The sequence below is a fragment of the Amorphus coralli DSM 19760 genome, from assembly GCF_000374525.1.
In the GTDB taxonomy this organism is placed as follows: Bacteria; Pseudomonadota; Alphaproteobacteria; order Rhizobiales; family Amorphaceae; genus Amorphus; species Amorphus coralli.
The window spans coordinates 56,949-113,203 of sequence record NZ_KB894575.1 but is presented as its reverse complement, the minus strand read 5'-3'; the positions used below and the strand labels follow the sequence as shown (position 1 = coordinate 113,203).

The window sequence follows — 56,255 nt, the reverse complement described above, 5'->3', positions numbered from 1 at the left end:
GCCGAAGCCGCGCCGTAGGTTTCGGCCAGCGTCTGGCCGGTGACGGTCAGCGTCGAGCCGTCCATGTGGCCGCTCTCGATGAGCGCCCGGATGATCACCGCGGTGCCGCCGATCTCATAGACGTCCTTGGCGTGGAAGCGGCCGCCCGGGCGGAGGTCGCCGATCAGCGGGGTGCGCTCGAAAACGCGCTGCACGTCGTCGGCGGTGAAGGGGATGCCGGCCTCGTTGGCGATGGCCGGAAGGTGCAGGGCGGCGTTGGTGGAGCCGCCGGTGGCCGCCACGATGGCCGCGCCGTTTTCCAGCGAGGCGCGGGACAGGATCTCGCGCGGCAGCGGCCCGCCGCGTTCCAGCATCTCCATGACGAGACGGCCGGCCTGGCGGGCGAGCTGGGCGCGCTCGGAGTAGACGCCCGGCACCATGGAGACGTTGGGGAAGGAGAGGCCGAGAGCCTCCGACACCATGGCCATGGTGTTGGCGGTGAACTGGCCGGCGCAGGCGCCGATGGTGGGCTTGCAGGCCCGCTCGAGCCGGGCGAGGTCGGCCTCGCTCATGTGGCCGGTCTGCACCGCACCGACGGCCTCATAGGCGTCGAGCACGGAGACGTCCTTGCCGTCGAAGCGACCGGGCAGGGCGGCGCCGCCGAAGATGAAGATGCCCGGCACGTTGCAGCGGACGATGCCCATCATGACGCCGGGCAAGGTCTTGTCGCAGCCACCGAAACCGATCAGCGCGTCATAGGCGTGGCCCTGGACCACGGCCTCGATGGAATCGGCGATGATCTCGCGGGAGACGAGGGAGAACTTCATGCCCTCGTGGTTCATGCCGACACCGTCGGAAACGGTGATGGTGGAGAACTCGCGCGGCGTGCCGCCGGCCTCTTCCACGCCGGCGCCGGCGGCCTCGACCTGGAAGGCATGGGTCATGTTGCAGGGCGTCTGCTCGCCCTTCATGGAGACGATGCCGACCATCGGCTTCGCGATGGCCTCGTCGTCGAGACCCATTGCGCGCATGAAGGCCCGGTGCGGGGTCCTGTCGAGACCCTTCTTGGTGACGTCCGACCGCAACCGCTTCATGGCTCTCTCTCCCGGGGCGTGGAAAACGGCGGGCACCATAGAGCGATTCCGGAGAGGCTGGCGAGCCTGCATCCTGCACGGATGTCGCGGGTGGCGGTCCCGGCGGTCAGCCCGTCCGCGGCACGAGGCGGAAGACGCCGCCAGCCGGCTCGTCGGTGAGGAGGTAGAGCGCACCGTCCGGCCCCACGGCCACATCGCGGATGTGACCGAGTTCGCCCTGGATCAGGCGTTCCTCTCCGACCACCTTGCCGTCGTTCATGACCAGGCGGATGAGGGCCTCTGCCGCGGGGGCGCCGAGGAACAGGTCGCCCTGCCAGGCGGGAAACAGGTCGCCGTCGTAGAAGACCAGGCCGGACGGGGCGATCTCCGGATCCCAGCGATGAACCGGTTCGCGGAAGCGCGGTGCGTCCGGGTCGGCGGGCTCGACCTCGCCGCTGGGCGGAATGCTGTAGGTCTCGCGCGGCCAGCCGAAATTGCCGCCGCGGACCGTGCGGTTCACCTCGTCGGCGCTCGGCGCTTCCTCGACCGTCCAGAGTTCGCCGCTGGACGGGTCGATGTCGGCCCCCTGGACGTTGGCGTGGCCGTAGGACCAGATCTCCGGGCGGGCATCGGGATCGTTCACGAACGGATTGTCGGCGGGCACGCCGCCGTCCTGCGCCACCCGCACCACCGCGCCGATATGGTTGGTGGCGTCCTGGGCAAGGCCGGGCTGGCTTCGCTCGCCGAGGGTGACGAACAAGGTGCCGTCGTCGGCGACGATGATGCGCGAGCCGAAATTCTCGCTGCCCTCCACCTTGGGCTCCTGGCGGAAGACGATCTTCAGGCCCTCCAGACGCGGAGGGCCATCGTCGAGCACGAGCCGCGCGCAGGCGGCCGTGGTGCCGGCGGTATTGCTCTCGCCCGGCTCGGCGAAGGTAAAGAAGATGCGGCCCGTGGTGGCGAAGTCGGGATCGACGGTGACGTCGAGGAGACCGCCCTGGCCCTCCGCGTAGACCTCGGGCAGACCGTCTACCGGCGTCACGGTGCCGTTGCGGGTGTCGACGAGGCTGAGGCGGCCGGGCCGCTCGGTGACCAGAAAGGTGCCGTCGGGCAGGAAGTCCATGCCCCAGGGTTGGAGAAGGCCCGCGGCAACCGGCTCGATGTGAAAGGTCTCGTCGGCCGCCAGCGCGGACCCCGGACCGGTCGGAAGCCAGTCGATGCCGGCCTTCAGCCCGAGCATCAGGGCCGCCGCGCTTGCGAACCCGGCGGCCGTGCGCGTGGCGCGGTTCATATCCGTCTCCGTCGTCCGTTCAGTCTCGTCGCAGGCCCCACTCTAACGCAGAGCCGGAAACGGGACGACAGGTCAAGGTCGCGCCGGGGTCCGGCGCCAGCGAACCGGTCAGGCCCGGTCCTTGCGAGCCTTCTGGTCGCGCTCGATGCTTTCGCGGAAGGAGCGCCACGAAACGACGACGACGGATATCATCGTGCCGAACAGAAGCGTGGTCACGCCGCCGGCCACGATGCGCTGAAGCATCGGATCGGGAGCCGCTTCGGGATGCGGGATCGCGCCGGACGCCGCCGCTGCCGACTTGGCCGCGATCGCGGCATGGGCCGCCTCCGCGGGCGCAGCCTCGGCAATGCCGGCGGTCGCGAGCAGGCAGACGCCGACCACCAGGGCGGACGCGATAACGAGGGTCTGAACGCGCCCGGACAGGCTGAAGAGCCGTTGCGTCCTGTGCGTGACGTTCGCGAGGCGATCCATCGGGTGTCTCCGTTGTCTGCGGCTCGAAACCGATGGTCCCAAACGTGGCGGCGCAATGGGACGATGGTGGGGGCGCGGAGGGACCATGCGCAGGCAACTTTGTGTCAATTTGGGCCACCCGGTGGCGGCGGCGCCTTACAGATTAAGCGCCGGTTAGCGACCCGGAGCGCAGCTTTGTCGTGTTCCCGTAGAACTTTAATGATTTAAATCCAGTTCACGATCGCCCATCATCGCCGATGGGGACGATGTCGACTGCCCGGCGAGAGGCCGGGAGGCAGTGACGGAGCCGGCTTCGCCAGCGAAGCGCGGGAGACGAGGGGCTTGGAATGATTCGAAAGACGGAAGCGGCGGGACGGTCCATGCGCGTGATCGCGGCAACGGCGCTCGCGGGGCTTCTGGCCACGACGGCGGCCGAGGCGCAGTCCTCCGGCACGAACGCGGCGACGGACAAGCCGGCCGCGACCGCGACACCGGCGGCACCCGCATCCGGCGGCAGCGCCGCCGCCGACCTCGTCGCCAAGGGCAAGTATCTGGTGACGGCGGCCGACTGCATGCCCTGTCACACCGGTCCGGGCGCCGAGGCTTTTTCCGGCGGGCTGATCCTGGACACGCCATTCGGCGGCATCTCTTCGCCGAACATCACCCCGGACAAGGCGACCGGCATCGGCGACTGGACCGAGGAAGAGTTCTACAAGGCCCTGCACAACGGCATCGGCAAGGACGGCGAATATCTCTACCCGGCGATGCCCTACACCTCCTTCACCAAGATCACGAAGGACGATGTCTCGGCGATCTTCGCCTACCTTCAGTCGCTTGAGCCGGTGAACGCGCCGCGCAAGCCGAGCACGATGTCCTTCCCGTTCAACGTCCGCGAGGGCCTGGCGGCGTGGGACCTGATGTATTTCACGCCGGGCACCTTCGTGCCGGACCCGAACAAGTCCGACCAGGTCAACCGCGGCGCCTATCTCGTGGAAGGGCCCGGCCACTGCGCCGAATGCCACACTCCGCGCAACCTGGCCGGCGCCATGCGCCCCTCCGACATGCTCGGCGGCGGCAAGCTGATGGGCCAGCCCTATTACGCGCCGGACATCTCCGGCTCGCTGCAGGATGGCGTGGGCGGCTGGTCGGTGGACGAGATCGTCGACTATCTGCACACCGGCGCCGACAAGAAGAAGGGCACCGTGTTCGGCCCGATGGCCGATGTGGTGACCCATTCGCTGTCCAAGCTGACAGAGGACGACATCACCGCCATTGCGGTCTACCTGAAGCAGTCCGCGGCCGAGGGCGGTGACGAGAAGAAGCTGCCCGACACGACAGCCAGGGCGGGGTCGGAGATCTATCTGAACAACTGCGCCCAGTGCCACCAGTCTACCGGCCTCGGCATCCAGGGTGCGATTCCACCGCTCGCCGGCAACGGCGCCGTGACGGCCGGCGGTCCGGAGAACATCATCACCGCGGTGCTCGGCGGCCTCCCGGGCCAGGGCTCCTACGGCCAGATGCCGGCCTTCGGCGGCCAGTTCTCCGACCAGGAGATCGCCGACGTGGCCAACTTCGTGCGCACCAGCTGGGGCAACGAGGCCTCGGCCAACGCCACGGCCAACATGGTCAAGAGCCTGCGCGAGCAGGTGACGCCGGCCGGTCCGGCCTCGGAAGCGGCGCGCGGCTTCGGCTGTCCGGCGGTCTCCGATTCCGGCTCGCAGGACGTCATCCCGCTGCCGGCCAAGGACATCGTCCAGAGCTTCGCCAGCGTCACCAACTCGGAGATGGCGAACCGGATCGGCGAGGTGCTGCGGCTGGTGAAGGCCTCCAACCCGGGCGCCCAGGACGCCGACATCGTTGACGAGCTGGTGGCGGTCTACTGCCCGGTCGTGGCGGCGGACAACGACCTGACGGTTGCCGAGAAGCACGCCCGCATCAACGACTTCGTCCAGGAAGTCGATGCCCGGATCGGGCTTGGCCAGGACACTTCCGGCCGCACCATCCTGATCCAGGTACCGCTGCCGCAGGACGTGGCCAACCAGGTCAACCAGGCGGCCAGCGCCGCCAAGGAGCAGCCCGGCGCCTATCTCGGCAAGCTGATCCAGGACCAGGTGAAGGCCGGCGCCTCCGACGCCAAATAGGCCGGGGGCGGAGGGGCTGCGGGCCAACCTGTACTTGCAGGACGCCGCGCCCTAGACTGGCATCAAGCGCCCCGCGTCGGCTGCGACGCGGGGCGTTTTCGTGTCTTCCGGGCCATGTATGCCGTCCCTCCTCGCATAGCAGCGGACGACGTGAACTGTTGGGGTGCGTGAACGGGCCTTCCAGATCGCAAAGCCGGACGGAAAACCGGTCCCCACTTTTCCTGGCATTGCCGGATCAGCGCGTGACCACGCGCCGGCCGGAGGCCGCGCCCGCGCAGCGGCGAGCGAAGTGAGCTCGCGTGAGCGGATAGAGATCAGCGCAAGCGAACTCGGCGCGAGGGGATTGTTTTCACCGCAAAGCCGGACGGAAAACCGCAAGAGCCCTTTTCCTGGCTTTGCTCTGGCTTTGCTTCAGAGCGCCTGTTCGATCTCTTCGACGATGGCCTCGGCGGCGGCGCGGCGGTCGTCGGCCATGACCACGGGGCGGGCGACAACCAGATAGTCGGAGCCGGCGCGGATGGCGTCGGCCGGCGTCATCACCCGCTTCTGGTCGCCGGTGGCGGAGCCGGCCGGGCGGATGCCGGGGGTGACCAGCACCACGTCGTTGCCGAGGCGGTTGCGCAGATCGGCCACTTCCAGCGCCGAGCAGACCAGCCCGTCGGCGCCGGCCGCGACCGCCCTTTCGGCCCGGTGGGCGACGAGCTCGCGCACGCCGGTCGCGTAGCCGGCGTCGACCAGGTCGGTGTCGTCCATGGAGGTCAGCACGGTGACGCCGAGGATCATCAGGTCGCGGTCACGTGCCACCTCGGCCGCGGCGGCAATGGCTTTCGGGTAGGCGTGCAGCGTCAGCATCGCAGCGCCGGTCGACAGGATCGAGCGCACGGCGTTGGCCACGGTGTTGTCGATGTCGAGAAGCTTGGCGTCGAGGAACACGGTTTCGCCGTCATCGGCGAGGCGGCGGGCGAGGTCCAGGCCGCCGGCATAGATGAGCTCCAGCCCGATCTTGTAGGCGCCGACAGCGCCCCGCGTCTCGCGCACGCAGGCTTCCGCCTCCGCGACGCTCGGCAGGTCGAGGCCGACGATGAGCCGCTCCCGGGCATCCCTGGGCTTCAGACGCATGGCGGGGTCCTTTCGGGCTTGTCAGGGGTCCGCAGGCACGGCGGACGTCGGCATTCTTTTCATTCGTGCGACGGGTTGATACAAGGCGGCTGGTTCATTCTCCACCCATGAAGGACTACAGACGGTGCCTCGGACCGCGAAGATCGTCCGGCAGACCAACGAGACGTCCATCACCGTCGAGATCGATCTCGACGGAAAGGGGCGGACCGCGATCGCGACCGGAGTCGGCTTTTTCGACCACATGCTGGACCAGCTCGGCCGGCATTCGCTGATCGACATCACCATCACGGCCGAGGGCGACCGGCATATCGACGACCACCACACGGTGGAGGACACCGGCATCGCGCTCGGTCAGGCCATGCGCGAGGCGCTGGGCGACAAGCGCGGCATCACCCGCTACGCCGACGCCGCGCTGCCCATGGACGGCACGCTCACCCGCGCCGCGATCGACGTGTCGGGCCGGCCCTATCTCGTCTTCCGGGCGCCGTTCGCGACACCGAAGATCGGCAGCTTCGACACCCAGCTGGTGGAGGAGTTCTTCCGGGCTTTCGCCATGAACGCGCTGGTGACGCTGCACGTGGAAACGGTTTACGGCGACAACGACCACCATATCGCCGAAAGCTGCTTCAAGGCGCTGGCGCGCTGCCTGGGTACCGCGGTGGCGATCGATCCGCGACGGGCCGACGAGGTGCCGTCCACCAAGGGGCGTCTCGCCGAGTGATCCGGCCGGGCCGTGAGCAACGGTCCGCCCGACCGAGACACGATCGAGGACATGCGAGCATGGCCGTCTACACGGTCCTTCTGCCTCCCCCGGAACGAGTTTCGGGTCTCGAGGAGACCGCGGAACGCACGGTCTTCGTGCGCGACGGGTTTTCTTGGCTGGCGATGCTGTTCCCGGTCCTGTGGCTGCTGTTCAACCGGCTGTGGCTCCTGACGCTCGCCTTCGTGATCGCTGCGGCGGCTCTGGAAGTCGCCATGTCGCTGCTCGGCGGACCGGCGCCGGGGCTTGCCGGGGTTGCGCTGGCGGTTCTGTTCGGCTTCGAGGCCAACGGGCTGAAACGCTGGGCCCTGATGCGGCGCGGCTACCGCTTCGCCGGCATCGTCGCCGGTTCGAAGCGGACCGAGTGCGAGCGCCGCTTCTTCTCCCAGTGGCTGGAGGAGGAGGCGTTCGCGCCGCAGCCGGTGCGGTCGGCGCCGGCGGTTCCGTCGGTCCACAGGTCGGCGGTGCCGGTTGCGCCCGCCGTCCGCGCTCAGGGCGATCCGGGGATCCTGGGCCTGTTTCCCGAAACGAGGAGTACCCGATGAGGGTTGTCATCGTCGACTACGGCTCCGGAAATCTGCGCTCGGCGGCCAAGGCCGTGGAGCGGGCCGCGTCGGAAGCCAACCTCGACATCGACCTGCACGTCACCGCCGATACCGAGCGGGTGGCCGCGGCGGACCGGCTGATCCTGCCTGGGGTCGGGGCTTTTGCAGATTGTCGCCGGGGCCTGGAAACCGAGGTCGACATGATCGAGGGCCTGCAGGAGGCCGTTGAACAGCGCGGCGTGCCGTTCCTCGGCATCTGCGTCGGCATGCAGCTGATGGCCGATCGCGGCCTGGAGCACGAGGTGGCCGCCGGCTTCGGCTGGATCCACGGCGACGTGACCCGCATCGAGCCGGCCGACCCGACCCTGAAGATCCCCCACATGGGCTGGAACACGCTGGACGTGATCGCCGACCACCCGGTGCTGGAGGGCATCCCGACCGGACCTGACGGCTGGCACGCCTATTTCGTGCATTCCTATCACCTGGCTGTTGCCGACCGCGCCGACCTGATCGCCACGTCGGATTATTCCGGCCCGGTGACGGCCATCGTCGGCCGCAACAACGTGGTCGGCACCCAGTTTCATCCCGAGAAGAGCGAAAAGCTCGGCATCGCGCTTCTCGCCAATTTCCTGAAGTGGAACCCGTGATCCTCTTTCCCGCAATCGACCTGAAGGACGGAACCTGCGTGCGCCTGTTGCAGGGCGACATGGCGCGCGCGACGGTCTTCAACGACAACCCGGCCAACCAGGCGGCGGCCTTCGCAGACGCCGGCTTCGAGTGGCTGCACATCGTCGACCTCAACGGCGCCTTCGCCGGCAGAAGCGTCAACGTCGACGCCGTCGAGGCGATCCTGAAGGCCGTGCGCATTCCGGTGCAGCTCGGCGGCGGCATCCGCGACATGGCCGGCATCGAGAGCTGGCTCGCCCGCGGCATCACCCGGGTGATCCTCGGAACCGCGGCGCTGCGCAATCCGGACCTCGTGCTGGAGGCCTGCCGGACGTTCCCCAACCGGATCGCCGTGGGCATCGACGCGCGCGGCGGCCGGGTGGCGGTGGAGGGCTGGGCGGAAACGGCGGAGACTCGTGCCGTCGATCTGGCCCGGCGCTTCGAGGATGCCGGCGTGGCGGCGATCATCTACACCGACATCGCCCGCGACGGCATGCTGTCCGGCCTCAACATGGACGAGACGCTGGCGTTGGCCGAGGCGGTGACGATCCCGGTGATCGCTTCCGGCGGGCTGAAGGACATGGACGACATCGAGCGGCTGGCCCAGCCGGACGCCGCCCGCCTCGCCGGGGCCATCGCCGGCCGCGCGCTTTACGACGGACGCCTGGATCCGAAGGCCGCGCTTGCCCGGCTGAAACAGGCGGGCTGACACTTCCCCAATTGCGGCGTTAGGCTGAACCGGTCGGCGTCGCAGCGAACAGGCCAACGAGACGTGCTGAAAACCCGTATCATTCCCTGTCTCGACGTCCACGAGGGGCGCGTCGTGAAGGGCGTCCAGTTCGTGGACCTCGTGGACGCCGGCGACCCGGTCGAGGCGGCGATCGCCTACGACGCCGCCGGCGCCGACGAGCTCTGCTTCCTCGACATCACGGCCAGCCACGAGGAGCGGTCGATCCTGCTCGACGTGGTCCGGCGGACGGCGGAAGTCTGCTTCATGCCGGTGACGGTGGGTGGCGGCGTGCGCACCAATGACGACATCCGCCAGCTGCTGCTGGCCGGTGCCGACAAGGTGTCGATCAACACGGCGGCCGTGCACGATCGCGACTTCGTCCGCCGCGCCGCGGAGAAGTTCGGCAGCCAGTGCATTGTGGTCGCCATCGACGCCAAGCGCGTCAGCCGCGAGGGCGAGCCGGACCGCTGGGAGGTGTTCACCCACGGGGGGCGCCGGTCCGCAGGGCTCGACGCCATCGAGTATGCGCGCGAGGTGGAGGCGCTGGGGGCGGGCGAGATCCTGCTGACGTCGATGGACCGGGACGGCACCAAGGACGGCTACGACATCGCGCTGGTGAAGGCGGTGTCCGACGCGCTGACCATTCCCGTGATCGCGTCCGGTGGCGTCGGCGACCTCGATCACCTGGTGGACGGGGTGCGCGACGGCCATGCCTCGGCGGTGCTCGCCGCCTCGATCTTTCACTTCGGCACCCACTCCATTCGCGAGGCGAAGGAGCATATGGCGGCGGCCGGCATCCCGATGCGGCTGACATGACGAGCGCGGAGACCGGCTTCGATCTCGCCCGGCTGGCGGAGATCATCGCGGCGCGTTCGGCGGCCGATCCGGAGGCGTCCTATACGGCGAAGCTTGCCCACCGGGGCCGGGCCTACTGCGCCCGCAAGTTCGGCGAGGAGGCCGTGGAAGCCGTGGTTGCCGGTGTCGAGGGCGACCGGGACGGACTGCGCGGCGAGGCGGCCGACGTTCTCTACCACCTGCTGGTGCTGCTGCAGGTGGCGGAGGTGCCGTTTCAGGAGGTGATCGACGAGCTGGACCGGCGAACCGGCCAGACCGGGCTTGAGGAAAAGGCGTCGCGGCCCAAGGGCTGAAGACGCCAGACGATGCCATGGATACGAGCAACCCGAGCGAGCTGTCGCCCTACCGCGTCTTTTCCCGGGCGGAGTGGGCCCGGCTGAGAGCCGACACGCCGATGACGCTGTCGGCGGAAGAGGTGCAGGAGCTCCAGGCCTACAACGACCGGGTCGACCTGGAGGAGGTGGAGGCGATCTACCTGCCGCTGGCGCGCTTCCTGTCGATGTACGTGGAGGCGACCCAGGCGCTGCATGCCACCACCAACCGCTTTCTGGGGCGCAGCGACGGGCCGATCCCGTTCGTGATCGGCATCGCCGGGTCGGTCGCCGTTGGCAAGTCGACCACCGCGCGGCTCCTGCAGGCGTTGCTCGCCCGCTGGCCCACCAGCCCCACGGTCGACCTGGTGCCGACCGACGGCTTCCTGTTCCCCAACGCCGTGCTTGAGGCGGAAGGGCTGATGGAGCGCAAGGGCTTCCCTGAAAGCTACGACCTGAAGACGCTGCTCGCCTTCCTGCACGACGTGAAGGCCGGCAAGCGCGAGGTCGAGGCGCCGGTCTATTCGCACCTGACCTACGATGTCATCGAGGGCCGGACGATCACCGTCGACCGGCCGGACATCCTCATCCTGGAAGGCCTCAACGTCCTGCAGACCTCGCGCCTGTCGCGGGAGAGCCGGGGCGTGCCGTTCGTTTCGGACTTCTTCGACTACTCGATCTACATCGAGGCGGACGAGGAGGTGCTGCACCGCTGGTATCTCGACCGCTTCATGCGGCTCAAGACCACGCGCTTTCACGATCCGCGCTCCTACTTCCACAAATACGCCGACCTCTCCGATGAGGACGCGCTGGCCTTCGCCAACCGGCTGTGGGAACGGATCAACCTGATGAATCTGCGCGAGAACATCCGCCCGACGCGGCCGCGCGCCGACCTGGTCCTGTCGAAGAGCGGCGACCACAACATCGAGACGGTGGCGCTCCGGAAGATCTGAGGAGAATCGGCCGGAGCGGCCGTTCAGCGGAACAGCCGGCTGTCCGAGGCGACCCGTTTTTCCAGATCGCCTCTGCCCGGACCAACCGAATGTGTGGCTACGGCACCTAGTGCGCCATCACGACCGGGACCGTCATCGCCTCCAGCATGCCGCGGGTGGCGCCACCGACGACGAACTCGCGGAAGCGGCTGTGGCCATAACCGCCCATCACCGCGACGTCGACGCCATTGTCGGAGACGTAGTTCAGGAGGGCTGCCGCCACGTCGCCCGAAGGCGCGGGAATGTGGTCGATGGACACGTTCAGCTCATGGCGGGACAGGTAGAGGGCGACGTCCGCGCCCGGCTCGCCGGAGTAGCGCTTGCCGTTGTCCACCACAACGACGCTGATCTTCTCCGCCAGCTTCATCAGCGGCAGCGCCGCGTGAACCGCGCGCGAGGCGGTGACGCTTCCGTCCCAGGCCACCATCAGGTGCTTGGCGTCGAAGGTGCCCTTGGAGATGTAGGGCACGACCATCACCGGAACGCCGGTCTCAAACAGCAGCGCCTCGATCACCGCGGCGCGGCCCGGCTCGCTGGAATTCGGGGTCTCCTGGCCGATCACCGCCAGGTCGGACATGCGCACCCGGTTCACCAGCCCCGACGCGGCCCCTTCCACGAAGCGGAAGCGGGCGGAGCCACCGTTGACGCCCTGTACGCGCACCATCTCGTTGAAGGCATCCAGCGATTTGTCGGCCAGCTCCTCCGATGACTTGCGCGCCTGGTCGAGGATGTCGGACGGAAGCGGGCCGGCCAGATAGGCCGGCGTGATCGGCTCCAGCACGGGCGCCATGCCGGTGATATGCGCGTTCGCCTTGGCGGCGAGATCGACGGCGAGCCTTGCCGGCTTCTGGTCGCCCGACAGGTCGGTCACTGCAACGATGTCTTTGATCTGCATAATCCGCTCCTCGTGTTGCCGTCCTGACGGCGGCGCCGATCGCGGCGTGCGGCAGTCGGGCGTCCCTCTTACTGGCGATCTAGGCCGGGCGGACGGTTGTCCGCCTTGATGCCGATCAACACCGTCCCGGCTGCGCCCGCCCGTCTCAGGCGTTGGCGAGAATGTCCCGGGCGATGATGAGCCGCTGGATCTCGCTGGTTCCCTCGTAGATCGTGGTGATCCGTGCGTCGCGGCTGTAGCGCTCCACCGGATAGTCCTTCAGATAGCCGGCACCGCCGTGGATCTGCAGCGCGGTGTAGGTGGCGCGCTGCGCGGCTTCGCTGGCATAGAGCTTCGCCATGGAGGCCGCGCGCGCGAACGGCTGGCCCCGGTCTTTCAGCCAGGCCGCCTGCAGGATCAGCAGCCGCGCCGCCTCCAGCTCCGTTTCCCGGTCCGCGATCATCCACTGGATGCCCTGCATGTCGGCGATGGAGCGGTCGAACTGCCTGCGCTCCTTCGCATAGGCGATCCCCGCATCCATGGCGGCCCGGGCGATGCCGAGTGCGGCGGCACCGATGCCGATGCGCCCGCCGGCCAGCTCCGAGACGGCGATCCGGAAGCCGTCATTGAGCCGGCCCATCAGGGCATCCGCCGGGATGCGGCAGTCGTCGAACGAAACCTCGCAGGTGGCCGAGCCGGTCTGCCCGAGCTTTCTCTCCGGCCTGCCGATGGTCATGCCGGCCGTGCCCGCCTCCACCAGAAAGCAGGAAATTCCCTTGCCCTTCGCCGCGTCCGGATCGGTCATCGCCCAGACCACGAAGATGCCCGCATAGGGGGCGGAGGTGATGTAGAGCTTGGCGCCGTTCAGCACCCATTCGTTGCCGTCCATCACCGCGCGGGTCTTCATGGAGGCGGGATCCGACCCGGCGCCCGCCTCCGTCAGGCAGAAGGCGCCGGCGGGATAGGTTCCGTCGCAGAGCGGCGGCAGGTAGCGGCCACGCTGCTCGTCGCTGCCCACGGCCTGGATGATCTCGCCGACCATGTTGGTGACCGACGCCGTCACGGCGGTGGAGGCACAGGTCCGGGCAAACGCCTCGATGGAGAGGGCGAACGCCGTCGTGCCCGCTTCCGTGCCGCCGTGATCGGCCGACACGTTCAGGCCCATGAAGCCCTGACCGGCGAGCAGTTTCAGGTTGTCGAGAAAGCCGTCCCGGCCCTCGCCCCGGTCGAGCGCTTCCGCAAGCGGAGCCAGCCGCTCCTCGGCGATGCGCCGCGCGGTCTCGGCGATAAGGCTGTCCTCTTCCGACAGGGCGAAGTCCATCCGGCAACCTCCCGACGATTGGGTGTGTGGAGGAAACCTGCAAAGCGGAGATGGAGCAAGAGGGATCGTGCGCGCGGGCGCGCTAGAGAAGCTGGCCCTGGTCGCTCGGGTCCTTCGGACCGGATCGCTTCGGCTTCGGTTGCGGTCGGCCAGCGCCGCCGCCCGAGGCCACGGCGCCCACATCGCCGTCGGCGAAGGTCAGCGTCAGCGCCTGTCCGGGCGCCACGAGGCCTGCGTGGGTCACCGCCCGGCCCTTGTCGTCGCGCACCAGCGCGAAACCGCGCGCCAGAACGCCCTGATGGGACAGCGCTTCGACCAGCTTCCAGGCGGCATCGAGCCGGTCGCGTCGCGTGCCCGTGGTGCGGCGATAGCAAGGCTCCAGCCGACGCGCCACGTCGTCGAGCGCCTTGCGCTGGGTCGTGGCCGCCCGGGTCAGCGTGGCCGGCGTCAGCCGCTCTCCGCACTGCTGGAACTGGCGACGCGCGCGTCGGGTCTCGAGGACGAGCCGTTGGCCGGCACGCAGATGCAGATCCTGCAACGACCGCCGCTGGCGCTTCACCGCCTGGTCGAGGCTTGCCGGCCTCAGCCGGGCCGAGGCGCCGTCCAGGCGGCGGCGATGCGACGCCGTGGCGCGCGCCAGGGCATGGCCGAGGCGCGCCGTGGCCAGATCGAAGCGCTGCCGCGACGGCGCAACGAGATCCGCCGGGCCGGGCAGGGCGCGCGCGAGCGCCCTTACCTCCGAGCGGCGACCTTCCAGGAGCCGCCTGAGCGCCGCGAAATGGCGGCGCGACCGATCGTCGACGATCGCCAGCAGTTCCGATCGCACCGGCACCGCGATCTCCGCGGCGGCCGTCGGCGTCGGTGCCCGCATGTCGGCGACGAAGTCGATGAGCGTGGTGTCGGTTTCGTGGCCCACCGCCGATATGAGGGGGATCGTCGAGGCGGCGACGGCGCGCACCACCTTCTCGTCGTTGAAGCCCCAGAGGTCTTCCAGGCTGCCGCCGCCGCGCGCCACGATCAGCACGTCCGGCCGCGGGATGGTGCCGCCGGGGGCGAGCGCATTGAAGCCGGCGACGGCGGCGGCCACCTCGCCGGCGGATTCCTCGCCCTGGACCCGGACGGGCCAGACCAGCACGTGGACCGGAAAGCGGTCGGTCAGCCGGTGCAGGATGTCGCGGATCACCGCGCCGGTGGGCGACGTCACCACGCCGATGACCCGCGGCAGGAAGGGCGGCCGCACCTTGCGGTCGGCGTCGAACAGGCCCTCCTCGGCGAACTGCTTGCGCCGGGCTTCCAAGAGCGCCATCAGCGCGCCGGCCCCGGCCGGCTCGATGGCGTCGATGACGATCTGGTACTTCGAGGCGCCGGGGAAGGTGGTGATGCGCCCGGTGGCGATCACCTCCATGCCCTCTTCCGGCTTGAACTTCAGCTTGGAAAAGGTGCCGCGCCAGACTACCGCTTCCAGCCGGGCGCGCTCGTCCTTCAGCGAGAAATAGCAGTGGCCCGACGAGTGCGGCCCGCGATAGCCGGAGACCTCACCGCGCACCCGCACGTAGCCGAACTGGTCCTCCACCGAGCGCTTGATGGCACCGGCAATCTCCGAGACGGTGAACTCGGCGGCGTTGGTGGCAATCGTGGTCGGGCTTTCGGGCGCCATGGCACGTGTCCGCGATGGGTGGGGCTTCGGGGTCGAATCGGACCGGCGATCGACGGCTCCACTCTAGAAGCGCCGGCAGGCCGGCCGCAAACCGCTCTTTTCGATCGAGGCGCCAGGAACTAAGTGGGCACAATGCCCGCGCCGGAGGACATGCCGCAATGGCCCGCTACGATTTCACCACCCCCCGCCTGTTCGTCGAGGACGCGCTCGCGCCGGATGCCGCGATCGCTCTCGACGCGGCCCGCACCAACTACGTGAAGAACGTCATGCGGCTGGGGCAGGGCGCGACCGTCCTCGTGTTCAACGGCCGCGACGGCGAATGGCGCGCAAGGACCGACGCGCTGGCGAAGAAATCCGCAAGCCTCGTGGCAGAGGAGTGCCTGCGTCCGCAGGAGCCGCTGCCCGATCTCGTCTACCTGTTCGCGCCACTGAAGCACGCCCGCCTCGACTACATGGTTCAGAAGGCGGTGGAGATGGGCGCCGGTCGGCTCGCGCCCGTCTACACGCAGCACACCCAGGCAAGCCGCATCAACCTGGAGCGCATGCGCGCCAACGTGGTGGAGGCGGCCGAGCAGTGCGGCGTCATCGCGGTGCCGGCCGTGGACGATCCGCTCAAGCTGGATCGTCTGCTCGACGGCTGGGCGGCGCGCGAGCCGGGCCGTCGTCTCGTCTTCTGCGATGAGGGCGCGGCCATCGCCAACCCGGTGGAGGCGCTTGCCCGGCTCGGACCGGGTCCGCTGGCGCTTCTGATTGGGCCGGAGGGCGGCTTTTCCAACGAGGAGCGTGCGGCGCTTGCCGCTCACGAGGCCGTCACCGCCATTTCGCTGGGGCCGCGCATCCTGCGCGCCGACACCGCCGCCGTGGCCGCCCTGGCGGTTCTTCAGTCCGCTTTGGGCGACTGGCGCTGACGGCCTTGCGGAGCCGTCCGGCCGTGTCCGCGCGATCGATCGGAATCCCGTGTCGAATCCGTGACCAGAACTCGTTTGTTTCGATGGATGGGCCCGGCTAATGTCCGCGGCCAAAGACAGACATTGGCCGGATTCCCATGGCTCGCGACACCACTGACGATACGCCGCTCGACAACCGGGACACGCTCGCCGCGTGGATCGCAAGCGGCGAAAAGGAGCCGGCGGCCTTCCGCATCGGCACCGAACACGAGAAGTTCGGCTTCGTGCACGGCACGCACGCACCGGCGCCCTACGAGGGGCCGAACGGCATCGCCGCGCTGCTGAGGGGCATGGAAACGCTCCTCGGCTGGGAGCCGATCTACGATGGCGATGCGATCATCGGCCTCGCCGATCCGGTGGCCGGCGGCGCCATCAGCCTGGAGCCGGGCGGCCAGTTCGAGCTCTCCGGCGCGCCGCTGGAAACCCTGCACCAGACCTGCCGGGAGGCAAACGCCCACTTGGCCCAGGTGCGCGAGGTCGCCAAACCGCTCGGCCTTGGCTTCCTGGGAATGGGCGTGGCGCCGACCTGGTCGCGGTCTGACATGCCGCGCATGCCCAAGCAGCGCTACGACATCATGACGGAGTACATGAAGAAGGTCGGCACGCTCGGCCTCGACATGATGTACCGGACCGCCACGATCCAGGTGAATCTCGACTATGCGAGCGAGGCCGACATGGTGCGCAAGATGCGCGTCGGGCTGGCGCTGCAGCCCATCGCCACCGCGCTGTTCGCCAACTCGCCCTTCCTGGATGGTCGACCCTCCGGCTTCCTCTCCTTCCGGTCGGAGATCTGGAAGGACACCGATGCCGATCGGACCGGCATGCTGCCCTTCGCCTTCGACGAGGGCTTCGGCTACGAGGCCTATGTCGACTGGGTGATCGACGTGCCGATGTATTTCGTGAAGCGCGGCGATCGCTACATCGACGTCACCGGCAGCACCTTCCGCCAGTTCATGGCAGGCCGGCTGCCCCAGTTGCCCGGCGAACTGCCGACCATGGGCGACTGGACCAACCACGTCTCGACCATCTTCCCGGAAGTCCGCCTCAAGAAGTTCATTGAGATGCGCGGTGCCGATGGCGGACCGTGGCGGCGCATCTGCGCGGTGCCCGCGCTCTGGGTCGGCCTGCTCTACGACGACGGCATCCTCGACCAGGCCTGGCAGATGGTGAAGGACTGGAGCGCGGAGGAGCGCCAGGCGGTCCGCGACGCGGTCCCGCGCGAGGGGCTGGGGGCCTCGGTGGCCGGCCGGCCGGTTCTGGACGTCGCCCGCGACATGGTGGGCCTCGCCCGCGAGGGCCTGAAACGCCGCGCTCTTCTCAACAGCGCCGGCAACGACGAGACCCAATTCCTGGCCCCGGCGGAGGAGGTGATCGCCTCCGGCCGGACCATGGCGGAGCGGATGCTGGACCAGTATCGCGGCGAGTGGGGCGGCAATCTCGACCACGTCTTCACCGACTACGCGTTTTAGGCGACGCGGGGGAAGAGCGATGTCGGGATCGGCGCGCCCCCGGGCTTTTCGGCGACGGGGCGCGGCGGAAACCGCTAGACTTCTCCCCGATCCGACACGGATCGGCTGGAGGAGGCTGACATGAAGACCTCGATTGCTCACATGGCGGTCGCCGCGGTCGCCGCGGTCGCCGCGTTCGTCGCGGCGGCGCCGGCCCCGGCATTCGCCCAGGGGACCGGCTCGGAAGGCTTTTTCGAGATCCACAACGACACCGACGGCAACGTGGTCGTGGGGTTCTACACGAATGACGGCAGCGGCTGGAGCGCCAACTGGCTCGGCGACGATTTGGAGCCCGGCGAGAGCGCGGTGGCCGAATTCACCGCCGACAGCGGCGCCTGTGACCAGCTGCTGAGGGTCGGTTGGGCGGCGGAGGGCGGCGGCGAGGTGCTCGACCAGCCGATCTCCATCGACGTCTGCGACGCCAGCAACATCTATCTCGGCGACAACGAGATCGCCTACGACTGACGCCCGTGCCCGAGACCGGGAGAGGCGCCACCGCCGGCGGGTCCGGCGCGTCCGACGGGCCCCGGACCCGCCCGTCCTCCGGGCGCGCGGCACCTGGCGTTTGATCCGGCGCCACCGTCCACGGACGTGTCCATCGCGTCCCCCGTCCGAGCATACGCGGTGTGGAGCCGTGCTCCGGCGCCATCCTTTCACCGAGGGACATTTTCCCGCCAGGGGCGCTCGCCCCCTTGCCTCTGTTCAGTTCAACGTATAAAGATATCTTTATATCGAGTTCAACTGATCCGAGAGAGACCTTGGCAACCGAAAGCCCCCAGGACGTGATGCCCGAAAGCGTGGTCGGCCTCGACGCGCTCGTGGGGGGCTTGCGCGCTGCGGGGGAGCCGACGCGGCTGCGGATCCTTGCGCTGATTGCCGGCGCGGATCTGACCGTCAAAGACCTCACCACCATCCTCGGCCAGAGCCAGCCGCGCATTTCGCGTCACCTGAAGCTCCTCACGGATGCCGGCCTGATCGTGCGCGCGCCCGAAGGGGCCTGGGCCTATTACCGCCTCACCGAGGTCGACACCGGTTCGCGGCTGGTCGATCATCTCCTGTCGCAGCTCGACCCGGCCGATCCGACCCTGTCCCGCGACCGGGAGCGGCTCGTATCCGTCCAGCGCGCGCACGCCGAGACCGCGTCGGCCTACTTCGCCGCCAATGCCCATGCCTGGGATGCGCTGCGGACGCTGCACGTGCCTGAAGCCGCCGTGGAGGCGGCGATGCGCAACCTGGTCGGCGCTGCGTCCTTCCAGACCATGCTGGATCTGGGCACCGGCACCGGGCGCACGCTGGAGCTCTTCGCCGACTGCTACGAGCGGGCCCTGGGTATCGACGCCAGCGCCGCGATGCTGTCCGTTGCCCGGGTCAATCTTGCCAAGGCCGGCATCCAGCACGCCCGGGTACGCCAGGGCGACATCTTCGCGCTTCCGGTTGAGCCGGATTCCTACGATGTGGTCACGCTGCACCAGGTGCTCCACTACCTGGAAGATCCGGCTGGCGCCATCGAGGAGGCTGCCCGCGCCGTCCGCCCCGGCGGCCGTCTGCTGGTGGTCGATTTCGCGCCCCACGACCTGGAATTCCTCCGCTCCGACCACGCCCATCGCCGGCTCGGTTTCTCCCACGAGCAGGTGTCGGGCTGGCTCGCTCAGGCGGGCCTCGAGACGGTTGTCGTCGAGGACCTGGCGCCGGAGCGCGCATCTCCCGCCGATCTCACCGTCACCCTCTGGCTCGGCCGCGACGCACGCATGCAGATCGCAGCCGGCCAGGCATCCAAAACCCTGGAGACCATCGGATGAACGAGACCAATACCCTCGGCCGCCCGTCGGCCGGCCACCCGAAGATTTCGGCCTCCTTCGAGTTCTTCCCGCCCAAGAACCAGGCGATGGAAGAGACGCTGTGGGCCTCCGTGAAGCGTCTCGAGCCGCTCAAGCCGCGCTTCGTCTCCGTGACCTACGGGGCCGGCGGGTCCACCCGTGAGCGTACCCATCGGACGGTGAAGCGTATCATCGACGAGACCTCGCTGAAGCCCGCCGCGCACCTGACCTGCGTCGGTGCGACGAAGGACGAGGTCAACGAGGTCATCCGCGACTATTGGGAAGCCGGCATCCGACATATCGTGGCGCTGCGCGGCGATCCACCGGCCGGCGCCGGCACGGCCTACGAGCCGCATCCCGGCGGCTATGCCAATGGCGCCGAGCTGACCGCTGGCATCCGCGAGATCGGCGATTTCGAGGTCTCCGTTTCGGCCTATCCCGAGCGCCATCCCGACAGCGCCGACTGGGACGAGGACATCGACAACCTGAAGCGCAAGGAAGATGCCGGGGCCACCCGCGCCATCACCCAGTTCTTCTTCGAGAACGACATGTTCGAGGAGTATCTGAACCGGGTCCGCAACGCCGGCGTCACCCTGCCGATCGTGCCGGGCATCGTGCCGGTGCACAACTTCAAGCAGGTCGCCCGCTTCTCCGCCGCCTGCGGAACCACCGTTCCGGACTGGCTGGAGCGGCGTTTCGAAGGGCTGGACGATGATGCCGAGACCCGTCGCCTGGTCGCCGCCGCCGTGGCCGCGGAACAGGTTCTCGACCTCAACGCCCGTGGCATCACCGACTTCCACTTCTACACGATGAACCGGTCGGAACTGGTCTACGCCCTGTGCCACCTCCTGGGCATCCGCGCCGACGAGGCCGTCGAGGCCGCCGCCTAGCGCTTGCGCCTTCATCCGGCCGGGCCCTGTCCGGCCGTCCGACGACGGCTCCGTCCCGCCGGGACGGGGCCACACGTCTTGAAGCACCGGCGAAGCGGGACACCGTCCGGCCTCGCCGGTGCAACCGAACCAAGTCTTGGAGCTGCCCAGTGACGCCGCGCAGCGGCGACCGGCTCCGAAACCGAGGGAATTCTTAAATGGCTCTTCGCCGCTCCGACGCCTTCGACCGCTTCAGCGCCGCCGCCGCGGATCGCATCCTCGTGCTCGACGGTGCCATGGGGACGATGATCCAGGACCTCAGGCTCGACGAGGAGGCCTTTCGCGGCGAGCGCTTCGCCGACTGGCCAAAGGACCTGAAGGGCAACAACGACCTTCTGATCCTGACCCAGGGTCCGGCCATCAAGGGCATCCACAAGGCTTATCTTGAAGCCGGCGCCGATATCGTCGCCACCAACACCTTCTCCTCCACGACCATCGCTCAGGCCGACTACGGCATGGAGGAGCTGGCCGTCGAGATGAACCGCGAGGGCGCTCGCCTGGCGCGCGAAGCAGCCGACGAGGTGGCCGAGGCCACCGGCCGGCCGCGGTTCGTTGCCGGCGCCATCGGCCCGACGAACCGGACCGCGTCGATCTCGCCGGACGTCAACGACCCCGGCTATCGCGCCGTCGCCTTCGACGATCTCGCCAAAGCCTACGGCGATGCCGCGCGCGGCCTGGTGGAGGGCGGCGCCGATCTGCTGCTTCTGGAGACCATCTTCGACACGCTGAACGCCAAGGCTGGCATCTACGCCTTCGAGCAGCTGTTCGAGGAGCTTGGCTACCGGCTGCCGGTGATGATCTCCGGCACCATCACCGACCTGTCCGGCCGCACCCTGTCCGGCCAGACGCCGACCGCCTTCTGGCACTCCGTCGCCCATGCCGCCCCGATGACGGTCGGCCTGAACTGCGCGCTGGGCGCCAAGGAGCTGCGCGGCCACATCGCCGAGCTGTCCGGCGTCGCCGACACCTTCATCTGCGCCTATCCGAATGCCGGCCTGCCGAACGAGCTCGGCGAGTATGACGAGAGCCCGGAGGCGATGGCCAAGCAGCTCGACGCCTTCGCGCGCGACGGCCTCGTCAACGTGCTGGGCGGCTGCTGCGGCACCACTCCGGACCACATCCGCGCCATCGCCGAGGTGGCGGGCATTCACAAGCCGCGCGCCATCCCGCAGATCGCTCCGAAAATGCGCCTGTCCGGCCTGGAGCCGTTCGTGCTGACCGACGACATCCCGTTCGTGAATGTCGGCGAGCGCACGAACGTCACCGGCTCGGCCCGCTTCCGCAGGCTGATCAAGGAGGGCGACTACGGCACTGCGCTCGAGGTGGCCCGCGACCAGGTCGAGAACGGCGCCCAGATCATCGACGTCAACATGGACGAGGGCCTGCTCGATTCCGAGCAGGCGATGGTCACCTTCCTGAACCTCGTCGCCGCGGAGCCCGACATCGCCCGCGTGCCGATCATGGTCGACTCGTCCAAGTGGACGGTGATCGAGGCCGGTCTGAAGTGCATCCAGGGCAAGGGCATCGTGAACTCCATCTCGCTCAAGGAAGGCGAGGAGGCGTTCATCGAGCAGGCGGAGAAGGTGCGCCGCTACGGGGCCGCCGTCGTGGTCATGGCCTTCGACGAGACCGGCCAGGCCGACACCTACGAGCGTAAGACCGAGATCTGCGCCCGCTCCTACAAGATCCTGACCGAACAGGTCGGCATCGCGCCGCAGGACATCATCTTCGACCCGAACATCTTCGCCGTGGCGACGGGCATCGAGGAGCACAACAACTACGGCAACGACTTCATCGAGGCGACCGGCTGGATCCGCAAGAACCTGCCGCACGCCCACATCTCCGGCGGCGTGTCGAACCTGTCCTTCTCGTTCCGCGGCAACGAGCCGGTGCGCGAGGCGATGCACTCGGTGTTCCTCTACCATGCCATCCAGAACGGCATGGACATGGGCATCGTGAACGCCGGTCAGCTCGCGGTCTACGACGACCTCGACGCCGAGCTGCGTGAGCTCTGCGAGGACGTGGTGCTCAACCGCCGCGACGACGGCACCGACCGCCTGCTGGAAGTGGCCGAGCGCTACAAGGGCGACGGCGGCAAGAAGCGGGTCGTCGATCTCTCCTGGCGCGAGGCTGAGGTCGAGAAGCGGCTGGAGCACGCCCTCGTCCACGGCATCACCGACTTTATCGAGGAGGACGTGGAGCTCGCCCGCCAGCGGGCGGAACGGCCGCTGCATGTCATCGAGGGGCCGCTGATGGCCGGCATGAACGTGGTCGGCGACCTGTTCGGCGCCGGCAAGATGTTCCTGCCCCAGGTGGTGAAATCGGCCCGCGTGATGAAGAAGGCCGTCGCCTACCTCATGCCCTACATGGAGGAGGAGAAGAAGCAGCTCGGCACCGACGAGAAGTCGAACGCCGGCAAGATCCTGCTCGCCACGGTGAAGGGCGACGTCCACGACATCGGCAAGAACATCGTCGGCGTCGTGCTCCAGTGCAACAATTTCGACGTCATCGACCTTGGCGTGATGGTGCCCTCCCAGCGCATCCTGGAGACGGCGAAGGAGGAGAAGGTCGACATCATCGGCCTGTCCGGCCTGATCACGCCCTCCCTCGACGAGATGTGCGCGGTGGCTGGCGAGCTGGAGCGCGAAGGCTTCGACGTGCCGCTGCTGATCGGCGGCGCGACGACCTCCAAGATCCACACGGCGGTGAAGATCCACCCGAACTACGACCGCGGCCAGGCGATCTACGTCACCGACGCCAGCCGCGCCGTGGGCGTCTGCTCGAAGCTGATGTCGGCCAATCGGAACGACTATTTCGAGGAGATCCGGGCGGATTACGAGAAGGCGGCGGATTCCTATTCGCGCGGCCAGACCTCGAAGAAGCGGCTGGCGATCGCCGACGCGCGCGCCAAGCGCGTCCAGGGTGACTGGACGCCGTTCCAGACGCCGTCCTTCCTCGGCACCAGGGCCTTTGAGAACTATCCGCTGGAGACGCTCGTCGACTATATCGACTGGACGCCGTTCCTCGCCGCCTGGGAGATCAAGGGCACCTACCCGATGATCCTCGACGACCCGAAGGCGGGACCGGCGGCGCGGGCGCTGATGGACGATGCGCGCGCCATGCTCAAGCAGATGGTTGAGGAGAAGTGGCTGACGGCGAACGGCGTCATCGGCTTCTGGCCGGCCGGGGCGGAGGGCGACGACATCGTCGTCTACGAGGACGAGGCGCGCACGAAGAAGATCGCCACGCTGCACTCGCTGCGCCAGCAGATCGCCCGGGACCGTGACCGGCCGAACGCTGCCCTGTCGGACTTCGTCGCGCCGCTGGATGCCGGCGTGCCGGATTATGTCGGCGGCTTCTGCGTCACCGCCGGCCTCGGCGAGGAAGAGGTTGCGGAGCGCTTCGGCAAGGCCAACGACGACTATTCCAAGATCCTGTCGCAGTCGCTGGCCGACCGGCTGGCGGAGGCCTTCGCGGAACACATGCACGAGCGTGTGCGCCGCGAGTTCTGGGGCTACGCTCCGGACGAGGACCTCACGCCGGCCGACCTGATCGGCGAGAAGTATCAGGGCATCCGCCCGGCGCCCGGCTACCCGGCCCAGCCGGACCACACCGAGAAGGCGACGCTGTTCGAGCTTCTCGACGCGGAGAAGCAGACCGGGGTGAAGCTGACGGAGTCCTACGCCATGTGGCCGGCCTCCTCCGTTTCCGGCCTCTATTTCGGCCGGCCGGAGAGCTTCTATTTCGGCGTCGGCAAGATCGAGCGCGACCAGATCGAGGACTACGCCGCCCGCAAGGGCTGGACGGTGGAGGAAGCGGAGCGCTGGCTCGCCCCGATCCTCAACTACCAGCCGAGCGCCTACAAGGAAGCGGCGGAGTAAGAGCAAAGCCAGGAAAAGTGCTCTTGCGGTTTTCCGTGCGGCTTTGCGGTCTGAGAAACTAACGAGGCCCGCTTCCGACAGGAGGCGGGCCTTTTCTTTTCGACAGGAGGGCCGTCGGCTCACGACGTTCCCAAGCCTCCGGAAGACAGGCGGCGGCAGCCCCTACGCCCGTGCCTCCATCAACCAGCACGCCGCCGTGTAGCGGACCGCGTCGCCCTCGACATAGGGGGCAAGGCCTTCGCGCGCCGCGGCGAGCGCCCGCTGTTTCGTGTCTTCATCGAGATCCTCCGCCAGCCGGCCGAGCGGACCAAGCCGGGTGAGGTAGAGGTCGAGGTCGACCGCGGAGAAGCGGCACGCCACGTCGATGGGCTCCACCGACACCCGATCCCAGCCCGCATCGCGCAAGATCGCGCGCACCTTGTCGCCGTCGGCGAAGGCGAACTGGCCGGGCGCGTCGGGATCGAAGCTAGGCCGCCCCGGCAGGTGCGGCGCCGCGGCCCGCACGGCTGCCGTCATGAACCCGTTCTCCTTCGGATGGCGCCACGCCGCCATTCGCAGCGGCGCCCCGGGCTTCGCCGCCCGCCGGAGATTGGCGAATGCGGCGACGGAATCGGAGAAGAACATCACCCCGAAGCGCGACACGATCGCGTCGAAGGCGTCCGCTTCGAAGGCATGCGTCTGGGCATCGCCGTGCTGGAAGCGCGCCGGCAGACCGGTCTCCGCGGCACGCCTTTGCGCCAGCGCCAGCATCGGCTCGGAGACATCGAGGCCGACGCACGCGCCGCCTGGGCCCAGCCGCCGCGCCACCGCCAGCGCCGTTGCCCCTGTCCCGCAGCCGACGTCCAGCACCCGGCCGGAATGCCCCTCCGGCACGGCTTCCGCCAGGATCGGCTCGAATCCGGCAAACATCCGGTCGAGGGTTTCCTGCGCGTCCACCCAGGCGCTGCCGCCCAGCCCGTTCCACAGCTCGATCTGCTCCTCGTTCACTGCCGCCTCGGTCATGTTCGTCGCGCTCCATGCTTGCGATTGTCCATGTTGCGCGGCATCCTGCCAGTTCAAGTCGACTTGAGGTCAAGGGCCATGCGCGATCCCGACATATCCGAGGTGGCGAGCCGTTCCGGCGTGCCCGCCTCGACGCTGCGCTATTATGAGGAAAAGGGCCTGATTGCCTCGACCGGCCGGCGCGGCCTGAAGCGGACCTTCGATCCGCAGGTCACCGAGCGGCTGGCCCTGATCGCGCTCGGACGGGCGGCCGGCTTTTCGCTGGACGAGATCGCCGCCATGTTCGGACTCGACGGCCAGCCCGACATCGACCGGGCGGCGCTCGCGGCCAAGGCCGACGCGCTGGACGTCCGCATCCGCGAGCTCACTGTCATGCGCGACGGGCTGCGCCACGCCGCCGCCTGCACCGCGCCGAGCCACATGGAGTGCCCGACCTTCCGCCGCATCGTGAAGGCCGCCGCCTCCGGCGCCCTAGCGGCTCCCGGTCGTCGCATGCCCGGCGAGGCCTAGGCCCCATGCCCATGTCGTCTGTTCGCGTGGGCGCAATGGCGGTCACACGCAGGGCGACAGAACGCGTGGCCGGGCGGCGATCCGTCCGCGACGATCAGCGCAGCAGCACCGCGCAAACAGGTGCTGGACAGCGCGTGCCACCTTCCGCACCCTTCCGCTTCGGGCTCAGCCATCGGAAGGTCGGGACAGGCGCATGACGATCCTCAATCTCGACGCCCTCATGCGGCCGCGCTCCGTCGCGCTCGTCGGACCGAACAGGCTCGAGCCGGATCGGCTGGCTCTCGTCGCGGACCGCCTGGCACCGTGCGGGACGGCGCGGTGGGCCATCGGCCTGGGCGCGGACTGTCCCGGCTTCGACGCCGCAACCCTGGGCGACCCGGGGGTCGCGCCGGACCTCGCCGTCTATCTCGGCGGGCCGGACCACGCCGTGGAGACCGTTGCGGCCCTCGCCGAAGCCGGCACCCGGGCCGTGGTGGCGTTGTCGGTGGGCTATGACGCCTGGCCGGACGATGTGCTGCGCCGCGCGCTGGAAGCCGGGCGCAGCCGGGGGCTGCGGCTGGTCGGACCGGGCAGCATAGGGGTCCGGGTTCCCGGTGCCGGCCTGGACGCCTCGCTCATGGTGCACGCGGGCAGACCAGGCGACCTGGCCCTCGTCGCCCGCTCCGGGGCCATCGTGAACGCCACCCTTGCCTGGGCCGCCCGCCATGGGGTCGGGTTTTCCGGCGTCGTCTCTCTTGGCCAGAAGGCGGACGTTGATGTGGGCGACCTGCTGGACTGGTTCGCCACCGACGGCCGCACGCGGGCCATCCTCATCCACATGGAAACGATCTCCGATCCGCGGAAATTCATGTCGGCGGCGCGCGCTGCGGCGCGTACCAAACCCGTCGTCGTGCTCAGGTCCGGCCTGACCCGTGACCTGCCGCGGGCCATCGACAGCCTGTGCAGCCGGCTCGCCCCAACCGACCGGGTCTACGATGCCGCGTTTGCCCGGGCCGGTCTCGTGCGGGTGTTCGACATCGACGAGGTGTTTGAGGCGGCGGAAACCGTGAGCCGCTTCAAGGCGCCCGCCGGCGGCCGGCTCGGGGTGATTGCCAACGGGCGCAGCCTCGCCTCTATGGCGGCGGACAGGCTCGCAGCCAGTGGCGGAAAGCTCGCCCACTTCGGGGAGACGACGACAGCCGTGCTCGAGCCGCTGGTGCGCAGCGGGACGTGGCCGGCAAACCCCGTGATCCTGCAGGACGACGCGGATCCGACGGCGCTGGCGGAGACCCTGGCCGCGCTCCTCTCCGACCGCGAGGTGGATGGCGTGCTGGCGGCCGCGGCACCGACCTCGGTCGCGCCGGTTGCACCGCTGGTGGACGTGCTGATTGCGGCGGCGACGGAGCATCGCAAGCGGGCGCTGCGGCGCAAGCCGATCCTTGCGGTGCTTCTCGACCTGGAACCGGAGGAGGAACGGCGTCTCAGCGAGGCCGGCATCCTGGTCAGGCAGTCGCCGGGGGCAGCCATCCGGAGCTTCCAGCATCTGGTGAACTACGGCCGGGGCCAGGAAGAGCTCGCCTCGACGCCGCCGGAAGGCCCGCCCATGGAGGCGCCGCTTCTCGACGAGGCGCGCTCGATCATCGAAGCGGCGCTGGACGAAGGCCGATCGCAGCTCGGCCAGGCCGAGAGCCGCCGGCTGCTGCGGGCCTTCGGGATCGAAACGCTGGAGCGGACGCTGGCGACCACGCCGGAAGAGGCGCGGATTGCAGCGGCGGCGCTGCTCGCCGGCGCGCCCCGCTGCCGGATCGGTCCAGCCTACGACGATGCCACCACCGCACGGCCGATCGCGGTGGAGGTCGCCAGCGCGGCGGGCGCCGAAAGGCTGGCCTCGTTTCTCCTGTCGGGCGGGGCCTCCTCGGCTGGCGGTCCGGTGCCCGAGGCGGTCGCGCTGGAACCGGCGCTGCCGGCCGCCGACACGATCGCGTTGGCCGCCGGCATCGTCGACGACCCGGCGTTCGGCCCGGCCGTTGTGCTCGCGCATGCCGGGGCTCTAGCCACCGCCGCGCCGGTCTCCGTCGAGCTGCCGCCGCTGGATCTCAAGCTCGCGGCCGGCATGGTCGACCGGCTCGGGCTGGATGGGCTCGAACCGGGAGAAGCGGACAGGGAGGAGGGCGCGGGTGATCGCGGCGCGCTGTTGCTCGCCCTGGCGCGCGTCGGGCAGCTTGCGGCCCGGTTCCCCGAGGTCCGCGCCATCGATGTCGCGCAGCTTCTGGTCGGCGGCGGGCACGTGCGTGCCGCGGACGTGACCGTTCACGTGGCTCCGGTCGGACCGGTGGCGGGCCGTCTCGGCCATCCGCGACTGGCCATCCGGCCCTACCCGAACGAGTGGCAGCGCGACCTGACGCTCCGCGATGGCCGCCGGCTGGAGGTGCATCCGATCCGTCCGGAGGACGAGCCAGCCTACAAGGCCTTCCTGGAATCCATCGACCCGGAGGATCTGCGGCTGCGCTTCTTCGCGCCGTTGCGCCACATCGGCCACGCGATGCTCGCTCGCCTGACGCAGCTGGACTATGCCAGGGCGATGGCGTTCGTGGCGAAGGATCCGCGGACGGGCGCCATCCAGGGGTCGGTGCGGCTTCACGCCGATCCGGATCACCGCATCGGCGAGTACGCGATCCTTCTGCGCTCCGAGCTCAAGGGGCAGGGGCTCGGCTGGGCCCTGATGAGCCTGATCATCGAATATGCCCGGGCAGACGGGCTGCAGGAGATCGTCGGCGAGGTCCTGCGCGAGAACACTACCATGCTGGCGCTGTGCACCGCGCTCGGCTTCGAGGTGAAGCCTGTGCCCGACGACGAGGGCCTCGTGGAGGTTCATCTTCCCGTCGCCCAGACCGACATCCGCTTCCACGACGACCTTGGTCAGCTTCACGCAAGCTCCTAGGGGCTATCACAGGATGTGTCGGATGAGCGCCTCGCGTTCTCCGCACGTCCGGCTCGCACCTGCCCGTTTTTGTACGGATTCCAAAGTGGGGTCGGTGTAAGATGAAGCGAACACCGGCTTCCCGCCCTTTCAGCATGTCGCAGTCGCCGGTTTCGATCGAGCGGCGTTTGTAGACCGGGGCTTTGGGACGGGGTCGACACGGTGGCGGCACGCATCGCTGATGGGGATTGAGCATCATGATCAAGAAACCTCCGATCCCGAGCGATGACGCTGCGCGAGTGGCCGCGCTCCGGCGCCTCGCAATTCTCGATACGGAACGCGAGGCGTCCTTCGATCGGCTGGTCCAGCTTGCATCGCGGCAGTTCCGGGTGCCGATCGCGCTCATCAGCCTGATCGACAAGGAACGCGAATGGTTCAAGGCTTCGTGCGGTTTCGGCCGCATGGATCTCGACCGGGATCTCGCCTTCTGCACCTACACCATCCTTGACGACGAGGTGATGGTCGTGCCGGACGCGCGGCTCGATCCGCGCTTCTGCGACAACCCGCTGGTCACCGGCGAGCCGCATATCCGCTTTTATGCCGGAGCCCCGATCTACTCCGCCGAGGGCTACAAGATCGGCACGATTTGCCTGGTGGACAGCGAGCCTCACCCGGATTTCAGCGCGGATGACGAGGCGCTGCTCGCCGACCTGGCGGCCATCACGTCCGACCAGATCCAGATCCGATACGAGGCCACTGACGTCCTCACCGAGGTGGAGTCGCGGATCAAGGTGGAGAACGACCTCGCCTCGGCGGAGAACTGGCTCTCGCTGTTCCTGCGCTACTCGCCGGTCGCCGTGGCGATGTTCGACCGCGAGATGCATTACGTGGCGGCGAGCCGGCAGTGGCGCGAACTGTTCGGCATAGAGGGGCTCAAGCTGGTCGGCCAGTCCCCCTACGACGTTGCCCAGGGCGCTCCCACTCCCTGGCGTCAGCAGAACGAGACGGCGCTCGCCAACGGCACATTCTCGATCGAGGAACATTGGGTCACCCGGCCCGACGGCTCGCACGACTGGATCGAACGGCAGGTGCGACCGTGGCGTGACGCCAACGGAGAGATCGGTGGGCTCGTGGTGTTCGCGGAGGTCATCACCGGGCGCAAGGATGCCGAAGCCGCGCTGCAGAAGAACCGCAACTTCCTCGAAACGGTGCTTCAGAACGTCCAGGACGGCATCGTGGTGTGTGACGAGGCGGGCAAGCTGACACTTTTCAACGGTGCTGCCCGCGCGTTTCATGGCGTCGATGCATCGCCGATGCCGCCCGAACAGTGGTCTCAGCACTACGACCTGTATCGGGCAGATGGAAAAACCCCGCTCGAAACGGCGGAGATCCCCCTGTTTCGCGCGCTTCAGGGCGAAGTGGTCAGCGCCCAGGAGATGGTGATCGCGCCTCACGGCAAGCCTGCGCGCACCCTGGTCGCACAGGCAAAGCCACTGTTCGATGTCGAGGGGCGGAAGATCGGCGCGGTGGCGTCGATGCACGACGTCACCCGCGAACGGCTGGCCAAGGAGCAGCTGAGCGCCACGACCGCGCGCTACCGGGCCATCTTCGAGAATTCCTTCCAGCTCTGCAGCCTCATCAGCCTCGACGGGACGGTGATGGAGGTCAACCAGACGGCGCTCGACTTCCTCGGTCGCACACGCGACGAGACGATGGGAATGAATTTGTGGGACGGAAACTGGTGGGGCGGACGCTCCGGCAACCGGTCCGAACTGCAAGACGCCTTCAGGAAGGCCTGCGAAGGCGAGTTCATCCGGTTCGAGACGGATATCAGTGGCGCCCGTGGCCGAACGATGCCGATCGATTTCTCGCTGATGCCGGTCATGAGCGACGACGGCAAGGTGATCAACGTCCTCGCCGAGGGCCGGGACATGTCGGACAAGAAGCGCCGCGACACCGAGCTGCGCCGCAGGGAGGCGGAGCTGGAGCTGATCCTCGATCATGCGCCTGCCCGCATCATCTACAAGGAAGAGGACGGCCGGATCATCCGGCTGAACTCCGCGGCCGCGCGGGCCATCAACCGCAAGCCGGAGGAGCTCGAGGGACGCTATCTCTCGGAGTTCGCGCCGCGCTTTGCCGAGAAGGTGCAGGCCGACGACGCGCTGGTCTTCGCAGCCGGCCAGCCCTCGCTCGGCGCCGTGGAGGAATATATCGCCCGCGATGGAGCCCGCTCGTGGGTCAAGACCGATCGGGTCCCGCACATCGATCCGGCAACCGGCCGCCGCTACATGTTCGTGGTGTCCACCGACATTTCGGCGGAGAAGAGGGCCGAAGAGGCGCTGATCAGGAGCAAGGAACGATACCGGTCGCTCTACAACAAGACGCCCGTCATGCTGCATTCCATCGACCGGAACGGGCGGCTTCTTTCCATCTCTGATTTCTGGCTCGAGCGCCTCGGCTACGAGCGCGACGAGGTGATCGGCCGCAAGTCCTCGGAATTCCTCACACCGGAATCGGCCCGCAAGGCGATCGAGGAAGTCCTGCCGGTCTTCATGCAGACCGGCACCTGCAAGGACGTCGAGTACCAGATGGTGACCAAGACCGGGGAGATCGTCGATATCCTGCTCTCCGCGGTCTCAGAGTACAACGCCGACGGCTCGATCGAACGCACCATGGCGGTCCTGGTCGACATCACCGAACTGAAGGCGCTCTACAGCCAGCTGATCCAGGCGCAGAAAATGGAATCCGTCGGGCAGCTCACCGGCGGCCTGGCCCACGACTTCAACAACCTGCTCGGCGTCGTGATCGGCAACCTGCAACTGATGCAGAGAACGGTCACCGGCGACGACAAGTTTGCCCGGAGGCTGCACGCCGCGCTCGGTGCGGCCGAGCGCGGCGCGGAACTGACGAAGCGCCTGCTGGCCTTCGCGCGGCGCCAGAAGCTGGAAACCGAAAGCGTGGCCGTGAATCCGCTGATCCAGGACATGAGCGGCATCCTGAAGGGGACGCTGTCCAACATCATCACGCTGGACCTCGAGCTGGGAGGCGGCATACCCAACGTTCGCACCGACGCGTCCCAGCTTGAAACGGCGCTTCTGAACCTGGTGGTCAACGCGCGCGATGCCATGCCGAATGGCGGTCGGATCGTGGTGGAAAGCCGGGCTGTCCGGTTCACGGATCAGGACGCGGCGATGAACGGGGATCTTCAGCCGGGCGACTATGTCGAGATCTCGGTCAGCGACACGGGAAGCGGCATCCCGAAAGAATGCCTCGACAAGGTGTTCGAGCCCTTCTTCACCACCAAGCAGGCCGGGGGCGGCAGCGGTCTCGGCCTCAGCATGATCTACGGGTTCATCCGGCAATCCGGCGGATATGTGAAGATCTACAGCGAACCGGACCGGGGCACATGCGTTCGCCTCCTGCTGCCGGCGGACACCTCGCAGGTGTCCGCAGTCCCTGTGGAACACCCGCGGGGCAGCGATCGCCAGGGCGCCGGCGAGACCATCCTCGTTGTGGAGGATCAGGACGATGTGCGCGAGGTGGCCGTCGGCATGCTGGAGGAGCTGGGATACCGGGTCCTGACCGCGTCCGGCGGGCGGGACGGGCTCACCGTTCTGCGGTCGGCGGAAAGCGTCGACCTCGTCTTTTCCGACATCGTGATGCCGGGAGAGCTGGACGGGCCGCAGTTCGCGGAGGAGGTGCGCCGCCTGCATCCCGATCTTCCGGTCCTCTTTACGACCGGCTACACGGAGGCCACTGTTCTGCACAGCCGCGCAATTCACCTGGGACGGGACCTGGTGACGAAGCCCTATCGAATGGCAGATCTGGCCGAAAAGGTGCGGCGAGCCCTGGACAAGGTTCAGGTGCTATCGAAAGAGCCGGTCCCGCATGTCTAGCGGGGCTCCGAGAGGCATGGACATGAGCCGTCAGAACCGTCTTCTGATCATCGATGACGAGCCCGAAATCCGGGCCTACTTCCGCGATATCGCGGAAGAGATGGGATTCGTGGTCGAGGAGTGCAGCGAGTTCGAGTCGTTCGACCGGGCCTATGCGGCACTGGAACCGACGGTGATCCTGCTCGATCTGTCGATGCCGGACCACGACGGGATCGAGTTCCTGCGCGAACTCGGCCGGCGCGGGTGCACGGCTGCCGTGCTTCTGTCCAGCGGTCAGGACGAGCGGGTGCTGGCGACGGCCCAGCGCCTGGGCGAGATGCTCAAGCTTCCGATGAGAGGCGTGCTGCAGAAGCCCGTCTCGGTGATCGATCTGGAGACGGCGCTGGAAGAGGTGTTCGTGGAGTCGGCCGGTATCACGTCCGAAGCCCTCGAGAATGCCATCCGGAACGGCGAGCTGGTCGTCTACTACCAGCCGAAGGTCGATCTCCGCTTCGGAGACGAGTATCCGATCGTCGGGGCCGAAGCGCTCGTGCGCTGGCAGCATCCCACGCGAGGGCTGGTGCCGCCGGACCGCTTCATTCCAATGGCGGAGGAAACCGCCCTGATCGGACCGCTCACCGAAGAGGTGCTGCGGATCACGGCGGAACAGCTCACAGACTGGCGCAGGCAGAATGTCTCGCTTCCCATCTCCGTCAATCTGTCGCCGCTGCAGCTTACCGACCTGACGCTGCCGGACCGGCTCGCCTCGCTCCTGCGGACCTACCAGATCGATCCCAGACTGCTGATCGTCGAAGTGACGGAGCAGGCGGCCATGGCGGACATCGGCAAGGCGACCGACATCTTGACCCGGCTCAGGCTGAAGTCCATCGAAGTGTCGCTCGACGATTTCGGCGCGGGCTTCTCGTCGCTGGTCGAAATCTACCGGATGCCGCTGTCCGAGCTGAAGTTCGACCGCAGCCTGATCACGGACCTGGATCGCGACTCCGGTGCCCGTACGGTTGTGAAGGGGCTGTTGGCCCTGATGAAGGAGCTCAAGCTGCCGGTGTGCGCGGAAGGCGTGGAAACCGCGAAAACCGCGCGCCTCCTTCAGAGCATCGGCTGCGAAACGGCGCAGGGCTTCTATTTTGCCAGGCCCATGCCGGCTTACGAGTTCCTGGAGTTCGCAAAGGGGCGGCGCATTCTTGGCGCACCGGAGGCTTCTGTCGGGGCATCCGGCGCCCGCTGAGGCATCTCGCTGCCAGCCGGGACCGATGGCTGCGGAACGAACGCCTCGGGCCGCACGTTCCGCTCTGCAGCAAGGCAGTCAATCGGGGCGAACCATGACAAGACGCTCGGGAGTGATGATCGGCGCGGGCGTTGCCGCTGGAGCGGTGGTGCTGGCCGGCGCCCTCGTCGGGCGCGATCGCATCTGGGAACTGGCGGCAGGCCCTGCCGATCTTGGCCCTGTCGACTTCCGCAGCCTCGAGCCTGACCCCTGGCCGAACCACTATCTGGTCTGCCCTGCCGATCTGTGCCCGTCCGATGCAGTGCGGGCCGATCCGCCGGAATTCCCGGTATCCGCCGCCCGGCTGATCGAGCTGGTGGACGGGATCGCGGTGACCGAGCCGCGCACCGAGCGCGTCGACGATGGATCGCGTCCGCTGCAGGCCCGTTATGTCGTCCGTTCCAGGCGGATGCGGTTCCCGGACACGGTCTCCGTCGAGGCCGTGCCGCTCGGCAGCGACCGCTCCACCATCGCAGTCTACTCCCGGGCGCAGTTCGGCCGTGACGATTTCGGCGTCAACGAAAAGCGCGTCGAGCGCTGGTTGATGCGGCTGCAGGAACGGGCCCGGGCCAGGGACGGCTGAGACAGCTCAGCCGGCCGATGATTGCGGCCCGGTCTCACCGCCGCAGTTGGGCGGGATGTGGCCAAGCCAGGCCTTGCCGCGGTCGGAGGTTGCGCCGCGCACCAGTGGCCGATCCACCTCGCGGATCGCCTCGATCGGCAGCCCGGGGCCGAGCGTGTCGCTCGACAAGGGCACGGTGGAGACGACCAGGGCGCCGCTGCATCGCACCTCTGCGGCGGACGTCCAAGGCGACAAGTGCGGGCTCGCTTCCTCGAACACGTTGACCGGGTGGCCGAGATCGAAGGCCAGCGCTCCGCCAAGCTGACGGCCCTTCTGCACGCCTTGCGTGACGATGACCTCCAATGGCCGATCGGACACCGACGCCCAGTAGTCCTCCACGATCTCCACCATCGCCGGTCCGTCGAAATCCGGATAGGCCGGTTTCGACTGGGTGATGGGCGAGAGGATCCGGATCGCCGCATAGCCGACCGCGAAGCCGACGGCGAGGGCGACCACGGCGATCCGCAACCGCCGGCCCGTGGTCCGTGCGCCCGCCCGGCTTGCGGTCACGCCCCACCACAGCGCGAACGAGGGCAGCATGGGCACCAGCCAGTGGCTCTTGGCATCAACGCCGAAGACGAGCGCGGCGAGCGCCACCACCAGGATCGGCCCGATGGCCGCCCAGGTCACGAAGACGCTGGTGGAGTCCGAAGGCCGCGCGAACAGGACCGACCGCACGCAGCGCGCCAGCCGACGCGGGCTGGGGCAGGCGGCAAGCGCGATGGCGACCATCGGGACGACAGCACCGAGCGATGCGCCGACAAAGGCCATCGCGGATGTGACGTGGTGGGTGATGTCCCGCGCCTCGGTGCGCACCGCCCAGCCGAGCGGTGAGGCGTCGCGGGTGGCGAGCACGTAGAGCTGGGGTGCGAGAAGCACCAGGCCACCGCAGACCGCGATCCAGGGGCCGGGCGAGGCAAGCTGGCGGCGCCAGGCGGGCACGAGGAGGAAGGCGATGCCCAGTCCGGCGACCAGATGGAGGATCGCGTACTTCGCCCACAGGCCGCCCGCGACTGCGAGGCCGAACACGAGCCAGGCCCACCACAGCCCGGACGTGAAGGCGCCCCAGGCCGCGGCCAGTGTCAGGCCCCAGAACAGCAGCACGCCGATGTTGTGGTTGAGCTCAAGCGGATAGATCGTGAGGTAGGGGGACAGGAGCCCCATGGCAGCGGCAAGCAGGGCCGCGGTGCGGCCGCCGGCTTGGGCAGCCACCCAGACGGCGCCGGCCAGCCCGCCCAGCGCCAGGAGTTGGGCAATGGCGTAGAGCGCCTGATAGCGCAGCGGCCCGGCGAGCCGGGCGATCTCCGTCAGCCACAACGTGAACGGCGGATGGCGGGAATAGAGCGGCAGCCAGTGCTGGCCGCCGATGGCGCCTTCGGCCACATCGAGCCGGATGGAGCCCTCCAGAAGCGACGGGAGCAGGATCCAGATCGCGGCGTGCAGCAGCGCCGCTGCGGCCAGAAGGGTGAGGCCCGTGCGCAGGTCACCGGGCGGCGCGGACGCCGCCCGGCTGGATGGGTCTGAGTTCATGCTTATCCGAAGACGAAGAAGGTGCCGAAGGCGAGCGCGATCAGGACGACGCCCGGAGACAGGTCGGACAGGCGGCCGGAGAAGAGCTTGACCAGCACATAGGTGATGAAACCCAGCCCGATGCCTTCCGAGATGGAGTAGGTGAACGGCATGCCGATGGCGCAGACGGCGGCCGGGGCGACCTCGGTCGGGTCCTTCCAGTCGATATCGGCGAGGCCCTGCAGCATTATCGTCGCGACGAACAGGAGCGCGCCCGCGGTGGCGTAGGCCGGGATCGTCGCCGCCAGCGGCGAGAACAGCAGGCCGAGAGCGAACAGCACCGCCACCGTGACACCGGTGAGGCCGGTGCGACCGCCGGCTTCAACGCCGGTGGCGCTTTCCACGTAGCTGGTGGTGTTGGACGTACCGGCCAGCGAGCCGATGACCGTCGCGGTGGAATCGGCCAGGAGCGCCTGGCGCATGCGCGGCAGCCTGCCGTCCTTGTCGAGAAGGCCGGCCCGCGACGAGACGCCGATCAGCGTGCCGGCGGTATCGAACAGGTCCACCAGCAGCAGCGAGAACACCACGATCCAGAAGGTGCCGGTTGCGACCTTGGCGAAGTCGAGTGCGAACACGGTCGGGGCCGGGTTCGGCGGCAGCGATACGACGCCCTGGAAGTCCACCAGCCCGAACGGCACGCCGAGCACCGTGACGACGAGGATGCCGATGATGGTGCCGCCGACGAGGCCGATGGCGTTCAGCGCGGCGATGAGGGCGAACCCCACCAGCGCCAGGATGACGGGCGCGGAAGCGAAGTCGCCGGCGGTGACCAGCGTCGCGGGGCTGTCCACCACGATGCCGGAATTCTCCATGGCGATGATGCCGAGGAAGAGGCCGATGCCGGCGGAAATGGCCCGCTTCAGATTGTGCGGAATGGCATCGATGATTGCCCGCCTGAGGCCGATCAGCGAGATCACCACGAACAGGATGCCGGAGCAGAACACGGCGGCCAGCGCTTCCTGCCAGGTGAAGCCGATGGTCAGCACCACGGTGAAGGCGAAGAAGGCGTTGAGCCCCATGCCCGGGGCAAGCGCGATCGGATAGTTGGCGGCGAGCGCCATGATCAGCGTGCCGGCGATGGCGGCGATCGCCGTGGCCACGAAGACCGGTCCTTCCGGCATGCCGGCCGCGGCCAGGATGCTCGGGTTGACGAAGAGAATGTAGGCCATCGTCAGGAAGGTGGTGACACCTGCGACGATCTCGGTCCGGGCGGTGGTGCCGTTTGCTGTGAGGCCGAACGTGCGGTCGAGAAGGCCGTGGGGCCGGTCGTGGGGGGCTGGCGGCATGGGCGGATCTCCTGGCCGGGAGGCTGGTCAGAGGGAAGCGTTCACGCGGACACTCCGGAGAGGAGCGGCGAACCGGGCATGCTCATCCGGGACGGAAGCGGACATTGCGATGCACATGCGCCAGTGCGCCGCACTGTAGACTTATTTTGCCGGTTCGCCGAGAAGCGCGTAGGCGGTTTGCACCGTTACGGCGGGTCGGTCGTCGCCATGGGCGCTCAGGGTGATGCGTCCGAACGCCATCGTGCGGCCGAGACGGATCACCTCGGCGGTAGCGAGCGTGTCCCTGCCTGCGACCGGTCGCAGGAAGTGGGTGGTCTGGTCGACGGTGGTCATCGGACGGTAGCCGCCGGAGGCCGCCGATACCGCGAACACCATCGCGGTGTCGGCGAGCGCCATCAGCGCCTGGCCGCAGACCACGCCGTTGTCGCGGGTGAGCCGGTCGGAGAACGGCATCCGCAGCACCGCGTCGGCCTCGCCGATCCGCTCGATGGTCAGGCCCAGATCCTGGATCCACGGCGCGAACACCGTCGCCAGAAGATCGGTTGCGGCCCCGGTGTCGAATGTGCTCATCAGACGCGTCCCCCCTTCTCGTTCTGGCTCCGCCCGGGCGACAGACGGAACGCTCCGAGACCATGAACTATCGCCACGCCTACCATGCCGGCAATGTCGGAGATGTCCTCAAGCACGTCGTGGTGGCGCGGATCGTCCGATATCTGCAGAACAAGCCGGCCGCGTTTCGGGTCATCGACACCCACGCCGGGATCGGGCTCTACGATCTCACCGGCGACGAGGCGTCGAAGACAGGCGAGGCGGAGCGCGGTGTGGCGCGGGTTCTGTCGGCGGAGGCGCCGGAGGCCGTCGCCGAACTGATCGCGCCGTGGCGCGACGTCGTCGAGGCGGAGAATCCGGACGGCGCGCTGCTCGTCTATCCCGGCTCGCCCTGGCTGGTCCGCGCGCTGCTGCGGCCGCAGGATCGGCTGACGGCGGTGGAGCTGCATCCGACGGACGCGGAAACCCTGAAGGCACTGTTCGCCGGTGACGTGCAGGTGCGTACGGTGGCGCTCGACGGCTGGCTGGCGCTGAACGCCTTCGTGCCGCCGAAGGAGCGGCGCGGCCTGGTCGTCGTCGATCCAGCCTTCGAGGTGCCTGGCGAGATCGCGCGGCTCGGCAAGGGGCTGGCCGAGGCGTGGCGCAAGTGGCCCACGGGTGTCTATTGCGGCTGGTATCCGGTTAAGGTCGGCGACGAAACGGACGAGATCGAGGCGATCCTCGCCGCGGCCGGGATCGACAGGCGCTTGATGGCCGAGATCACCGTGCAGGCGCCCGACGCCGACGGTCCGATGGCCGGCTGCGGCCTGGCGATCCTCAATCCGCCCTATACGCTCGCGGACGAACTGGAGGCGCTGCTTCCCTGGCTCGCGCGGACACTCGCCCAGGCCCCCGGCGGTGGCTTTCGCGTCACACACCCGCAGCTGTAAGGGGATCGCTGGCCCGGCAGCCTTGATTCTCCACCCCCCATCCCGCATCGTCCCGGACATCGTTTCGGGTCAGGGGTCTGCCATGTTCGTCCGTCTCGCCGCCGCCATTTTCCTCGCCGCGTCCTTTGCGATGCCGGCGCAGGCCGCCGACCTCATGGTGATCGCGCCGGCGCCGACCTCCGTCGAACCGGCCCCGGTTGCCGGGCCGCTGCCCGCCTGCGCCGATCCCAAGGTGGTGAATGCGGCCCTGAAATTTTCCAACAGTGCCGAGCCGGTCTACCGGGCCGAGCGCGTCGCGGTGATCGACAACGTCTTCGAGGAGCGCCTCGACGTGAACGATCCGAGCCCGCTGGCGCGTCGCTATTGCCGCGGGCGCGCCGTGCTCGAGGACGGCCGGGTAACGGCGGCCTTCTTCCGGCTGGAGGAGCAGGGCGGCTTTGTCGGTCTCGGCTGGTCGGTGAATGTCTGCCTCGAGGGCTACGACAAATGGCGGGTCTACGACGGCTTCTGCCGCACCGCGCGCGCCGCGCCGCTCCGCTGACCGGCGAGGTCGCATCGAAGCGCACCCGGCTGGCGATGGCACGCGGAACGGTCTGGCCGCTGCTGGTGGTCATCGCCCTCTGGCTGGGCGCGGGCCTGCCGCCGGCTGCCGCGAACGACGTGTCCGGCCGGTTCGACTTCTACGTCCTGTCGCTGTCCTGGTCGCCGAGCTACTGCGCCGCCGCGGGCGACCGCGCCGATCCCGACCAGTGCGACTCGGGCCGTCCCTACGCCTTCGTGGTGCACGGGCTCTGGCCGCAATATGAGCGCGGCTTTCCCGAATACTGCTCTAGCCGCCGGGCTCCGGGCCGCGATCTCGTCAACTCCATGCTCGACATCATGCCGAGCCGCGGCCTCATCCGGCACGAGTGGAAGAAGCACGGCAGCTGCGCCGGCGTCTCGCCGCGCCGTTACTTCGAGCTGACCCGCCAGGCCTATGACAAGGTGCGGATTCCGCCGCGCCTCGTTCGGCTGGAAAAGCCCATCGTGGTGGATCCGAACGTGCTTGAGCGCGCCTTCCTCTCCATGAACGAGGGATTGACGGCCGACGCGATCGCGGTCACCTGCCGCAGCAACCGGATCCGCGAGGTCCGGATCTGCATGACCCGCGACCTGTCCGATTTCCGCGCCTGCCCGCAGGTGGATCGCAACGCCTGCCGCCAGAGCCGTCAGCGGATGCCACCGGTGCGCAGCCGATGAGCCGGCGGACGGCGGTCGCGCCGGTCGTCATCGTGGCGGGCCTTGTTGTATCGGGCGCCGCGGCGGCGCAGGACACGGCATCCGCCGATCCCTGGATGGCGATCCCCGAACCGGTGATGATCGAGCATCTCACGGTGTCGCGCTGCGAGGAGCCTCTGTCCGGGCCGTTGTCCCATGTGGACCCCGTCCGGGGGGTGCTGTCGCCAGCCGCAACGCTCTACGCGATCCCGTGCACGGCGGGCGCGAGCCGCCCCACCTACCGTCTCTATGTCCACGAAATCGGCGAGATCGAGGGCGTCCACCCGATACCGCTGGCCGTTTACACCGAGGCTTATGGCTGGCAGGGCACCGCGCTCCTGAGGGGGGTGGAATGGGACGCGGAAGCCGAACGGCTGGTCGCCGAGGGGCCACGCGGCACGGATGGGCGCATCGGCGTCGGCATCTGGTCATGGGGTGACTTCAGGCTGAAGATGGAGCGGTTCAGCCTCGTCGACGACGCCGGGACGGCGGAACGGATCTACCCGCCGGCCGAGTGAGCCGGTCGCCAGACCGTCAGGACCACCGGCCAGTCCGGATCGAGCACCGTTTCCGGTCCGGGCTGCAGGCCGTGGCGGGCGAGCACCAGTTCCGCCTTGCCGGTCGAGCAGTCGGAAAAGACCGGATTTCCGCCCGGCAGTTCGACGCCCCTGGCCCGGGTCAGGTGGAAGGCGTCGTAACCGTGCGCCAGGAAGATATCGAAGACGCCGCGTCCACCCGGAACCCCGACCGCACCGCCATCCGGCAACACGGTTGCCAGCATGTCGGCAACGGGGACGAGCACCGGCGACCACCACCAGCCGTCGTCACGTCGCTCGATGCCGCGCGCGCGGCTGGAGGCGACGATGCGAAGCCGGCCCGCCCGGTTCGGGGTCGCCTCGTGGGACAGGCGGCCGAGCAGCACCGCGTCCATCCGGTCGAGCCCCGCCTGAAACGTCCGCCAGTCGGCCTGGTTGCGCAGGGCGTCCGGCATCCGGCCATGGGCGTCCGTGATGCGGTCGTCGTCGGAGACGATCGCAAATCCCTCGATCGTCCAGCGCCGGGTATCAGGTGTTGAACTTGAAGAGGATGATGTCGCCATCGGCAACGACATATTCCTTGCCCTCGTCGCGGGCACGACCCGCTTCCTTCGCGCCCTGTTCGCCGCCGTGGGAGACATAGTCGTCATAGGCGATGGTCTGGGCGCGGATGAAGCCGCGCTCGAAATCGGTGTGGATCCGACCTGCGGCCTGGGGCGCCTTGGTCCCGGCCGGAATGGTCCAGGCGCGGGTCTCCTTCGGGCCGGCGGTGAAATAGGTGATCAGGCCGAGCAGGCCGTAGCCGGTGCGGATGAGCCGGTCGAGCCCTGGCTCGTCCAGTCCAAGCGTTTCCAGATATTCCAGCTCTTCCTCGTCGGAGAGCTGCGCGACTTCCGCCTCGATGGCCGCGGAGATCACCACGACCGCGGCACCTTCCTCGGCGGCACGGGCTGCGACACGCTCCGACTGGGAATTGCCGGTCGCAGCGGATGCCTCGTCGACGTTGCAGACATAAAGGACCGGCTTGGCGGTCAGCAGGTTGAGGCTGTCGATATCCTCGGCAAGCGAAGGGTCCTTCGCCAGCAGGGCGCGCACCGGCTTGCCCTCGCGCAGAACTTCAAGGGCTGCGTCCATGACCGGCACGATGTGCTTGGCCTCGCGATCCCCGCCGGTCGCCTTCTTGCGCAACGGCACCACCCGGCGTTCCAGGCTGTCGAGGTCGGAAAGCATCAGCTCCGTGTCGACGGTGTCGGCATCGGCGATCGGGTCGATCTTGCCATCGACGTGAGTGACGTCGTCATCCTCGAAGCAGCGCAGCACGTGCGCCACGGCGTCGACCTCGCGGATGTTGGCGAGGAACTGGTTGCCGAGTCCCTCGCCCTTCGATGCGCCGCGCACCAGGCCGGCGATGTCCACGAAGGTGAGCCGCGTCGGAACGATCTGCGCCGACTGGGCGATGGAGGCGATCTTGTCGAGCCGCGGGTCCGGCACCGCCACGTCGCCGGTGTTCGGCTCGATGGTGCAGAACGGATAATTGGCGGCCTGGGCGGCGGCCGTGCGGGTGAGCGCGTTGAAGAGCGTCGACTTGCCGACGTTCGGCAGGCCGACGATGCCGCATTTGAAACCCATTGCAGTCCTCGAAAGCGTGGGGCGGACGCGATGCGTCGCCAAGGGGAGCAAGGCCGGGTGATAGGACACTTTGGGCGGCGATCACAATGCGAAATCGGCTTTCTGCCCCGCATCGGACCGGTTGGCGGGTGACTCGGCCGGGCATCGCTCCGGGAATGTGCCGAAACGGCGAACATTCAAAGAAATTGTCGTGGCAGAAACAATCCGGCGGAACCTACTCGGCGATCCCGGCGTTGTAGCCTCGAATTCGCTTTTCGATGAGTAAAAACGAGGAGGATATGATGCGTAAGAGCTTGCTCACCGCTGTTTCCGCTGCTGCTTTGATTTCGTCCGGCATGGTTTCGCCGACTTTCGCGCAGTCGAACACTGACACGGATCAGTCTTCGCAGGTCGAGCCGCAGGCGACTGAAGCTCCGAATGCGAACGGCTCGATGAACTCCGACGCCGCGTCCGACAGCGCGCCTGTCGCTTCCGACAACGCTCAGTCCGGCGAGACGATGCAGTCCGAGGGCGATGCCGCCGATTCCGGCGAGATGGACGCCGACACCGCGGACATGAACGAAGCCAACGACGGCGCCATGACCGCCGACACCGGCGACATGGCCACCGAGCAGCCGGAAGGCACCTACCTGGCCAGCGAGCTGACCGGCGAGCCGGTTCAGAACGCCGAGGGCGAGGATCTTGCCGGCATCGAGGACTTCGTGATCGGCCAGGACGGCGCCATCAGCCACGTCATCGTCTCGTTCGGCGGTTTCCTCGGCCTTGGCGACAAGGAAGTCATGCTTCCCTGGGACCAGTTCGAGATCACCACCGATCCGGAAGACGAGGATGACCTGATCGCCCGCCTCAACATGACCGAGGAAGAGATCGAGGCGCTGCCGGAGTTCAAGTCGCAGGAAGAGGTCCGCGAGGAGACCGAGCGCCAGGCTGAGCCGGCGACCACCGGCACCGCCACGGGTACCGGTACGACGGGCACGGCGACCGGCACCACCGGCACGACTGCCCAGTAATTGGGTTGCCTGAGGGAAGCGCTGATCGGCGCTTCCTCCTCCCGGAAAAGGCCGCGCGGCAACGCGCGGCCTTTTTCTTATGGCCGGTGGTGGCGGTCAGAGGGAGACGGAAAGCAGGCGGTGGCTCAGCGTCGGACGAGTTTGCCGAGAGCCGCGAAGGGGCCGGAGGCGCCGGCATCGTCCGACCCGGCGGGTCGGGAGGGGGCAGATTTCGCCGCATTCCCGCCTTCCGACGCCTGCGGCTTTGCCTTCGAGCCGGATTTCGTCTTCTCCGCTGCCCCCTGGGTGGCGAGGTGGACCTTGTTGGCGAAGGTGGAATCCTTGCCATCCACCAGCAGCGACGCCTGATCGGCAATGGCATCCAGAAGCGGATGGAGCCAGGCGACGTCGGCCTTGGCGAAATCGTGAAGCACGTAGGGCGCGACGGCATCCTTGTGTCCGGGATGGCCGATCCCGATCCGCACCCGGCGATAGGTGTCGCCGATATGGGCATTGATCGAGCGCAACCCGTTGTGGCCGCCGTGACCGCCGCCCGCCTTCATCCGGAACTTGCCGGGAGGCAGGTCGAGCTCGTCGTAGATCACCACGACATCCTCCGGCGACAGCTTGTAGAAGCGCATCGCCTCGCCAACGGCCTGGCCCGACTCGTTCATATAGGTCTGCGGCTTGAAGAGCTGGACCTTGTCGCCAGCCAGCGTGCCGTCCGCCGTTTCCGCGTTGAAGCGGGAGCGCCAGGGCGCGAAACGGTGCCGGTCGTGAATGCGGTCCACGGCCATGAAGCCGACATTGTGGCGGTTGCCGGCATAGCGGCTGCCGGGATTGCCAAGACCGACCAGAAGCAGCATCGGATGTCGCCTCGCTCGGATGACGGGAGGGGTGTCGAGCGCGATCTGCCGCGCGGGTCCCGTCTAAAACAAAACCGCGCCGAAAGACAGCTTCCGGCGCGGTTTGCATGCATTGCAGAGGCGGCGCGGCGGCAGGGGACCGCCGCGAGGCCGATCAGCTCTCGCTGTCGCCGTCGCTGTCGCCTTCGCCCTCGCCGTCGTCGGAATCGGATCCGGTTTCGGTCTCGGTGGTCGGCTCCTCGGTCTCGCCGGCTTCCTCCGCGGCCGTCAGGACGGCCGGAGCGGCGATCGTCGCAACGGTGAAGTCGCGGTCGGTGATCGTCGGCTCGACACCGTCGGCCAGCGTCGTGGCCGAGATGTGGATGCTGTCGCCGATCTCAAGTCCGGTGAGGTCGAAGCTGATCGACTCCGGAATGGAATCCGCCGGGCACTCGAGTTCGACCGTGTGACGGACGATGTTGAGCACGCCACCGCGCTTCAGACCCGGGGACTCTTCCTCGTTCTCGAAGTGCACGGGCACTTCGACCGCGACGCGGCTGTTGCGGCCGATGCGGAGGAAGTCGACGTGGACGAGGAAGTCGCGCACCGGCTCCAGCTGATAATCGCGGGGCAGGACGCGGATCGACTTGCCGTCGACCTTGATCGTCCAGACGTGGGTCAGGAAGCCGCCGGCATGCAGCTTCAGGAACACGTCCTTGTAGGGAAGGGCGATCGGCAGCGGCTGCTGCTTGTCGCCATAGATAACGGCAGGAATCTTGTTCTCGCGGCGCAGCGCACGAGCGGCCCCCTTGCCCACCCGGTCACGCACCGTGGCTTCGAGCACGAACTCTTGAGCCATCGGTCTCTCCTTCATGGCATGAAACGAAACAAGGCCGCTCAGGGCGGCCTGTGCTTCCGATCTCCCGCCTCCAGGGGTGCGGGCAGGGCGCCTATATACGGGGATCCGCGGCCATGTTCAACCGCATTCGGTGCTCTTTCCGCGCTGCCCGCGGGTGTGGGGGCGCGGCCTCAGCGTCCGGCTGCGCGGCGGACCGCGGCGAGATCCACGGGCCGGTCGGGCAGGGTGATCTCGAAGGCGGTTCCCGGCGCTTCCTCGGCCAGCCGGATGGTGCCGCCGTGGGCGCGGACGAGCTCGGCCGCGATCGCCAGACCCAGGCCGGTTCCTCCCTTGCGGGCGGAGCCCTGGAACGGCTGAAACAAGTGTTCCCGCACTTTCGCCGGCACTCCGGGACCGGTGTCGGTGACCCGGATGGTGACGACGCTGCCCTCTCTGTGGGCTGAAATCTCCAGCCGCTTGACCAGGGCCGCACCCGTTTCCGCCTCCATCACCTGGACGGCATTACGCGACAGGTTCACCAGGACGCGAAACAGCTGGTCCGGATCGGCGTCGATCTCCAGCCGCGGTTCGATGCGGTTGTCGAACACGATGCCGGACTGCTGAGGCAGGCCGAGCACCTCGCCCACGTCATCGGCAAGCTGGCGAAGGTCGACGATGCGGCGCGAGGGCGGGGCCTCCCGGGCGCGGCCGTACGACATGACGGAGCGGGTGTAGCCCACCGCCCGGTCCAGGGTGCCGACGATCTTCGGCAGGATGCGCTGCACCGTCGGGTCCGGGCTGGAGGCCAGCCGGTCGGAGAAGAGCTGGGCGGAGGCCAGCAGGTTGCGCAGGTCGTGGTTGATCTTCGAGACGGCCAGGCCGAGATCCGCGAGCCGCCGCTTCTGCTGGATCGTGTCCGAAAGCTGCCTCTGCATGGTGGCGAGCTGGCGCTCGGCATCGCCGATCTCGTCCGCCCGGCCGGAGGGAACGATGACCCGGTCGGCGTCTTCCGGGTTCTCGGCGAAATGGCCGATCGCCGAGGACAGCCGCTTGATCGGACGCACCAGCAGCCAGCGCAGGCTCATGTAGACCAGCACCGCCGAGATGATCGAAATCATCAGCGAAAGCAGCAGGATGTTGCGCGAATAAGCGAGCATTGCGGCGCGCAGACGGCGGTCGGAGATGACGATCTCGACGCGTTCGTCCTGGCCGGGGACCGCTCCGGTCACGCGGATCGTGTGCGGATGCGCCTCGAACAGCACGCCGAAGGCGTCGACGATGGCCTGAAACGGCTTCATCTCGGAGAGATCGACGTGCACGTCCACCGTTTCCGGCGGCATGTCGATGGCAAGCAGCCTGCGGCGTTCCCCCGTCAGCAGGGCGATGGCGATTGTGTCGGTGGAGGCGAGGAGCCGGCCCTGGAGCGCCTTGGGCACTTCCGAGCCGTCGGCCAGAACCATCGCCGCGACGCTGGCGGTGGCGTGGGAATCGCGCAGCCACGACAGCCGGAAATTGGCGATCGACGGCACGTAGATGAGGATTTCACTCATCATAACGAACAGAAGTGTCAGCACCAGCAGCTTGCCGCTGAGGCCGGCACGCCATGGACGGCGCGGCTGTTCGTCCGGCGCGGTGACCTTGGTTGACGGGTCTCTCGGTTGGGCCTGCGCCTCCGCGGGGCGGTCGCTGTCCGTCACCGAGATCTCCCCGGTCGCCGACATGACCGGCCGGGCACGCGAACCGGCCCGGTCCCGAGACCAGGTTTCCTTTCAACCGGCGATGACGCGGGCGAGGACGCTCGCATGGCAGACGCTACCCCAGACGACGCAACCAGCCGAGAATGCGCCGGAGCCAGGGATTGGTCAAACTGTCGGAATAGTAGCCCACCGCAGCGGTCTTGCTGATCTCGCCGAGCGTCGGATAGGGCGGCACGAAGCTTGCGACCGTGCTGATCTTGATCTTGCCGGCGACCGCGAGCGCCCATGTGCCGATCAGCTCGCCGGCGTGGGCTCCGACGATGGAGACACCCAGGATGCGGCCGCGCCGGCCGGTGACGATCTTGATGAAACCCTCGGTGCGCCGTTCCGCGCGCGCCCGGTCGTTGCCGGAGAGCGGAGCCTTCAGAACCTTCACCGTCTCGCCGTGGCGCTCCCGGGCCTCAGCCTCGGTGAGGCCGATCTGGGCCAGCTCGGGATCGCAGTAGGTGACGCGGGGAATGCGCGACCGATCTTCCTTCACCGGCAGCCGGAACACGATGGAGCGCACCGCCAGACTGCCGTGATAGCCGGCGACATGAGTGAACTGCAGGCCGCCGGTACAGTCGCCGATGGCGTAGATCCGGCGGTTGGTGGTGCGCAGCCCCTTGTCGACGGTGATCCCCTTGCGCCCGTACGCGACGCCGGCCGCATCGAGGCCGAGCCCCTCGACCGTCGGCGTTCGGCCGGCAGCGACAAGCAGATGGCTGCCCGCAAGGCGCAAGCTCTGTCCTGCCACCGTTAGATCGACGGTGAGATCCCCCGCCTCGCCGCGGGCGCCGTCCACCGAAGCCTTCTCGTGAAGCGTCACGCCGTCGGCGACGAGCGCGCTGCGGACCACGTCCACGAGGTCTGGATCGTCGTGCGGCAGGATGGTGTCCCGTTCCACCAGGGTCACGGCCGCGCCGAGCCGGCGATGGGCCTGGGCCAGCTCCACCCCGATCGGCCCGCCGCCGATGACGATGAGATGGTCGGGGCGCTCGGTGAGGTCGAAGACGGTTTCGTTGGTGAGATAGGCAACGCCCTCCAGCCCCTCGATGGGCGGAATGGAGGGGCGCGACCCGGTGGCGATGACGAAACGCCGCGCCCGGACGGTGGTGTCGCCGGCCACGAGGGTTCGCGGGTCGGTGAAATGCGCCGCCTCGCGCAGGACGGTGACGCCGAGGCCCTCGAACCGCTCGACGGAATCGTGCGGTGCGATCGACGCGATGACCTCGTGGACGTGGCGGTGGACGCCGGCAAAGTCGACGGAAGGCTCGGTAGCCTCGATACCGAAAGCCGGTCCGCGGCTGCCTGCATGGCGGATCGCGGCGGCCGCGATCAGCGACTTAGACGGGACGCAGCCGGTGTTCAGGCAGTCGCCACCCATCGCGCCCTTTTCCACCAGCACGACTGGAGCGCCGAACTGGGCGGCGGCGGCGGCAACCGTCAGGCCGGCCGAGCCGGCCCCGATGACGCAGATGTCGGGCTTGAGAAGCGTGCCGCTCACCGGGGCTGGCCTCGCGACTTGCGCCAGCGCCGCACAAGCGGCGGAAGCAGGGCGACTAGGCCGAGCGCCACGAGAGCGCCGACGAAGGTCGGCGTCACAAGGGCGGCCAGGTCGATTGAACAGGTGCCGGCATCGACGCAGCCGGGGTGAGCCTGTTCCTGGGCCGCGATCAGGCTGTCGAGACCATCTCCCAGGAAGGCATAGGCGATCGTACCAGGCAGGATGCCCAGGAAGGTCGCGCCGGCATAGGTTCCCAGAGGGACCTGGAACAGCGCCGGGGCCAGGTTGACCAGCCAGAATGGGAATACCGGCACCAGGCGGAGAAACAGGAGATAGCTCCAGGCATCCTCGCGAAACCCCTCGGCAAGGCGGGTCACGAACGGGCCTGCGCGGGCCCGCAGCGCGCTGCCGAAGGACGAGCGCGCCGCCAGGAACACGATGACGGAACCGGCAGTCGCGGCGATTGCCGTGGCGATGGCAGCCGGGACGACGCCGAACAGGAAGCCGCCGGCGATGGTCAGCAGGCTGGCGCCCGGGAAGGACAGGGCCACGAGCACGATGTAGAGGGCGCAGTAGAACGCGAGCGCGAGAACAGCGTCGTCAGCGACGAAGGCGGCCAGTTCGCCACGGCGCTGGATCAGGTTGGACAGGGTGAGCTGTTCGAACCAGCCGAACAGCCAGGCCGCGACCATCATCGCCAGGATTGCGGCGACGGCGAACCAGCCGACGGCGCTGCCGCGTCGGGCTTCTCCCGACGGCTCGCCGGCGTCCTTCCGTCCGTGGGGAACCGCCATGCGGGCGCCATCCGTGTATTGGTGCTGCGACATTCCGCTCGTCTTCGATCGTCGGGTACGGCGAGCGCCCCTGCTTTCTAACAGATGCCCATGATCGAACGCGCGCGCACCCGCTTCGATCGGCTCTCACCTGAAATTGACACGTCGAGAGCGGCGTGCGGGCATTGGGTGCGGGAAAGGGGGAAGCCGGCGCAGCCGGTCGACCTCCGATTTTCGGCCCGGCGGACGCCGTCCGTGCGTTGACTTGGCGCGGCCGTCTTTCTATAAGCCGGGGCTCACTTCCCAGTCGAATGCCGCACAAGCGAGTGCCGTTCAGGCAGGCGGCGGGGCGTGATCCGTTGATTTCGATCTATCCGATGGGCGTCGACGCGCATGGCGCGGGCCCCTGAGAGCAGGTTTTTGTCCGATGAAGCGCACCTATCAGCCGAGCCGTCTCGTTCGCAAGCGCCGCCACGGGTTCCGTGCGCGCATGGCGACCAAGGGTGGCCGTCTTGTCCTGTCCCGTCGCCGTGCCCGCGGCCGCAAGAAGCTGTCGGCGTAGTCCTTTCGGCCCGAGAGAACGCCCGGCCGGCTTTCCGGATCCGTGATGGAGCGTCTCAAGAAGCGTGTCGAGTTCAAGGCGGTCGCCCGCGGCGTGCGCTGCGAGCGACCGGCGTTCGTGCTTCAGGCCCGATGCGAGGCGGCGGGAGACAATCCGCCGCGGTTCGGCTTCACCGTGACCAAGCGCACGGGCAATTCCGTCGAGCGCAATCGCATTCGCAGGCGCCTGAAAGCCGCGGTCGGCGAGGGAGGCGGCCAGGCCCGGCAGGGGTGCAGCTACGTCCTCGTCGGACGTCGGTCCGCCCTGTCGCGCTCCTATCCCGATCTCCTGTCCGACCTTGAAGTCGCGTTCGAGCGGGTCCACAACGCCGTCGACCGTCGGCCCCAGCGCCGGCGCGCCCGAGACTCCTGAACCGGTGCGGTCATGGAAAACAAGAATTTCATTCTCGCGATCGCCCTGTCGCTCGCCGTTCTGATCGGCTGGCAGTATTTCCTGGTCGAGCCGCAGCAGGCGGAACGCCGGGCCGCGCAGCAGGAGCAGGCGGAACAGGCGGCGACCACGCCCGGTTCCAATGTTCCGCAGCCGACCGACGGCACGGCGTCGCCCTCCGCCACGTCGAGCGCACCTTCGGCCGGCGGACAGATCGCACCGGCTGCCGACCGTCCCGCGGCGCTTGCGGCCACCTCCCGCCTGCCGATCGAGACGGACCGGGTCGAAGGCTCCATCAACCTCCAGGGCGGGCGTATCGACGACCTGCGGCTGAAGGACTACCACGAGACCGTCGACCCCTCGAGCCCGACGATCGTGCTGTTCTCGCCGTCCGGCGCGCCCGATCCCTACTATGCGGAGTTCGGCTGGGTCGCCGGCGGACAGGGCGATGCCAAGGTCCAGGTGCCGGGTCCGGACACGGAATGGGAGGTCGACGGCGCCGGCAAGCTGACCCAGGACACGCCGGTCACCGTCAAGTGGACCAACGACGCGGGCATCACCTTCACCCGCACCTACGCCATCGACGACAACTACATGTTCACCGTCACCCAGGGGGTCACCAACGACACCCCGAACGCGGTGACGCTCTACCCCTACGGCCTGATCTCGCGCCATGGCGAGCCCGAGGTGTCCGGCTTCTTCGTGCTGCACGAGGGACCGATCGGCGTCTTCGGCGAGGAGGGGCTTGAGGAGTTCAGCTACGACGATCTCGTCGACGACGGCCCGATCACGCCGACGAAGAGCTCCGGCGGCTGGCTCGGCTTCACCGACAAATACTGGGCGGCAACGCTGGTCCCGAACCCGGGATCGCAGTTCCAGCCGCGGCTGTCGGCCACCCAGCGCGACGGCAAACCGATCTTCCAGACCGACTTCCTGGAGGATGCGGTCACGATCCAGCCGGGTCAGAGTGGCGAGGCGCGCAACCTGCTGTTTGCCGGCGCCAAGGAAGTCGACGTCATTTCCGGCTACGAGTCGTCGCTCGGCATCGAGAAGTTCGACCTGTTGATCGACTGGGGCTGGTTCTATTTCCTCACCAAGCCGATGTTCTACGCCCTCGACTTCTTCTACAAGCTCGTGGGCAACTTCGGCGTCGCCATCCTCATCGTCACCGTGCTGGTGAAGGCAATCTTCTTCCCGTTGGCCAACAAGGCCTACGTGTCGATGAGCAAGATGAAGAAGCTGCAGCCGGAAATGGTCAAGCTGCGCGAGCGGTACAAGGACGACCGCGTCAAGCAGCAGCAGGCCATGATGGAGATCTACAAGAAGGAGAAGATCAACCCGGTCTCGGGCTGTATTCCGATCCTGATCCAGATCCCGGTCTTCTTCGCGCTCTACAAGGTCATCCTGGTCACCATCGAGATGCGGCACGCGCCCTTCTTCGGCTGGATCCAGGACCTCTCGGCGCCCGACCCGACGACCATCTTCAACCTGTTCGGCCTGATCCCGTGGGATCCGCCGTCGTTCCTCATGATCGGCATCTGGCCGCTCATCATGGGTGTCACGATGTGGCTGCAGATGAAGATGAACCCGACCCCGCCGGACCCGACCCAGGCGATGATCTTCAACTGGATGCCGGTGATCTTCACCTTCATGCTCGCCAGCTTCCCGGCCGGCCTGGTCATCTACTGGGCCTGGAACAACGCCCTGTCGGTGCTGCAGCAGTACGTCATCATGCGGCGCCAGGGGGTGAAGGTGGAGTTGTGGGACAACATCGCCAGCCCGTTCAAGCGCAACAAGGAAAGCAAGGACACCGGCTCCTCGTCCTCGTGACGGGAAAGCCGGTTCCGGGGGTGAACCACGCGTGAGCGACAGACCGGACACCCTCTTCAAGCGCCCCTGGGACTTCCTCCGGGGCGCGCGGTCCATGGACGACCTGCCGGATGGCGCGCGTGTCGAGGTGGCCTTTGCCGGCCGCTCCAATGTCGGCAAGTCTAGCCTGCTCAATGCGCTGGTCGGGCAGAAGAGCCTGGCACGCACGTCCAACACGCCGGGTCGGACCCAGGAACTGAATTTCTTCGTCACCGACCAGGCGCCGCTCGTCATCGTCGACATGCCGGGCTACGGCTATGCCTCCGCGCCGAAGAAGGCGGTGGAGGCGTGGACACGGCTGGTGTTCGACTTCCTCCGCGGCCGCCAGAGCCTGCGCCGCGTCTATCTCCTGATCGACGCCCGGCACGGCCTGAAGACTATCGACGAGGAGGTCATGACCTCTCTCGACCAGGCCGCCGTCTCCTATCTCATCGTGTTGACCAAGGCGGACAAGATCGGCCCGAAGCAGCTCGAAACGCTGATCGAGGAGACGATGGAGAAGATCCGCAAGCGCCCGGCGGCGCACCCCACCGTCATCGCGACTTCCTCGGTTACCCGCGCCGGGATCGACGAGCTGCGGGCCGAAATCGCCACCTTCGCCGAGGGCTGAGCGGACGGTTTGGCCCACGAGGGCCGGACACCGATTGAGCCGGGCCGCTGCGGCGGCTATAGAGGCCAACCGGATGTGGGAAGCAGGAACAGTGCGATGACGACGGCTGACACGGAGACCGACGAAGCAGACCTGTCGCGGGCGCGGGTGATCGCCGAGGCGCTTCCCTTCATGCTGCGCTACGACGAGCGCACCATCGTCGTGAAATATGGCGGCCACGCCATGGGCGATCCGTCGCTGGCCAAGGCCTTCGCCGAGGACGTCACGCTCATGAAGCTTGCCGGGATCAACCCGGTGGTGGTGCATGGCGGCGGCCCGCAGATCGGCGCCATGCTGGACCGACTCGGCATCCGCTCGGAATTTCGCGGCGGGCTGCGCGTGACCGACCGCGCCACCGTCGAGGTGGTCGAGATGGTGCTGGCCGGCTCCATCAACAAGGAGATCGTGCGCGCCATCAACGGCGCCGGCGGCCGCGCCGTCGGCCTGTGCGGCAAGGACGGCCGCATGGTCACCGCGGAGCGGGTGAAGCGCACCGTCATCGATCCCGATTCCAACATCGAGAAGGTCGTCGATCTCGGCTTCGTGGGCGAGCCCAAGGAGGTGCGCCGCGAGGTCCTCGACATGCTCGCCCAGAGCGAGATCATTCCGGTGATCGCGCCGGTGGCGCCCGGTGACGACGGCGAGACCTACAACGTCAATGCCGACACCTTCGCCGGTGCCATCGCCGGGTCGCTGAACGCCTCGCGCCTCTTGTTCCTGACCGACGTGGCGGGTGTGCTGGACGCCAACGGCCGGCTCATCAAGGAGCTGACCGTGTCCGATGCCCGCCGGATGATCATCGAGGGCACCATCACCGGCGGCATGATCCCCAAGGTGGAAACCTGTATCGAAGCGCTGGAGCGGGGCGTGAAGGGCGTCGTGATCCTGAACGGCAAGCTGCCCCACGCGGTGCTGCTGGAGCTCTTCACCGAGCGCGGCGCCGGCACCCTGATGACGCCGTGAGTTTCCGCGCGGCCAACGCTTAGGACGGTCCATCGTGCGCACCGAAGGCGACGCCGGCCCGCAGGCCGGGTCCGACACGCCCCTGGCGAAGGCGTTCGATCACGTCGACACCTGGGTGTTCGATCTCGACAACACGCTCTACCCGGCCCACTCGAACCTGTTCGGGCAGGTGGACGAGCGCATCCGCGACTACGTGCAACGCCTCCTGGATATCGAAGCCGACGAGGCGCAGGTCATCCAGAAGGACTATTATCGGCGCTACGGCACCACGCTGCGCGGCCTGATGATCGAGCACGAGATCGCCACCGACGAATTCCTGGAATACGTCCACGACATCGACCACTCGCACCTCGATCCGGATCCGCGCCTCGGCGAGGCCATCGCGGCCTTGCCGGGCCGGCGCTTCATCATGACCAACGGCGCCCGCAGTCATGCCGAGAAGGTGGCCGGACGCCTCGGCATAACCGACCATTTCGAGGACATTTTCGATATCGTCGCCGCCGATCTCCTGCCCAAGCCGGAACAGGCGACCTATGCCCGCTTCCTGGAGAAGCATGGGCTGACGCCGGCGCACGCGGCGATGTTCGAGGATCTGTCGCGGAATTTGGAAGTGCCGGCGCGGCTCGGCATGCGGACGGTGCTGGTGGTACCGGAGGGGACACGCGAAGTCTTCCGGGAGAGCTGGGAGCTGGAAGGCCGGACCGCACCCCACATCGATTTCGTCACGGACCATCTTGCCGACTTCCTGGAGCGGCTGCTGGGGCGCGACACCGGGTCCGCGGGATTGAACCAGCGTTGACTCGTCCGTTTCCGCAGCTATCGTCCGCCGCGATCCTCCCGCACCGCCAGCGGCGACCCGGTTCCGGGCCGTCGCGGTCCTGCGGGATCCTGACCGATTGGAGAATTCGATGACGCTTGCCGCCTCGCCCGAGAAACTCGCCTCGATCGTCGACGAGGCCTTCGAGAACCGGGCCTCCGTCGGCGCCGATACCGGCGGCGAAGTGCGCGAGGCCGTCGAGGCGGCACTTGGCCTGCTCGACCGGGGCGAGGCGCGCGTCGCGGAGAAGGTGGACGGCACCTGGACGGTCAATCAGTGGCTGAAGAAGGCGGTCCTGCTGTCCTTCCGCCTCAACCCGATGAGCGCTATTCCGGGCGGCCCCGGCGGCTCCACCTGGTGGGACAAGGTGCCCTCGAAGTTCCAGGGCTGGGGCGCCATCGACTTCGAGCAGGCCGGTTTCCGCGCCGTGCCGGGTGCCATCGTGCGCCGCTCCGCCCACATCGCGCCGGGCGTCGTGCTGATGCCGTCTTTCGTCAATCTCGGCGCCTATGTCGGCGCCGGCACGATGATCGACACCTGGGCGACGGTGGGCAGCTGCGCCCAGATCGGCGAGAACTGCCACATCTCCGGCGGTGTCGGCATCGGCGGCGTGCTGGAGCCGCTGCAGGCCGGCCCGGTGGTCATCGAGGACAATTGCTTCATCGGCGCGCGCTCCGAGGTCGCCGAAGGGGCGTTCATCGGGGAAGGCGCGGTGATCTCCATGGGCGTCTTCATCGGCGCCTCCACCAAGATCGTCGACCGGGAGACGGGCGAGACCTTCGTCGGCCATGTGCCGGCCTACTCCGTGGTGGTGCCGGGCGCGCTCCCGGGCAAGCCGCTGCCGAGCGGCGAGCCGGGTCCGTCGCTGGCCTGCGCCGTTATCGTCAAGCGCGTCGACGAGCGTACCCGCTCCAAGACGTCCATCAACGAGCTGCTCCGGTCGTAGTCGGCGGGGCGAGGCGGGGAGCCCGGCAGTGGATCTGGAAAACCTTCTGCTGTCGGGATCCGGACGCCTGAGCCGCCGCGGCTTCCTGGGCGGGGTGGTTGCCGTCGCAATCTATGGCGCGGCGACTGCAATCGTGTTCCGCATCCCCCAGGGTGCCTTCTGCGGCATGGATCATCAGGCGCTGATGGGGCGGATCTACTTCGCCGCGCTGGGCCTGATGGTGCTGATCGCAGCGGTGATGTTGGTCGCCGTCGGGGCGAAGCGGTTCGCCGACATGGGGTGGCCGGGATGGCTGGCGGCCCTTCCGGCGCTTGCGGCTATGGGAGCCATCGTGGCGCTTCGACTGCCGGAGCTGGGCGCCTGCGGCCTGCTGACGCCGGAGCGCATGCCCATCCTTGCGGGCGCGGGTGGATTGATGGCGCTGTTTCTGCTTCTCGGCCTGCTCTGGCCGGGGCGGCGCAAGCCGGTTGCGTCGCCGGACGAAACCGAGCAGCCGACGCGGGTGGTCGGGCTCTAAAAGCGTTTCCAGGCGAAGTGGACACCGGTTCGCCGTCCGGAATCGCGACAGAACCAACGACCGGACGACGGTGCCGGATCGCAATTCGGTGTCCATAGTTCGTTGCGCTCGCGTGCGGGCGACTTTGAAGGACCAGTGCGCCCGCGGGCGCAAGAGGCAGGATGATGAACCAGACACGGCGTCCGGTACGCAAGGATCCCTCGGTCTTGTGGGTGGCGTTCGGCTTCGACGGACGGATCTCGCGCGAGCCGTTCTGGCTGGGGTTCCTGTTCGTCACCCTACTGGCCAGCGTCATGCTGACGCCGTTCCGACCCCAGGGCGACGATCCGGTGATGGTCAATCTCGGCTTTCTGATGATCCTCGTCGTCGCGCTGTGGAGCGAACTGGCCCTGGCCGTGAAGCGATTGCACGATCGCGGCCTGTCCGGTTGGCTGGCCGTTCTGCTGTTCGTTCCGGTCCTCAACCTCGTCGTCTTTGTCGTGCTGGGCCTGATCCCGGGCGACAAGGGGCCGAACGCCTTCGGCCCGGCCCCCAACACCCGCAAGCCGTGAGCGCCGCCGTGCCCGCTTCCGCCGATCGCCCGTCCAACCTGCCGACCGCCGGCGACCCGGTCGAGGTGGCGCGCGCCCTGATCGCCTGTCCGAGCGTGACACCGGAGGAGGGCGGGGCGCTGACGCTGCTGGAGGCCGTCCTGCAGCCGCTGGGCTTTTCGACCAAGCGGGTGCGCTTCTCCGACGAGGGCACGCCGGACGTGGACAACCTCGTCGCAACCCTCGGCGAAGGCGCGCCGCACCTGATGCTGGCCGGACACACCGATGTGGTGCCCCCCGGCTCGGGTGCGCTGTGGACCCATCACCCCTTCTCCGCCGATATCGACGAGGGGCTTCTCTACGGGCGGGGCGCGGTGGACATGAAGGGTGGTGTCGCGGCCTTCGTGGCGGCCGTGGCGCGCCTCAGGGCCGAGGGCGTCCCGACGCGCGGCTCCGTCACGCTGCTTCTCACCGGTGACGAGGAAGGGCCG

Annotated in this window: 53 protein-coding genes (2 of these 53 cut by a window edge); 34 read left to right on the top strand and 19 right to left on the bottom strand. The window is 68.1% G+C overall.

The window, feature by feature from the left end; genetic code table 11:
* The 3 genes from ilvD to C507_RS0115660 form a co-directional block, all read right to left on the bottom strand.
* Positions 1–1,073: the 5' portion of a dihydroxy-acid dehydratase gene (gene ilvD, locus C507_RS0115670; RefSeq protein WP_018700663.1), read on the bottom strand. It extends 628 nt beyond the left edge of the window; the window shows 1,073 of its 1,701 coding nt (coding positions 1–1,073); the start codon lies at positions 1,071–1,073; its stop codon lies beyond the left edge, outside the window.
* Positions 1,074–1,179: 106 nt separating this feature from the next.
* Complete coding sequence (locus C507_RS0115665; protein ID WP_018700662.1) at positions 1,180–2,343, bottom strand: PQQ-dependent sugar dehydrogenase; 1,164 nt, start codon at positions 2,341–2,343, stop codon at positions 1,180–1,182.
* Between the two features lie 108 nt (positions 2,344–2,451).
* Complete coding sequence (locus C507_RS0115660) at positions 2,452–2,814, bottom strand: hypothetical protein (protein WP_018700661.1); 363 nt, start codon at positions 2,812–2,814, stop codon at positions 2,452–2,454.
* A 326-nt stretch (positions 2,815–3,140) separates the two neighbouring features.
* On the opposite strand from C507_RS0115660, the gene C507_RS21670 reads away from it, so the two are divergent.
* Positions 3,141–4,934, top strand: coding sequence for a c-type cytochrome (locus C507_RS21670; RefSeq protein ID WP_083923601.1), 1,794 nt, complete (start codon positions 3,141–3,143; stop codon positions 4,932–4,934).
* Between the two features lie 411 nt (positions 4,935–5,345).
* Here C507_RS21670 and pyrF read toward each other — a convergent pair whose 3' ends face one another.
* Positions 5,346–6,053 carry an orotidine-5'-phosphate decarboxylase gene (gene pyrF, locus C507_RS0115650; protein ID WP_018700659.1) on the bottom strand — a complete coding sequence of 236 codons (708 nt, stop codon included), beginning with the start codon at positions 6,051–6,053 and terminating at the stop codon, positions 5,346–5,348.
* A 124-nt stretch (positions 6,054–6,177) separates the two neighbouring features.
* On the opposite strand from pyrF, the gene hisB reads away from it, so the two are divergent.
* From hisB to coaA, 7 genes are all read left to right on the top strand, one after another.
* Positions 6,178–6,774, top strand: coding sequence for an imidazoleglycerol-phosphate dehydratase HisB (hisB, locus tag C507_RS0115645; protein ID WP_018700658.1), 597 nt, complete (start codon positions 6,178–6,180; stop codon positions 6,772–6,774).
* Between the two features lie 59 nt (positions 6,775–6,833).
* Positions 6,834–7,358: a DUF2628 domain-containing protein gene (locus tag C507_RS21665; RefSeq protein WP_018700657.1), complete on the top strand. Its 525-nt coding sequence runs from the start codon at positions 6,834–6,836 to the stop codon at positions 7,356–7,358.
* The gene (hisH, locus tag C507_RS0115635) at positions 7,355–8,005 is read left to right on the top strand and encodes an imidazole glycerol phosphate synthase subunit HisH (RefSeq protein WP_018700656.1); all 651 of its coding nucleotides are present in this window, start codon (positions 7,355–7,357) and stop codon (positions 8,003–8,005) included. The genes C507_RS21665 and hisH overlap by 4 nt, the downstream gene beginning before the upstream one ends.
* Positions 8,002–8,733, top strand: a complete 732-nt coding sequence (gene hisA / locus C507_RS0115630; protein ID WP_018700655.1) for a 1-(5-phosphoribosyl)-5-[(5-phosphoribosylamino)methylideneamino]imidazole-4-carboxamide isomerase — start codon at positions 8,002–8,004, stop codon at positions 8,731–8,733. The genes hisH and hisA overlap by 4 nt, the downstream gene beginning before the upstream one ends.
* 63 nt (positions 8,734–8,796) lie before the next feature.
* Entirely contained in the window at positions 8,797–9,570 is a 774-nt protein-coding gene (gene hisF / locus C507_RS0115625) for an imidazole glycerol phosphate synthase subunit HisF (protein ID WP_018700654.1), read from the top strand.
* Positions 9,567–9,902 carry a phosphoribosyl-ATP diphosphatase gene (locus C507_RS0115620; protein ID WP_018700653.1) on the top strand — a complete coding sequence of 112 codons (336 nt, stop codon included), beginning with the start codon at positions 9,567–9,569 and terminating at the stop codon, positions 9,900–9,902. Before hisF ends, C507_RS0115620 begins: the two co-directional genes overlap by 4 nt.
* A 17-nt stretch (positions 9,903–9,919) precedes the next feature.
* Positions 9,920–10,873, top strand: coding sequence for a type I pantothenate kinase (gene coaA / locus C507_RS0115615; protein ID WP_018700652.1), 954 nt, complete (start codon positions 9,920–9,922; stop codon positions 10,871–10,873).
* Positions 10,874–10,979: 106 nt separating this feature from the next.
* Here coaA and C507_RS0115610 read toward each other — a convergent pair whose 3' ends face one another.
* The 3 genes from C507_RS0115610 to xseA form a co-directional block, all read right to left on the bottom strand.
* On the bottom strand, positions 10,980–11,807 hold the full coding sequence (locus tag C507_RS0115610; protein WP_018700651.1) for a universal stress protein: 828 nt from the start codon (positions 11,805–11,807) through the stop codon (positions 10,980–10,982).
* Between the two features lie 145 nt (positions 11,808–11,952).
* A complete protein-coding gene (locus C507_RS0115605; protein ID WP_018700650.1) occupies positions 11,953–13,107 on the bottom strand; it encodes an acyl-CoA dehydrogenase family protein in 1,155 nt (384 codons plus the stop codon).
* Positions 13,108–13,189: 82 nt separating this feature from the next.
* Positions 13,190–14,764 (bottom strand): exodeoxyribonuclease VII large subunit, encoded by a 1,575-nt coding sequence (xseA, locus tag C507_RS0115600; RefSeq protein WP_018700649.1) that lies wholly within the window; start codon positions 14,762–14,764, stop codon positions 13,190–13,192.
* 158 nt (positions 14,765–14,922) lie between these two features.
* Between xseA and C507_RS0115595 the strand changes: the two genes are divergently transcribed.
* The 6 genes from C507_RS0115595 (at position 14,923) to metH (ending at position 23,846) form a co-directional block, all read left to right on the top strand.
* A complete protein-coding gene (locus C507_RS0115595; RefSeq protein WP_018700648.1) occupies positions 14,923–15,672 on the top strand; it encodes a 16S rRNA (uracil(1498)-N(3))-methyltransferase in 750 nt (249 codons plus the stop codon).
* Positions 15,673–15,809: 137 nt separating this feature from the next.
* Positions 15,810–17,180, top strand: a complete 1,371-nt coding sequence (locus tag C507_RS0115590) for a glutamate--cysteine ligase (protein ID WP_018700647.1) — start codon at positions 15,810–15,812, stop codon at positions 17,178–17,180.
* Positions 17,181–17,300: 120 nt separating this feature from the next.
* Entirely contained in the window at positions 17,301–17,684 is a 384-nt protein-coding gene (locus tag C507_RS0115585; RefSeq protein ID WP_018700646.1) for a hypothetical protein, read from the top strand.
* A gap of 320 nt (positions 17,685–18,004) precedes the next feature.
* Positions 18,005–19,018, top strand: coding sequence for an ArsR/SmtB family transcription factor (locus tag C507_RS0115580; protein ID WP_018700645.1), 1,014 nt, complete (start codon positions 18,005–18,007; stop codon positions 19,016–19,018).
* The gene (gene metF / locus C507_RS0115575; protein WP_018700644.1) at positions 19,015–19,926 is read left to right on the top strand and encodes a methylenetetrahydrofolate reductase [NAD(P)H]; all 912 of its coding nucleotides are present in this window, start codon (positions 19,015–19,017) and stop codon (positions 19,924–19,926) included. The genes C507_RS0115580 and metF overlap by 4 nt, the downstream gene beginning before the upstream one ends.
* Before the next feature lie 197 nt (positions 19,927–20,123).
* A complete protein-coding gene (metH, locus tag C507_RS0115570) occupies positions 20,124–23,846 on the top strand; it encodes a methionine synthase (protein WP_018700643.1) in 3,723 nt (1,240 codons plus the stop codon).
* A 162-nt stretch (positions 23,847–24,008) separates the two neighbouring features.
* Here the strand turns inward: metH and C507_RS0115565 are convergent, their stop codons facing one another.
* On the bottom strand, positions 24,009–24,848 hold the full coding sequence (locus tag C507_RS0115565) for a class I SAM-dependent methyltransferase (protein WP_018700642.1): 840 nt from the start codon (positions 24,846–24,848) through the stop codon (positions 24,009–24,011).
* 78 nt (positions 24,849–24,926) lie between these two features.
* Here C507_RS0115565 and C507_RS0115560 point away from each other — a divergent pair, with 78 nt between their 5' ends.
* The 5 genes from C507_RS0115560 to C507_RS22515 all read left to right on the top strand — a co-directional run bounded on the left by C507_RS0115560 (position 24,927) and on the right by C507_RS22515 (position 34,000).
* On the top strand, positions 24,927–25,358 hold the full coding sequence (locus tag C507_RS0115560) for a helix-turn-helix domain-containing protein (RefSeq protein ID WP_018700641.1): 432 nt from the start codon (positions 24,927–24,929) through the stop codon (positions 25,356–25,358).
* A gap of 193 nt (positions 25,359–25,551) precedes the next feature.
* The gene (locus C507_RS21660) at positions 25,552–28,278 is read left to right on the top strand and encodes a bifunctional acetate--CoA ligase family protein/GNAT family N-acetyltransferase (protein ID WP_018700640.1); all 2,727 of its coding nucleotides are present in this window, start codon (positions 25,552–25,554) and stop codon (positions 28,276–28,278) included.
* 236 nt (positions 28,279–28,514) lie between these two features.
* The gene (locus tag C507_RS22520) at positions 28,515–32,153 is read left to right on the top strand and encodes a PAS domain S-box protein (RefSeq protein ID WP_018700639.1); all 3,639 of its coding nucleotides are present in this window, start codon (positions 28,515–28,517) and stop codon (positions 32,151–32,153) included.
* Between the two features lie 22 nt (positions 32,154–32,175).
* On the top strand, positions 32,176–33,378 hold the full coding sequence (locus C507_RS0115545; RefSeq protein WP_040401293.1) for an EAL domain-containing response regulator: 1,203 nt from the start codon (positions 32,176–32,178) through the stop codon (positions 33,376–33,378).
* A 94-nt stretch (positions 33,379–33,472) separates the two neighbouring features.
* Positions 33,473–34,000 (top strand): DUF1499 domain-containing protein, encoded by a 528-nt coding sequence (locus C507_RS22515; protein WP_169508979.1) that lies wholly within the window; start codon positions 33,473–33,475, stop codon positions 33,998–34,000.
* A gap of 6 nt (positions 34,001–34,006) precedes the next feature.
* Here C507_RS22515 and C507_RS0115535 read toward each other — a convergent pair whose 3' ends face one another.
* The 3 genes from C507_RS0115535 to C507_RS0115525 all read right to left on the bottom strand — a co-directional run bounded on the left by C507_RS0115535 (position 34,007) and on the right by C507_RS0115525 (position 37,464).
* Positions 34,007–35,569: a glycosyltransferase family 39 protein gene (locus C507_RS0115535; protein WP_026319144.1), complete on the bottom strand. Its 1,563-nt coding sequence runs from the start codon at positions 35,567–35,569 to the stop codon at positions 34,007–34,009.
* A 2-nt stretch (positions 35,570–35,571) separates the two neighbouring features.
* Positions 35,572–36,894, bottom strand: coding sequence for an NCS2 family permease (locus tag C507_RS0115530; RefSeq protein WP_018700636.1), 1,323 nt, complete (start codon positions 36,892–36,894; stop codon positions 35,572–35,574).
* 141 nt (positions 36,895–37,035) lie between these two features.
* Entirely contained in the window at positions 37,036–37,464 is a 429-nt protein-coding gene (locus C507_RS0115525; RefSeq protein WP_018700635.1) for a PaaI family thioesterase, read from the bottom strand.
* 62 nt (positions 37,465–37,526) lie between these two features.
* Between C507_RS0115525 and C507_RS0115520 the strand changes: the two genes are divergently transcribed.
* The 4 genes from C507_RS0115520 (at position 37,527) to C507_RS0115505 (ending at position 40,147) form a co-directional block, all read left to right on the top strand.
* Entirely contained in the window at positions 37,527–38,372 is an 846-nt protein-coding gene (locus tag C507_RS0115520) for a 23S rRNA (adenine(2030)-N(6))-methyltransferase RlmJ (RefSeq protein WP_018700634.1), read from the top strand.
* An 82-nt stretch (positions 38,373–38,454) separates the two neighbouring features.
* Complete coding sequence (locus C507_RS22510; protein WP_018700633.1) at positions 38,455–38,913, top strand: hypothetical protein; 459 nt, start codon at positions 38,455–38,457, stop codon at positions 38,911–38,913.
* Positions 38,859–39,611, top strand: a complete 753-nt coding sequence (locus tag C507_RS0115510; RefSeq protein ID WP_018700632.1) for a ribonuclease T2 family protein — start codon at positions 38,859–38,861, stop codon at positions 39,609–39,611. The genes C507_RS22510 and C507_RS0115510 overlap by 55 nt, the downstream gene beginning before the upstream one ends.
* Complete coding sequence (locus tag C507_RS0115505; protein ID WP_018700631.1) at positions 39,608–40,147, top strand: hypothetical protein; 540 nt, start codon at positions 39,608–39,610, stop codon at positions 40,145–40,147. Before C507_RS0115510 ends, C507_RS0115505 begins: the two co-directional genes overlap by 4 nt.
* Here C507_RS0115505 and C507_RS0115500 read toward each other — a convergent pair.
* The 3 genes from C507_RS0115500 to C507_RS23135 all read right to left on the bottom strand — a co-directional run bounded on the left by C507_RS0115500 (position 40,129) and on the right by C507_RS23135 (position 42,167).
* Complete coding sequence (locus C507_RS0115500; protein ID WP_051089793.1) at positions 40,129–40,728, bottom strand: dihydrofolate reductase family protein; 600 nt, start codon at positions 40,726–40,728, stop codon at positions 40,129–40,131. The two genes, C507_RS0115505 and C507_RS0115500, sit on opposite strands and share 19 nt — an antisense overlap.
* Entirely contained in the window at positions 40,694–41,794 is a 1,101-nt protein-coding gene (gene ychF, locus C507_RS0115495) for a redox-regulated ATPase YchF (protein ID WP_018700629.1), read from the bottom strand. Before ychF ends, C507_RS0115500 begins: the two co-directional genes overlap by 35 nt.
* Before the next feature lie 214 nt (positions 41,795–42,008).
* Positions 42,009–42,167, bottom strand: coding sequence for a hypothetical protein (locus C507_RS23135; RefSeq protein WP_156829343.1), 159 nt, complete (start codon positions 42,165–42,167; stop codon positions 42,009–42,011).
* Positions 42,168–42,225: 58 nt separating this feature from the next.
* Between C507_RS23135 and C507_RS22505 the strand changes: the two genes are divergently transcribed.
* On the top strand, positions 42,226–42,804 hold the full coding sequence (locus tag C507_RS22505; protein ID WP_156829342.1) for a PRC-barrel domain-containing protein: 579 nt from the start codon (positions 42,226–42,228) through the stop codon (positions 42,802–42,804).
* Positions 42,805–42,929: 125 nt separating this feature from the next.
* Here C507_RS22505 and pth read toward each other — a convergent pair whose 3' ends face one another.
* The 5 genes from pth to C507_RS0115465 all read right to left on the bottom strand — a co-directional run bounded on the left by pth (position 42,930) and on the right by C507_RS0115465 (position 48,536).
* The gene (gene pth / locus C507_RS0115485) at positions 42,930–43,649 is read right to left on the bottom strand and encodes an aminoacyl-tRNA hydrolase (protein WP_018700627.1); all 720 of its coding nucleotides are present in this window, start codon (positions 43,647–43,649) and stop codon (positions 42,930–42,932) included.
* Positions 43,650–43,803: 154 nt separating this feature from the next.
* On the bottom strand, positions 43,804–44,487 hold the full coding sequence (locus tag C507_RS0115480; RefSeq protein ID WP_018700626.1) for a 50S ribosomal protein L25/general stress protein Ctc: 684 nt from the start codon (positions 44,485–44,487) through the stop codon (positions 43,804–43,806).
* A gap of 170 nt (positions 44,488–44,657) precedes the next feature.
* The gene (locus C507_RS0115475; protein ID WP_018700625.1) at positions 44,658–46,187 is read right to left on the bottom strand and encodes a sensor histidine kinase; all 1,530 of its coding nucleotides are present in this window, start codon (positions 46,185–46,187) and stop codon (positions 44,658–44,660) included.
* A gap of 91 nt (positions 46,188–46,278) precedes the next feature.
* Entirely contained in the window at positions 46,279–47,709 is a 1,431-nt protein-coding gene (locus C507_RS0115470) for a dihydrolipoyl dehydrogenase family protein (protein WP_018700624.1), read from the bottom strand.
* Positions 47,706–48,536 (bottom strand): TVP38/TMEM64 family protein, encoded by an 831-nt coding sequence (locus C507_RS0115465; protein WP_156829341.1) that lies wholly within the window; start codon positions 48,534–48,536, stop codon positions 47,706–47,708. Before C507_RS0115465 ends, C507_RS0115470 begins: the two co-directional genes overlap by 4 nt.
* A 373-nt stretch (positions 48,537–48,909) precedes the next feature.
* Here C507_RS0115465 and rpmH point away from each other — a divergent pair, with 373 nt between their 5' ends.
* The 10 genes from rpmH to dapE form a co-directional block, all read left to right on the top strand.
* Complete coding sequence (gene rpmH, locus C507_RS0115460) at positions 48,910–49,044, top strand: 50S ribosomal protein L34 (protein ID WP_018700622.1); 135 nt, start codon at positions 48,910–48,912, stop codon at positions 49,042–49,044.
* Between the two features lie 45 nt (positions 49,045–49,089).
* Positions 49,090–49,455, top strand: a complete 366-nt coding sequence (gene rnpA / locus C507_RS21635) for a ribonuclease P protein component (RefSeq protein WP_018700621.1) — start codon at positions 49,090–49,092, stop codon at positions 49,453–49,455.
* A 12-nt stretch (positions 49,456–49,467) separates the two neighbouring features.
* Positions 49,468–51,303 carry a membrane protein insertase YidC gene (yidC, locus tag C507_RS0115450; RefSeq protein ID WP_018700620.1) on the top strand — a complete coding sequence of 612 codons (1,836 nt, stop codon included), beginning with the start codon at positions 49,468–49,470 and terminating at the stop codon, positions 51,301–51,303.
* A gap of 31 nt (positions 51,304–51,334) precedes the next feature.
* On the top strand, positions 51,335–51,952 hold the full coding sequence (yihA, locus tag C507_RS0115445; protein ID WP_018700619.1) for a ribosome biogenesis GTP-binding protein YihA/YsxC: 618 nt from the start codon (positions 51,335–51,337) through the stop codon (positions 51,950–51,952).
* Between the two features lie 96 nt (positions 51,953–52,048).
* Positions 52,049–52,954, top strand: a complete 906-nt coding sequence (argB, locus tag C507_RS0115440; protein WP_018700618.1) for an acetylglutamate kinase — start codon at positions 52,049–52,051, stop codon at positions 52,952–52,954.
* Between the two features lie 34 nt (positions 52,955–52,988).
* The gene (locus C507_RS0115435) at positions 52,989–53,753 is read left to right on the top strand and encodes a pyrimidine 5'-nucleotidase (RefSeq protein WP_018700617.1); all 765 of its coding nucleotides are present in this window, start codon (positions 52,989–52,991) and stop codon (positions 53,751–53,753) included.
* Between the two features lie 109 nt (positions 53,754–53,862).
* On the top strand, positions 53,863–54,717 hold the full coding sequence (gene dapD, locus C507_RS0115430; protein ID WP_018700616.1) for a 2,3,4,5-tetrahydropyridine-2,6-dicarboxylate N-succinyltransferase: 855 nt from the start codon (positions 53,863–53,865) through the stop codon (positions 54,715–54,717).
* 28 nt (positions 54,718–54,745) lie between these two features.
* Complete coding sequence (locus C507_RS0115425; RefSeq protein ID WP_018700615.1) at positions 54,746–55,234, top strand: DUF805 domain-containing protein; 489 nt, start codon at positions 54,746–54,748, stop codon at positions 55,232–55,234.
* A gap of 164 nt (positions 55,235–55,398) precedes the next feature.
* Complete coding sequence (locus tag C507_RS21630; protein WP_169508978.1) at positions 55,399–55,785, top strand: DUF805 domain-containing protein; 387 nt, start codon at positions 55,399–55,401, stop codon at positions 55,783–55,785.
* An 8-nt stretch (positions 55,786–55,793) separates the two neighbouring features.
* A protein-coding gene (gene dapE / locus C507_RS21625; RefSeq protein WP_425386857.1) for a succinyl-diaminopimelate desuccinylase crosses the window boundary here: on the top strand, positions 55,794–56,255 show its 5' portion. Its footprint extends 750 nt past the window's final position; the window shows 462 of its 1,212 coding nt (coding positions 1–462); it begins with the start codon at positions 55,794–55,796; its stop codon lies off the right edge, out of view.

What these genes read in the sequence shown, in the direction of transcription:
- C507_RS0115665 (WP_018700662.1), bottom strand. Translation starts at nt 2,343, where the DNA reads ATGAACCGCGCCACGCGCACGGCCGCCGGGTTCGCAAGCGCGGCGGCC.
- C507_RS0115660 (WP_018700661.1), bottom strand. Translation starts at nt 2,814, where the DNA reads ATGGATCGCCTCGCGAACGTCACGCACAGGACGCAACGGCTCTTCAGC.
- C507_RS21670 (WP_083923601.1), top strand. Translation starts at nt 3,141, where the DNA reads ATGATTCGAAAGACGGAAGCGGCGGGACGGTCCATGCGCGTGATCGCG.
- pyrF (WP_018700659.1), bottom strand. Translation starts at nt 6,053, where the DNA reads ATGCGTCTGAAGCCCAGGGATGCCCGGGAGCGGCTCATCGTCGGCCTC.
- C507_RS21665 (WP_018700657.1), top strand. Translation starts at nt 6,834, where the DNA reads ATGGCCGTCTACACGGTCCTTCTGCCTCCCCCGGAACGAGTTTCGGGT.
- hisH (WP_018700656.1), top strand. Translation starts at nt 7,355, where the DNA reads ATGAGGGTTGTCATCGTCGACTACGGCTCCGGAAATCTGCGCTCGGCG.
- C507_RS0115620 (WP_018700653.1), top strand. Translation starts at nt 9,567, where the DNA reads ATGACGAGCGCGGAGACCGGCTTCGATCTCGCCCGGCTGGCGGAGATC.
- coaA (WP_018700652.1), top strand. Translation starts at nt 9,920, where the DNA reads ATGGATACGAGCAACCCGAGCGAGCTGTCGCCCTACCGCGTCTTTTCC.
- C507_RS0115610 (WP_018700651.1), bottom strand. Translation starts at nt 11,807, where the DNA reads ATGCAGATCAAAGACATCGTTGCAGTGACCGACCTGTCGGGCGACCAG.
- C507_RS0115605 (WP_018700650.1), bottom strand. Translation starts at nt 13,107, where the DNA reads ATGGACTTCGCCCTGTCGGAAGAGGACAGCCTTATCGCCGAGACCGCG.
- xseA (WP_018700649.1), bottom strand. Translation starts at nt 14,764, where the DNA reads ATGGCGCCCGAAAGCCCGACCACGATTGCCACCAACGCCGCCGAGTTC.
- C507_RS0115595 (WP_018700648.1), top strand. Translation starts at nt 14,923, where the DNA reads ATGGCCCGCTACGATTTCACCACCCCCCGCCTGTTCGTCGAGGACGCG.
- C507_RS0115590 (WP_018700647.1), top strand. Translation starts at nt 15,810, where the DNA reads ATGGCTCGCGACACCACTGACGATACGCCGCTCGACAACCGGGACACG.
- C507_RS0115585 (WP_018700646.1), top strand. Translation starts at nt 17,301, where the DNA reads ATGAAGACCTCGATTGCTCACATGGCGGTCGCCGCGGTCGCCGCGGTC.
- C507_RS0115580 (WP_018700645.1), top strand. Translation starts at nt 18,005, where the DNA reads ATGCCCGAAAGCGTGGTCGGCCTCGACGCGCTCGTGGGGGGCTTGCGC.
- metF (WP_018700644.1), top strand. Translation starts at nt 19,015, where the DNA reads ATGAACGAGACCAATACCCTCGGCCGCCCGTCGGCCGGCCACCCGAAG.
- metH (WP_018700643.1), top strand. Translation starts at nt 20,124, where the DNA reads ATGGCTCTTCGCCGCTCCGACGCCTTCGACCGCTTCAGCGCCGCCGCC.
- C507_RS0115565 (WP_018700642.1), bottom strand. Translation starts at nt 24,848, where the DNA reads ATGACCGAGGCGGCAGTGAACGAGGAGCAGATCGAGCTGTGGAACGGG.
- C507_RS0115560 (WP_018700641.1), top strand. Translation starts at nt 24,927, where the DNA reads ATGCGCGATCCCGACATATCCGAGGTGGCGAGCCGTTCCGGCGTGCCC.
- C507_RS21660 (WP_018700640.1), top strand. Translation starts at nt 25,552, where the DNA reads ATGACGATCCTCAATCTCGACGCCCTCATGCGGCCGCGCTCCGTCGCG.
- C507_RS22520 (WP_018700639.1), top strand. Translation starts at nt 28,515, where the DNA reads ATGATCAAGAAACCTCCGATCCCGAGCGATGACGCTGCGCGAGTGGCC.
- C507_RS0115545 (WP_040401293.1), top strand. Translation starts at nt 32,176, where the DNA reads ATGAGCCGTCAGAACCGTCTTCTGATCATCGATGACGAGCCCGAAATC.
- C507_RS22515 (WP_169508979.1), top strand. Translation starts at nt 33,473, where the DNA reads ATGACAAGACGCTCGGGAGTGATGATCGGCGCGGGCGTTGCCGCTGGA.
- C507_RS0115535 (WP_026319144.1), bottom strand. Translation starts at nt 35,569, where the DNA reads ATGAACTCAGACCCATCCAGCCGGGCGGCGTCCGCGCCGCCCGGTGAC.
- C507_RS0115530 (WP_018700636.1), bottom strand. Translation starts at nt 36,894, where the DNA reads ATGCCGCCAGCCCCCCACGACCGGCCCCACGGCCTTCTCGACCGCACG.
- C507_RS0115525 (WP_018700635.1), bottom strand. Translation starts at nt 37,464, where the DNA reads ATGAGCACATTCGACACCGGGGCCGCAACCGATCTTCTGGCGACGGTG.
- C507_RS0115520 (WP_018700634.1), top strand. Translation starts at nt 37,527, where the DNA reads ATGAACTATCGCCACGCCTACCATGCCGGCAATGTCGGAGATGTCCTC.
- C507_RS22510 (WP_018700633.1), top strand. Translation starts at nt 38,455, where the DNA reads ATGTTCGTCCGTCTCGCCGCCGCCATTTTCCTCGCCGCGTCCTTTGCG.
- C507_RS0115510 (WP_018700632.1), top strand. Translation starts at nt 38,859, where the DNA reads ATGGCGGGTCTACGACGGCTTCTGCCGCACCGCGCGCGCCGCGCCGCT.
- C507_RS0115505 (WP_018700631.1), top strand. Translation starts at nt 39,608, where the DNA reads ATGAGCCGGCGGACGGCGGTCGCGCCGGTCGTCATCGTGGCGGGCCTT.
- C507_RS0115500 (WP_051089793.1), bottom strand. Translation starts at nt 40,728, where the DNA reads ATGGCGACATCATCCTCTTCAAGTTCAACACCTGATACCCGGCGCTGG.
- ychF (WP_018700629.1), bottom strand. Translation starts at nt 41,794, where the DNA reads ATGGGTTTCAAATGCGGCATCGTCGGCCTGCCGAACGTCGGCAAGTCG.
- C507_RS22505 (WP_156829342.1), top strand. Translation starts at nt 42,226, where the DNA reads ATGAACTCCGACGCCGCGTCCGACAGCGCGCCTGTCGCTTCCGACAAC.
- pth (WP_018700627.1), bottom strand. Translation starts at nt 43,649, where the DNA reads ATGCTGCTTCTGGTCGGTCTTGGCAATCCCGGCAGCCGCTATGCCGGC.
- C507_RS0115480 (WP_018700626.1), bottom strand. Translation starts at nt 44,487, where the DNA reads ATGGCTCAAGAGTTCGTGCTCGAAGCCACGGTGCGTGACCGGGTGGGC.
- C507_RS0115475 (WP_018700625.1), bottom strand. Translation starts at nt 46,187, where the DNA reads ATGTCGGCGACCGGGGAGATCTCGGTGACGGACAGCGACCGCCCCGCG.
- C507_RS0115465 (WP_156829341.1), bottom strand. Translation starts at nt 48,536, where the DNA reads ATGTCGCAGCACCAATACACGGATGGCGCCCGCATGGCGGTTCCCCAC.
- rpmH (WP_018700622.1), top strand. Translation starts at nt 48,910, where the DNA reads ATGAAGCGCACCTATCAGCCGAGCCGTCTCGTTCGCAAGCGCCGCCAC.
- rnpA (WP_018700621.1), top strand. Translation starts at nt 49,090, where the DNA reads ATGGAGCGTCTCAAGAAGCGTGTCGAGTTCAAGGCGGTCGCCCGCGGC.
- yidC (WP_018700620.1), top strand. Translation starts at nt 49,468, where the DNA reads ATGGAAAACAAGAATTTCATTCTCGCGATCGCCCTGTCGCTCGCCGTT.
- argB (WP_018700618.1), top strand. Translation starts at nt 52,049, where the DNA reads ATGACGACGGCTGACACGGAGACCGACGAAGCAGACCTGTCGCGGGCG.
- dapD (WP_018700616.1), top strand. Translation starts at nt 53,863, where the DNA reads ATGACGCTTGCCGCCTCGCCCGAGAAACTCGCCTCGATCGTCGACGAG.
- C507_RS21630 (WP_169508978.1), top strand. Translation starts at nt 55,399, where the DNA reads ATGAACCAGACACGGCGTCCGGTACGCAAGGATCCCTCGGTCTTGTGG.